Annotated in this window: 54 protein-coding genes, 3 tRNA genes and 5 pseudogenes; 30 read left to right on the forward strand and 32 right to left on the reverse strand. The window is 64.0% G+C overall.

Going from position 1 to position 54107, the window contains the following annotated elements:
• Positions 1-1207 (reverse strand): annotated as a pseudogene (locus BU28_RS23260) (IS256 family transposase); the annotation flags it as partial.
• 98 nt (positions 1208-1305) lie between these two features.
• A pseudogene (locus BU28_RS25975) lies at positions 1306-1434 on the reverse strand (IS3 family transposase); the annotation flags it as partial.
• Here BU28_RS25975 and BU28_RS25980 point away from each other — a divergent pair.
• The 3 genes and pseudogenes from BU28_RS25980 to BU28_RS26640 all read left to right on the forward strand — a co-directional run.
• Positions 1399-1608: pseudogene (locus BU28_RS25980) on the forward strand (ATP-binding protein); the annotation flags it as partial. The pseudogenes BU28_RS25975 and BU28_RS25980 sit on opposite strands and share 36 nt — an antisense overlap.
• Positions 1609-1695: 87 nt before the next feature.
• Positions 1696-3060 (forward strand): IS1182 family transposase, encoded by a 1365-nt coding sequence (locus tag BU28_RS23265; RefSeq protein WP_051578236.1) that lies wholly within the window; start codon positions 1696-1698, stop codon positions 3058-3060.
• Positions 3061-3111: 51 nt separating this feature from the next.
• Positions 3112-3282: pseudogene (locus tag BU28_RS26640) on the forward strand (ATP-binding protein); the annotation flags it as partial.
• A gap of 168 nt (positions 3283-3450) precedes the next feature.
• On the opposite strand, the gene BU28_RS0115315 reads toward BU28_RS26640, so the two are convergent.
• The 6 genes from BU28_RS0115315 to BU28_RS0115330 all read right to left on the reverse strand — a co-directional run bounded on the left by BU28_RS0115315 (position 3451) and on the right by BU28_RS0115330 (position 7026).
• Entirely contained in the window at positions 3451-4230 is a 780-nt protein-coding gene (locus tag BU28_RS0115315; protein WP_028720254.1) for a DUF1217 domain-containing protein, read from the reverse strand.
• Positions 4220-4630 carry a flagellar biosynthesis repressor FlbT gene (gene flbT, locus BU28_RS24800; protein ID WP_081791413.1) on the reverse strand — a complete coding sequence of 137 codons (411 nt, stop codon included), beginning with the start codon at positions 4628-4630 and terminating at the stop codon, positions 4220-4222. Before flbT ends, BU28_RS0115315 begins: the two co-directional genes overlap by 11 nt.
• Entirely contained in the window at positions 4627-4992 is a 366-nt protein-coding gene (flaF, locus tag BU28_RS24805; protein ID WP_158212778.1) for a flagellar biosynthesis regulator FlaF, read from the reverse strand. Before flaF ends, flbT begins: the two co-directional genes overlap by 4 nt.
• Positions 4993-5063: 71 nt before the next feature.
• Positions 5064-6302 carry a flagellin gene (locus tag BU28_RS26645; RefSeq protein ID WP_028720255.1) on the reverse strand — a complete coding sequence of 413 codons (1239 nt, stop codon included), beginning with the start codon at positions 6300-6302 and terminating at the stop codon, positions 5064-5066.
• A 164-nt stretch (positions 6303-6466) separates the two neighbouring features.
• Positions 6467-6781, reverse strand: a complete 315-nt coding sequence (locus tag BU28_RS23270) for a restriction endonuclease subunit S domain-containing protein (RefSeq protein ID WP_036763080.1) — start codon at positions 6779-6781, stop codon at positions 6467-6469.
• Complete coding sequence (locus BU28_RS0115330; RefSeq protein WP_028720256.1) at positions 6778-7026, reverse strand: rod-binding protein; 249 nt, start codon at positions 7024-7026, stop codon at positions 6778-6780. Before BU28_RS0115330 ends, BU28_RS23270 begins: the two co-directional genes overlap by 4 nt.
• A 108-nt stretch (positions 7027-7134) precedes the next feature.
• On the opposite strand from BU28_RS0115330, the gene BU28_RS24810 reads away from it, so the two are divergent.
• The 7 genes from BU28_RS24810 (at position 7135) to BU28_RS0115375 (ending at position 15437) form a co-directional block, all read left to right on the forward strand.
• Positions 7135-8211 (forward strand): flagellar hook-length control protein FliK, encoded by a 1077-nt coding sequence (locus tag BU28_RS24810; RefSeq protein ID WP_081791415.1) that lies wholly within the window; start codon positions 7135-7137, stop codon positions 8209-8211.
• Between the two features lie 9 nt (positions 8212-8220).
• Positions 8221-8889, forward strand: a complete 669-nt coding sequence (locus BU28_RS0115345) for a flagellar hook capping FlgD N-terminal domain-containing protein (protein WP_028720258.1) — start codon at positions 8221-8223, stop codon at positions 8887-8889.
• Positions 8890-9011: 122 nt separating this feature from the next.
• Positions 9012-9087 (forward strand) — tRNA-Ile (locus BU28_RS0115350).
• A gap of 159 nt (positions 9088-9246) precedes the next feature.
• On the forward strand, positions 9247-10446 hold the full coding sequence (locus BU28_RS0115355; RefSeq protein ID WP_028720259.1) for a tyrosine-type recombinase/integrase: 1200 nt from the start codon (positions 9247-9249) through the stop codon (positions 10444-10446).
• Positions 10447-10643: 197 nt separating this feature from the next.
• On the forward strand, positions 10644-12878 hold the full coding sequence (locus tag BU28_RS24260; RefSeq protein WP_051578239.1) for an AAA family ATPase: 2235 nt from the start codon (positions 10644-10646) through the stop codon (positions 12876-12878).
• A gap of 167 nt (positions 12879-13045) precedes the next feature.
• Positions 13046-13687 (forward strand): hypothetical protein, encoded by a 642-nt coding sequence (locus tag BU28_RS25560; RefSeq protein ID WP_143809698.1) that lies wholly within the window; start codon positions 13046-13048, stop codon positions 13685-13687.
• Positions 13674-15437: a phage terminase large subunit family protein gene (locus tag BU28_RS0115375; RefSeq protein ID WP_028720261.1), complete on the forward strand. Its 1764-nt coding sequence runs from the start codon at positions 13674-13676 to the stop codon at positions 15435-15437. Before BU28_RS25560 ends, BU28_RS0115375 begins: the two co-directional genes overlap by 14 nt.
• Here BU28_RS0115375 and BU28_RS25565 read toward each other — a convergent pair.
• The 3 genes from BU28_RS25565 to BU28_RS25570 form a co-directional block, all read right to left on the reverse strand.
• On the reverse strand, positions 15434-15574 hold the full coding sequence (locus BU28_RS25565; protein WP_155992551.1) for a hypothetical protein: 141 nt from the start codon (positions 15572-15574) through the stop codon (positions 15434-15436). The genes BU28_RS0115375 and BU28_RS25565 overlap by 4 nt on opposite strands.
• Positions 15575-15647: 73 nt before the next feature.
• The gene (locus BU28_RS0115380; RefSeq protein ID WP_028720262.1) at positions 15648-15848 is read right to left on the reverse strand and encodes a hypothetical protein; all 201 of its coding nucleotides are present in this window, start codon (positions 15846-15848) and stop codon (positions 15648-15650) included.
• Between the two features lie 54 nt (positions 15849-15902).
• On the reverse strand, positions 15903-16046 hold the full coding sequence (locus BU28_RS25570) for a hypothetical protein (RefSeq protein WP_155992553.1): 144 nt from the start codon (positions 16044-16046) through the stop codon (positions 15903-15905).
• Positions 16047-16332: 286 nt separating this feature from the next.
• Between BU28_RS25570 and BU28_RS0115385 the strand changes: the two genes are divergently transcribed.
• Genes BU28_RS0115385 through BU28_RS0115410 form a run of 6 tightly spaced genes read left to right on the forward strand, consistent with a single transcriptional unit; the run spans position 16333 to position 20842 of the window.
• Positions 16333-16923: a hypothetical protein gene (locus BU28_RS0115385; RefSeq protein ID WP_028720263.1), complete on the forward strand. Its 591-nt coding sequence runs from the start codon at positions 16333-16335 to the stop codon at positions 16921-16923.
• An 11-nt stretch (positions 16924-16934) separates the two neighbouring features.
• Positions 16935-18290 (forward strand): phage portal protein, encoded by a 1356-nt coding sequence (locus BU28_RS23280; RefSeq protein ID WP_081791416.1) that lies wholly within the window; start codon positions 16935-16937, stop codon positions 18288-18290.
• The gene (locus tag BU28_RS0115395) at positions 18287-20068 is read left to right on the forward strand and encodes a prohead protease/major capsid protein fusion protein (protein WP_028720264.1); all 1782 of its coding nucleotides are present in this window, start codon (positions 18287-18289) and stop codon (positions 20066-20068) included. The genes BU28_RS23280 and BU28_RS0115395 overlap by 4 nt, the downstream gene beginning before the upstream one ends.
• Positions 20068-20313, forward strand: coding sequence for a phage head-tail joining protein (locus BU28_RS0115400; protein ID WP_036763082.1), 246 nt, complete (start codon positions 20068-20070; stop codon positions 20311-20313). The genes BU28_RS0115395 and BU28_RS0115400 overlap by 1 nt, the downstream gene beginning before the upstream one ends.
• A complete protein-coding gene (locus BU28_RS0115405; protein WP_028720266.1) occupies positions 20313-20642 on the forward strand; it encodes a DUF2190 family protein in 330 nt (109 codons plus the stop codon). The genes BU28_RS0115400 and BU28_RS0115405 overlap by 1 nt, the downstream gene beginning before the upstream one ends.
• Positions 20643-20653: 11 nt before the next feature.
• Positions 20654-20842, forward strand: a complete 189-nt coding sequence (locus BU28_RS0115410; RefSeq protein ID WP_028720267.1) for a hypothetical protein — start codon at positions 20654-20656, stop codon at positions 20840-20842.
• A 334-nt stretch (positions 20843-21176) separates the two neighbouring features.
• Here BU28_RS0115410 and BU28_RS26415 read toward each other — a convergent pair whose 3' ends face one another.
• Entirely contained in the window at positions 21177-21425 is a 249-nt protein-coding gene (locus BU28_RS26415; RefSeq protein ID WP_155992555.1) for a hypothetical protein, read from the reverse strand.
• Between the two features lie 94 nt (positions 21426-21519).
• Between BU28_RS26415 and BU28_RS26420 the strand changes: the two are divergent.
• Both BU28_RS26420 and BU28_RS25575 read left to right on the forward strand, forming a co-directional pair.
• A pseudogene (locus BU28_RS26420) lies at positions 21520-21654 on the forward strand (transposase); the annotation flags it as partial.
• A gap of 250 nt (positions 21655-21904) precedes the next feature.
• A complete protein-coding gene (locus tag BU28_RS25575) occupies positions 21905-22075 on the forward strand; it encodes a hypothetical protein (protein WP_155992557.1) in 171 nt (56 codons plus the stop codon).
• A gap of 311 nt (positions 22076-22386) precedes the next feature.
• Here the strand turns inward: BU28_RS25575 and BU28_RS0115425 are convergent.
• Positions 22387-22463 (reverse strand) — tRNA-Arg (locus BU28_RS0115425).
• A gap of 73 nt (positions 22464-22536) precedes the next feature.
• Positions 22537-23019 carry a GNAT family N-acetyltransferase gene (locus tag BU28_RS0115430; RefSeq protein ID WP_028720269.1) on the reverse strand — a complete coding sequence of 161 codons (483 nt, stop codon included), beginning with the start codon at positions 23017-23019 and terminating at the stop codon, positions 22537-22539.
• A 253-nt stretch (positions 23020-23272) separates the two neighbouring features.
• Between BU28_RS0115430 and BU28_RS0115435 the strand changes: the two genes are divergently transcribed.
• From BU28_RS0115435 to BU28_RS0115460, 6 genes are read left to right on the forward strand one after another with little or no spacing between them, the layout of a single operon-like run.
• The gene (locus tag BU28_RS0115435) at positions 23273-24370 is read left to right on the forward strand and encodes a sulfate/molybdate ABC transporter ATP-binding protein (protein ID WP_028720270.1); all 1098 of its coding nucleotides are present in this window, start codon (positions 23273-23275) and stop codon (positions 24368-24370) included.
• A complete protein-coding gene (locus tag BU28_RS0115440; RefSeq protein ID WP_028720271.1) occupies positions 24367-25362 on the forward strand; it encodes a sulfate ABC transporter substrate-binding protein in 996 nt (331 codons plus the stop codon). Before BU28_RS0115435 ends, BU28_RS0115440 begins: the two co-directional genes overlap by 4 nt.
• Positions 25363-25372: 10 nt before the next feature.
• Complete coding sequence (gene cysT, locus BU28_RS0115445) at positions 25373-26215, forward strand: sulfate ABC transporter permease subunit CysT (RefSeq protein ID WP_028720272.1); 843 nt, start codon at positions 25373-25375, stop codon at positions 26213-26215.
• Positions 26212-27033 carry a sulfate ABC transporter permease subunit CysW gene (gene cysW / locus BU28_RS0115450; protein WP_028720273.1) on the forward strand — a complete coding sequence of 274 codons (822 nt, stop codon included), beginning with the start codon at positions 26212-26214 and terminating at the stop codon, positions 27031-27033. The genes cysT and cysW overlap by 4 nt, the downstream gene beginning before the upstream one ends.
• Positions 27034-27089: 56 nt before the next feature.
• Complete coding sequence (locus BU28_RS0115455; RefSeq protein ID WP_028720274.1) at positions 27090-27815, forward strand: molecular chaperone DjiA; 726 nt, start codon at positions 27090-27092, stop codon at positions 27813-27815.
• 47 nt (positions 27816-27862) lie between these two features.
• Entirely contained in the window at positions 27863-28291 is a 429-nt protein-coding gene (locus BU28_RS0115460; RefSeq protein ID WP_051578240.1) for a hypothetical protein, read from the forward strand.
• Here BU28_RS0115460 and BU28_RS0115465 read toward each other — a convergent pair.
• The 6 genes from BU28_RS0115465 to BU28_RS0115490 all read right to left on the reverse strand — a co-directional run bounded on the left by BU28_RS0115465 (position 28288) and on the right by BU28_RS0115490 (position 36648).
• On the reverse strand, positions 28288-29502 hold the full coding sequence (locus BU28_RS0115465) for a glycosyltransferase family 4 protein (protein ID WP_028720276.1): 1215 nt from the start codon (positions 29500-29502) through the stop codon (positions 28288-28290). The genes BU28_RS0115460 and BU28_RS0115465 overlap by 4 nt on opposite strands.
• Positions 29499-31094, reverse strand: coding sequence for an ABC transporter ATP-binding protein (locus tag BU28_RS0115470; protein WP_028720277.1), 1596 nt, complete (start codon positions 31092-31094; stop codon positions 29499-29501). Before BU28_RS0115470 ends, BU28_RS0115465 begins: the two co-directional genes overlap by 4 nt.
• The gene (locus BU28_RS0115475; RefSeq protein ID WP_028720278.1) at positions 31091-32197 is read right to left on the reverse strand and encodes an ABC transporter permease; all 1107 of its coding nucleotides are present in this window, start codon (positions 32195-32197) and stop codon (positions 31091-31093) included. Before BU28_RS0115475 ends, BU28_RS0115470 begins: the two co-directional genes overlap by 4 nt.
• Positions 32197-33336 carry a microcin C ABC transporter permease YejB gene (locus tag BU28_RS0115480; protein ID WP_028720279.1) on the reverse strand — a complete coding sequence of 380 codons (1140 nt, stop codon included), beginning with the start codon at positions 33334-33336 and terminating at the stop codon, positions 32197-32199. Before BU28_RS0115480 ends, BU28_RS0115475 begins: the two co-directional genes overlap by 1 nt.
• A 40-nt stretch (positions 33337-33376) precedes the next feature.
• Entirely contained in the window at positions 33377-35284 is a 1908-nt protein-coding gene (locus tag BU28_RS0115485; protein ID WP_028720280.1) for an extracellular solute-binding protein, read from the reverse strand.
• A 122-nt stretch (positions 35285-35406) separates the two neighbouring features.
• On the reverse strand, positions 35407-36648 hold the full coding sequence (locus tag BU28_RS0115490) for a DUF6456 domain-containing protein (protein WP_028720281.1): 1242 nt from the start codon (positions 36646-36648) through the stop codon (positions 35407-35409).
• A 214-nt stretch (positions 36649-36862) separates the two neighbouring features.
• Between BU28_RS0115490 and BU28_RS23285 the strand changes: the two genes are divergently transcribed.
• The gene (locus BU28_RS23285) at positions 36863-37237 is read left to right on the forward strand and encodes a DUF6477 family protein (protein WP_223850398.1); all 375 of its coding nucleotides are present in this window, start codon (positions 36863-36865) and stop codon (positions 37235-37237) included.
• On the opposite strand, the gene BU28_RS0115500 is transcribed toward BU28_RS23285, so the two are convergent.
• Complete coding sequence (locus tag BU28_RS0115500) at positions 37200-38747, reverse strand: helicase HerA-like domain-containing protein (RefSeq protein ID WP_028720282.1); 1548 nt, start codon at positions 38745-38747, stop codon at positions 37200-37202. The genes BU28_RS23285 and BU28_RS0115500 overlap by 38 nt on opposite strands.
• A 491-nt stretch (positions 38748-39238) precedes the next feature.
• On the opposite strand from BU28_RS0115500, the gene BU28_RS23290 reads away from it, so the two are divergent.
• Positions 39239-40006 (forward strand): invasion associated locus B family protein, encoded by a 768-nt coding sequence (locus BU28_RS23290; protein ID WP_036763084.1) that lies wholly within the window; start codon positions 39239-39241, stop codon positions 40004-40006.
• A gap of 103 nt (positions 40007-40109) precedes the next feature.
• On the opposite strand, the gene BU28_RS0115510 is transcribed toward BU28_RS23290, so the two are convergent.
• Positions 40110-41654, reverse strand: a complete 1545-nt coding sequence (locus tag BU28_RS0115510; protein ID WP_028720283.1) for a DegQ family serine endoprotease — start codon at positions 41652-41654, stop codon at positions 40110-40112.
• Between the two features lie 211 nt (positions 41655-41865).
• Between BU28_RS0115510 and BU28_RS0115515 the strand changes: the two genes are divergently transcribed.
• Positions 41866-42456, forward strand: coding sequence for a DsbA family protein (locus BU28_RS0115515; protein ID WP_028720284.1), 591 nt, complete (start codon positions 41866-41868; stop codon positions 42454-42456).
• Here the strand turns inward: BU28_RS0115515 and trpB are convergent.
• The 6 genes from trpB to BU28_RS0115545 all read right to left on the reverse strand — a co-directional run bounded on the left by trpB (position 42453) and on the right by BU28_RS0115545 (position 47819).
• On the reverse strand, positions 42453-43685 hold the full coding sequence (gene trpB / locus BU28_RS0115520; RefSeq protein ID WP_028720285.1) for a tryptophan synthase subunit beta: 1233 nt from the start codon (positions 43683-43685) through the stop codon (positions 42453-42455). The two genes, BU28_RS0115515 and trpB, sit on opposite strands and share 4 nt — an antisense overlap.
• Positions 43686-43776: 91 nt before the next feature.
• On the reverse strand, positions 43777-44424 hold the full coding sequence (locus BU28_RS0115525; protein ID WP_028720286.1) for a phosphoribosylanthranilate isomerase: 648 nt from the start codon (positions 44422-44424) through the stop codon (positions 43777-43779).
• Entirely contained in the window at positions 44424-44807 is a 384-nt protein-coding gene (locus BU28_RS0115530) for a LapA family protein (protein ID WP_028720287.1), read from the reverse strand. Before BU28_RS0115530 ends, BU28_RS0115525 begins: the two co-directional genes overlap by 1 nt.
• 34 nt (positions 44808-44841) lie before the next feature.
• Positions 44842-45129 (reverse strand): integration host factor subunit beta, encoded by a 288-nt coding sequence (ihfB, locus tag BU28_RS0115535; RefSeq protein ID WP_028720288.1) that lies wholly within the window; start codon positions 45127-45129, stop codon positions 44842-44844.
• Between the two features lie 185 nt (positions 45130-45314).
• Positions 45315-46994 carry a 30S ribosomal protein S1 gene (rpsA, locus tag BU28_RS0115540; RefSeq protein ID WP_028720289.1) on the reverse strand — a complete coding sequence of 560 codons (1680 nt, stop codon included), beginning with the start codon at positions 46992-46994 and terminating at the stop codon, positions 45315-45317.
• A gap of 228 nt (positions 46995-47222) precedes the next feature.
• Complete coding sequence (locus tag BU28_RS0115545; RefSeq protein ID WP_028720290.1) at positions 47223-47819, reverse strand: (d)CMP kinase; 597 nt, start codon at positions 47817-47819, stop codon at positions 47223-47225.
• 231 nt (positions 47820-48050) lie between these two features.
• On the opposite strand from BU28_RS0115545, the gene BU28_RS23295 reads away from it, so the two are divergent.
• Complete coding sequence (locus BU28_RS23295; RefSeq protein ID WP_051578241.1) at positions 48051-48899, forward strand: helix-turn-helix transcriptional regulator; 849 nt, start codon at positions 48051-48053, stop codon at positions 48897-48899.
• A 78-nt stretch (positions 48900-48977) separates the two neighbouring features.
• On the opposite strand, the gene tsf is transcribed toward BU28_RS23295, so the two are convergent.
• Both tsf and rpsB read right to left on the reverse strand, forming a co-directional pair.
• Entirely contained in the window at positions 48978-49889 is a 912-nt protein-coding gene (gene tsf / locus BU28_RS0115555) for a translation elongation factor Ts (protein WP_028720291.1), read from the reverse strand.
• Between the two features lie 102 nt (positions 49890-49991).
• Positions 49992-50771, reverse strand: a complete 780-nt coding sequence (gene rpsB, locus BU28_RS0115560; protein ID WP_028720292.1) for a 30S ribosomal protein S2 — start codon at positions 50769-50771, stop codon at positions 49992-49994.
• 204 nt (positions 50772-50975) lie between these two features.
• Here rpsB and BU28_RS0115565 point away from each other — a divergent pair.
• Together BU28_RS0115565 and BU28_RS26125 are read left to right on the forward strand one after the other, a co-directional pair.
• Positions 50976-51050, forward strand: a tRNA-Thr gene (locus BU28_RS0115565).
• A 91-nt stretch (positions 51051-51141) separates the two neighbouring features.
• Positions 51142-51972: a DUF6538 domain-containing protein gene (locus BU28_RS26125; protein WP_198945013.1), complete on the forward strand. Its 831-nt coding sequence runs from the start codon at positions 51142-51144 to the stop codon at positions 51970-51972.
• Positions 51973-52366: 394 nt separating this feature from the next.
• Here the strand turns inward: BU28_RS26125 and BU28_RS0115575 are convergent, their stop codons facing one another.
• Together BU28_RS0115575 and BU28_RS0115580 are read right to left on the reverse strand one after the other, a co-directional pair.
• A complete protein-coding gene (locus BU28_RS0115575; RefSeq protein WP_028720293.1) occupies positions 52367-53668 on the reverse strand; it encodes an MFS transporter in 1302 nt (433 codons plus the stop codon).
• 169 nt (positions 53669-53837) lie between these two features.
• Positions 53838-54107 (reverse strand): IS5/IS1182 family transposase (locus BU28_RS0115580; protein WP_028720294.1); only part of this gene is annotated, 270 nt, incomplete at its 5' end.

Here is a 54107-nt window from a genome sequence, read left to right on the forward strand (position 1 = left end):
CTTCGATGACGCGTGGCAACTGGTTTGTGCCGTTGAGCTTGCGCGACTTCTTCGATGCGGCCCGGACCAGGGTGAAGACCATCAGCTTCGCGGTCTTCTGCGACAGTGCGCCCTTGGTGCGGACGGTTCGGTGTCGGACGGTGGCGAAGACGCTTTCGATCAGGTTCGAGGTGCGCAGATGCTCCCAGTGCTCGGCGGGGAAGTCGTGAAAGGCCAGCAAGGCCTCGTTGTCCCTGGTCAGACAGGTCACGCCACGCTGGTATTTGGCGGCATATTCATCCTTGAAGTCTCGATGGCCGCCAACGCCGCAGCGCGGGTTTGGGCATGAGAGATCTCGCGCAGATCGGCGGTGACAGCGGGCTGCATGGACTTGAGGAAGCAATTGAGCACATTCGCCATCTTGTGAAACCAACACCGTTGATGGCGAGTGCTGGGGAAGATCTCATCCATGGCCTTCCAAAAGCCCAGGGCACCATCGCCACCGGCCCGTTCGGGCGGCACGGCAAGGCCGCGAGACTTGAGACCGACCCGCAGTTCGCGCCAGCTTTGCGCGCTTTCGCGCACCCCGACCTGGAATCCCACGAGTTCCTTCTTTCCTTCGGGTGTGGCCCCGAGGATCACCCGCATGCACTCGGCTTGCGGTTCCATCCGGGCCTGAAGGTAGACGCCGTCGGCGCGGATGGAGACAGAGCGACGCGACGAAAGGTCGCGGCGCTGCCAGCGGTCGTAGTCCTCCTGCCAGCTTGCTGTCAGTTGCGCTTACACCGGGTGACAGGTTCGGCGCGTCCGGTCCCAGCAGCGCCGTCAGCGCTTCCTGAAAGTCCCCGGTCGAAACGCCGCGCAGGTAAAGCACCAGCAGCAGCGCATCAAGGCTACTCGAGCGTCGGGCCCAATGAGGCAGAATGTTCGAGGTAAAGCGGATCTTCCTGTCAACCGGCACCTCGGCGCGGTCGCGGACCTTGTGCCGCTTCACGGCGAGCGGCCCGATCCCGGTCTGGATCATCCGCTCCGGCCCGGTCCCGTGATGGACGACGCGCTGACGGCCATCGGGCAGAAGATCATCGTTGAATTGGGCGACAAAGTTTGCAGCCTTGGCCTTCAGCGCGGCGGCCAGCATCTGGCCTGCGCCCTCACGGGCAACCTCGGTCAGCGGCTCAAGGATCAAACCAGGCTGGTGAGGCGGGGTGATCGTGGTATCGTCCTTCATGGCGTATCGCTCCTGCGGGAGGTTCTGGCAGGCTCACACACCCGCCACGATACGCCGCCTTCTCAGGTCCCATCACCCATTTTTAGCCATAGCCCGGTGGCGAAGAACTCCGGGCCGTGGTCGGAGCGGACGTGCTCAGGCACGCCGCGCAGGATGAAGAGATCGGACAGGACGTCGATGACGTCGGTGGAGTTGAGCTTGCGATCGATGCGGATTGCAAGCGCCTCATCCGCAATGGTGCCCGGGGCAGGTTCTTCAATGTCGTCGATCTGGTGAACAGGCTGGAGGCCGAAGCCCGTGCAGGACGGGCGGGCCGGCTTGCGGAACATCTGATGCGGCTCGACTTCGTCGTCCTCGATGAACTCGGATACCTCCCAATCGCGCAGTCCGGCGGCCAGTTGGGTCGTCGGGAAAACGATCCGGTGGGGGCTGTAGAAGAAGTGCCATCCCTCTGCTTCACTGTGCCTATTGGTGGACAAGAGGTTACAATGCTGGGTCGGAAGGAGCGCGGGCAGCTGGAGCTTTTCATCACCGGGTCACTCCGGAGCCTGATCCCTGACGACCATGTGCTGGTGAGGGTTGATCAGGTTCTCGATCTCGAGTGGCTGCGTGCTGAAGTGGGTGCTCTCTCTTGCGCCGACAACGGCCGCCCCGGCATCGACCCCGAGGTCGCTGTGCGCCTGATGCTGGCCGGCTTTCTTCTCGGGATCGTCCATGACCGGCGCCTGATGAGGGAAGCGCAAGTCAATCTCGCGATCCGCTGGTTCGTCGGTCACGCCTTGCACGAAGCGCTGCCGGATCACTCCTCGCTGACGCGCATCCGTCAGCGTTGGGGCGAGGACGTCTTCCGCCGGATCTTCACGCGAGTCGTGCGCCAATGCCAGCAAGCCGGGATGGTTTCAGCCGAGACCGTCCACATCGACGCAAGCCTGATCCGGGCGAATGTCAGTATGGATGCGCCGGTGACGCGCCATCTGGATGCGGTCGAGGCAGCCCACGACGCAGCCGAGGCCGACCACACGGCGCGGGACGCGTGCAGGAGCGGCAGGTTCAAGACGCTCTGCCGCACGGATCCGGACGCCACCATGGCGACATCCTCCAGTGCCCCGCTGCGCCCGGCCTGCAAGCAGCACACGGCGGTTGATGACCTGGCAGGCGTCGTCGTCGATGGAGAGATCGTGACCGGCGAGGAGCATGACACGGGCCGGATCGACGAGCGCCTCGACGCCATCGAAGTGACCCTCGGGGTTACCCTGGACCGGATCACGGCGGACACGATTTATGGGGTGGGACGGGTCTTCGCCGCCCTTGAGGACCGCCAGATCGAAGCCGTCATCCCGCCTCTTCGCTCTCCCCGCCGCAAAGGGGCGCAGGGATTGCCCACCGAGCGGTTCAAGTATGATCCTCAAAACAACGTGGCCCGATGTCCGGCGAAGAAGCGGCTGACCCCTCGCAACAGCATCAAATCCGGAAAGTGGTATCGTGCGGACCGGCGCGATTGCACACGCTGTCCCCTCAAGGCGCAATGCCTGCCCCGGGGCGCCACATCTCGCCGGGTGCATATCGTAACCAACCATGCGGCCATCCTGCGCGCCCGGCGCAAACGCGCGGCATCGGGTGACGATGAACACGCGATCCATACGCGCCACCGTTGGCGGGTCGAAGGCGCGCACGGCACGGCCAAGACGCTCCACGGACTTGCCAGGGCCATCCGCAGAGGGCTCGAAAACATGAAGATCCAGGCCCTCCTGACGGCCGTGGCAATGAACCTCAAGAAGCTGGCGGCAGCCCTGCAGTTCATCAGGTCAATCATTGAAAATCGGACCCCGCCCCAGATCCCAGCAGCAGCATGAAACGACCTCTTCAACAGCCCCGGGGGGAGCTTTTTCTGATCCTCCTCCATCCATCTGGTCAGCAAGCTCTACGAGCAGACTTCCGTCATCGTCACCACCAACCTGGCATTCGAGGAGTGGCCGACCGTCTTCGAAGACGCGAAGAAGACCACCGCGCTGCTCGACCGTCTCACCCACCACTGCAACATCGTCGAGACCGGCAACGACAGCTGGCGCATCAAACCCGAGCCTGAACGCCCTTCGAAACGCAGGCCCGCGTCGGCTGCGCCAGTTGGAAAGCTACGCCGCCACGGGCCTGTTCACCCGGTCACCAGTGGGGCCCTTTTGGGCGCCGATCGGGAGGCACGTTTGGATGCCGATTGACAGCAACGCCCTTGGTCCAGGTCGAACCTACCCGCGCAACAGCGTCAAAGCAGTCGAGAAGCGGCTGCTTGGGGAGGTCTGGTCTGTTTGCGACAGTATAAGGTATCTCTTGATGAGCTTTTCCATGTTCTCAGCCTTGGCGAGCGCCGCAGGATCGCTTGTCCCGATCATTCGTTCTGCCCGGTTTTTGATTTCCTGCAGCTGCCGATCTACCGGAAGTTGAGAAAAAGAGTCCGGAAGACCAAAAGCTCCCTCAAACACCGTCCGGAGCGCTGTTGAACTGAGGATAGAGTACCACTTGGTGTTCTCGCTTGAATCTGACGAAACCAGCCGAGGAAGCTCACGCTGTGCGTTAAGCGCCAGTTCCAGTTCCTCATGGCTTTCGCCTATGCTTTTTTCGAAGGATCGTGTCAGATAGAGTGTACTCACAGCCTGAACATCAACCTTCTGACTTGATGCCTCGCTGCCGAATTTGAAGGCTTGATTAAGCTCAAGATAGCGCTTATCCGTAAGACGGTTTACAATGCTTTTCTTGTCATCTGGGTCGGCCTCCATCACCTTCTTGATGAAGGCTCGGTTTCTTATGTCGCCATCTAGGCCAAATGCGCGCAATGCAACTTTCAAAAGCTTGTAGTCGGAAACCAGATCGTCGACATTCTCGACTTTTGCCATATTCTTTGCAAAGTAATCGCGTGAAGACTGGATTTCAGTGCTTTTTTCGAAAGCGGCACGCTGACGGTCTGCGGTCCGCTCCAGTATCTTCCAACCAAGATATCCTCCGCTGCCCAATTGGACGTTATATGTCATGGTGAGAGGATGCCATGATTCGCGCCTCACGAGGGAGAAGAGTCCGGAGCCGCTTGAGCGCGTGGTAATAATTATTTTGGAGAACGAAGGCCGTCGCGTGGGACAATGCCAAATGGCTATCTTTATCGTTCAACGCATGAGACAGTTGTTCGATGGCGCGTAGGAGTTGCCTCCGTCCGTCAGATTCAGACGCATCTCCGGTAAGAACAAGCTGCGCAATATAGCATGCTCGCGCGACGGGAGTGCATGCGTCGTTTGGGTGGATTGCGTCCCGCAAGCGAAGGATGTTCGCATTGGGGGTCTTGATCGAAATTTTCGAGCGCCTGTCCCCGTTCTCTATGACGGCGCCATTGATAAGAACGCGTTCGTTTGGCGCGAGCTTCAGGACAAGCCCGCTCATCTTTCACCCCCCGCACGCAGTCCTCTCATCACGGACATGTTGATGTCGATCAGAACCTTCGTGGTAGCCTTTCCTGCCATAGCTTTCTGACCATGGCGCAGCGAAAAGAACGCTAGTGACAAGAGGCCGGCTTTGACATCATCAGGCAAGGCGTTGTCCGGATGAGCCAAATCCGACGCTAGCAAGATCCATAGTTCGTTATTCCTGGCAACGGCTGAAATGGCCTCAGGGGTTTGACAGTTGCTATCTGCTTGACGCATTATGCGCGTTACGCGCGACAAAGCGTCATATTCGGTATCACGAGGGCTGCGCAGAGCCTGATTACCATAGGCGTGATCAGAGAAGGGGCTGACGGCGTTCAAGATCGTGTTTCCCGATTATCCAGAAATTCTTTTCAAGGAAGATGGGGCGCCTTGCGGCGCCCCGTTTCGACTTAACCGCGGAACAGCGACAGGATCGACGAGGGCGCCTGGTTGGCGATCGAGAGTGCCTGGATGCCCAGCTGCTGCTGGGTTTGCAGCGCCTGCAGGCGGGCCGATGCCTCCTCCATGTCCGCATCCACAAGCGAGCCGATGCCCGACGTCAGGTTGTCGGACAACTTGCTGATGAAGTTGGTCTGGTTTTCGATCTGGTTCTGAGCCAAACCAAAGTTGGCGGCAGCCTTGGTTGCGGTTGCGATCAGCCCTTCCATGCTGGCCAAGGCAGCAGCCGCGTTTGCGTCCGAGGTGACCGAAAGCCCGTTCAGCGCGGAAAGCCCGCCGCCCGAGGCAGCCGTGCCGCCGGTCGCTGTCGTCGCGGTGACGTTTACGGCGGCAGCGCTATCATTGGTGAAGCGGATGCGGTTATCCGACACAGACACCGAGTAGCTCGACAGGCCATTCTGCTGCAGATAAGCCGACATCTGGTTACCCAGTTTCGTGGCTACATCCTCGGCGCTGTCGTTGGCACCGGCGACATACTCGAACGTACCCGTGCCGCTGGTGGCGCCAGGCAGGGGCATCGCGATGCGATAGCTGTAACCCGCACCAACTGTTCCGATGCTGATGTTCTGGGTTGCCCCGGCCGCGACGGCCGCCGCGCTGCCCGCCGCTGTACCACCGTTGTTGATAATCGCAGTCGTGGTGATCGCAGTGGCACCGAAGGTCGCGGCAGTAGACCCCGACATACTGAGGTTTTGCCGCTCTACGGAGATTTTCGACGCGCTTACCCCGGCAGCCGAGCGATCAAGCGACGAGACAACCTCGTAGTCAGCCGTGGAACTTCCGTCGATCAGGTTCACACCGTTGAATTGGGCAGTCTTCAGAACGCCCCTGATGGACGAAACGTAGCCGTCGATGTCCGCCTGCAGGGTAGCCCGATCATTTGCACTGGCGGTTTGCGCCGTCAGCACCTTGCTCTTGATCTTGTCAAGAGCCTCGCTGATGTCCTCGACGGCAGAGCGAGCGGTCGCGACAGTCGAGTTGGCGGTATTCAGGCCGGTCGAAATGGTCTTGATGGCGCTGGTATCGGACTCCATCGTTTTTGCGATGGACCAGATGGCAGCATTATCCTTGGCCGTGCTGATCGCCTTTCCGGTCGAAATTTCACTTTGCGTCTTGCTCAGCCCGGAGTTGATGGTCTTGAGCGTTTGCAGCGCAACCATCGCCGAGTTGTTGGTCAGAATGCTGGACATGTCTTTAACTCCATTAAATGGGGATTTTTCCCCTGTTCAGATGATGGCCTTCTGACCGGCGGGAATTTCCCGGTGCCTCTGAGCACGAGTCGGGTTTATCCGACAGGGGTGAATAAAGCGTGAATTGGCATCACTGCTCAACGGATTAAAGATTTCACTTTTAATCAAAACCGCCCGATGACTGTTCCGGGCGTGTTTCGCTGCGTCCGTGCGCCATCCCGATCATAAATATCCAAGCCGCGGGCTAACCGCATCAGCTCGCGCAATTGCTCACGCGCGCTGGCAACGCCGTCGCGCGCGGCGCCAGACAAGCCAATGATTCTGTTCAATTCGGCTGCGATGCGCTTGCGTTCGGATGGAAGAGGCGGGTTTTCTACAATGGCCGCTTCGAAACGGCCCAGCATCTGGGCCGCATGGTCGGGGCGAAAGGTCTCGATCGCCTGCCGGGCCTGCGTCAAAAGTTCAAGATGTTGGCTCATCCCGCTGCTCCTGTCCGCTCACCCAGGCCCAGATCGATTCGTTTCGCAAGGGCCGAGGCGTAGGTTTCAGTCAGCATGCTGGAGAACTGCTCCTCTCCGATGCCGCCGCCGAACCCGCCCTCCATGGGTTTCGGGCCTGCGTATTTCAGCATTTCGGAAAGAAAGGCCTTTTCCAGACCCTCTGTCACCTTGGCTTGGACCGTATCGATCCTGCTGTGAGTTGGGCTGTCAGGTGCAACCTGCATGGGTAATCTCCTAAAAATCGCGACATCAGATTGCTTTTAATGGCCTGCGGTAAATATTCGGTAACCGGATGATGCTAGGACCAAGGACGTAAAGCTCAGGAACGATTCATGCCCGTGTCCCCGATTGAAGCCACCCAGCGACCTGTTTCATCATGCAACCTTCGGCCTTGCCAAGCGGCGGAAGCCGGTGATCGGTTTGAAGACCTTCTGGACAGTCAGGATGTCCCGACCGCTTCCGAACTGCCGCAGAAAACCCAAGCCGAGCCGGAACACGAGGATGAGGAGGATGACAGCGCTCAAGACCCGGACGTTGATCCGGCCTTCGTGCCACCCGATGACCTGAAGATACAGACATGCCGCTTGGCCGGAGAGGATGTATCAGTGTCGCTGGATGCCTTGTCTGGAGAGACCGGCGAGAGCGGGGAAATCTTGGAATGCGACGCCGGTTCAGGCGCTGCCGACATTCTCGTGCTTTCTCTTGGTGCAAAATCCCAATCAAGCGCAAGAATTTCTGAAGATAACGCGACGGTGCCGGACAACGGGACACCAAAGACCGATGCAGCCTCCGGTTTCACGCCGCTCGATCCCATGTCCGCGGCGGCCGAAGCGCGGCCGCGGGAGGCCGTTGACCGACTATCCCCAGACTCCGTGGCTCCATCCGATCTGGCCCCGCCTGAGTCGCTTGAAGCAGCGGAAAGCCTGGAAGCGGCGGTCGAAGTCGTGCTTCACCAAGGTCGTGAGGTTCGGGCCGAGATGCGGGGAACCGCCGCGGCTCATCCACCCCACCCCACTGCTCCGCATGAGGTGACGCGGCAGATTGCCGACGCGGTTCGCAATTCTGACGAAACCCGGTTCGAGATCACCCTGACTCCCGAAGAACTGGGCAAGGTTCGCCTTGTCATCAGCCCCGGAGAGAGGCCGTCGGTTGCCGTCTATGCCGAAAACAGGGAAACGCTCGATCTTTTGCGGCGCAATGCCGACCTGCTGGACCGGGAACTGAGGGATGCTGGCCTTGGCGGAGCGGCGCTTTCCTTTGGCCAAGGCACGGCACAGGACGGCAATCCGCGTCACTCCGGCACCTCGTTCTCTGGGCACGATGCAGGATCCGTTCGGACCGAGGACAGCCCGCAAGGCCCACGCCCTTCGCAGGGCATCACCCTGCGCCAACTCGACATTCGCATCTGAAGGCACACCATGGTCACCAGCATTTCCGGCACAACCGCCGCCACAACATCCGCCGTCTCGGGCAAGAGCACCGGGTTTTCGGGTTCGGGCGGGGATTTCGAAACCTTCCTGCGGATGCTGACGACCCAGATCCAGAACCAGGACCCGTTGAACCCGATGGAGAGCACCGAATTCGCCGTCCAGCTGGCCACATTCTCGGGGGTAGAGCAGCAGGCACTGACCAACTCGCTGTTGAAAGAGATGCTGGGCAATTCGTCCGGCGGCACACTGGCGTCGGTCGCCGGCTGGATCGGCAAGGAGGTGCGGACGACCGGCCCGGTCCTGTTCGACGGAAGCCCCGTGACACTGGATATCGAGCCTGCAGCCGAGGCAGATGCTGTCAGCCTGGTGGTGCTGGACGCCCAGGGCAAGGAGGTGTCCCGAACCAGCATCGGCACGGGATCGGGCGAGGTCGACTGGCAGGGCCGGGGCGACGACGGTGCCCTGTTGGCGTCGGGCTTGTATCAGTTCCGGGTGGAATCCTCCAAGGGCGGGACTGTCCTGTCGACCGAGGATGCGGCAGCCTACGGCATGGTCACCGGGGCCAAGCTTGAGAATGGTGCGGCGCAGCTTGTCCTGGCGGGCGGCGCAACGGTCGCCGCCGAGGATGTCACCGGAATCCGCAATGCCGAAGTGTAAGATCAAACCTGCCACGGGCAGAGGCCGGCGCCTGCATCCGCCGCTTTCGCATGACGTGTCTTGCCCGCTTGCGCCAGCCGACGTCTTGACGGGTGCCGGTCTGGTGGCGTAGCCGGACGCAGGGGCGTGTAGCTCAACGGTCAGAGCAGGGCGCTCATAACGCCTTGGTTGGGGGTTCGAATCCCTCCACGCCTACCAATTCCCCGTTCGCAGTCGTTTGTAGTTGCTGCTTAGCTCTTGTTTTATGGGCTTTTCAGCAAAAAACCGGCTATATGGAATCTGTGCGAAACTAATCCTAGTGCAGCTTCATGGTATCGCCGGGGCAACGATACCACGTTCAGAACGGGGCAAAATACCATGGCACTCACAGACACCAAGATTCGCAACCTGAAGCCCAAAGAGAAGCCTTACCGGGTAACAGACGCTCATTCGCTCTATCTGCAGATCACGCCCAGCGGCGGGAAGCACTGGCGGTTCAACTACACACACCAAGGCAAGCAGAAGACCCTCGCCTTAGGCTCTTACCCTGTCGTCAGCCTGCTTGCCGCCCGCATGGAACGCGACAAGGCCAAAGCGCTGCTGGCGGAAGGCATTGATCCCAGCGCGGCCAAGAAGGCCGACTCCCCGGCTCAGTCACCTGCGGGCGAGACGTTCGAGTCTGTCGCGACACGCTGGTTCAAGGTGAACGAACGCAAATGGGTCGCAGCCTATGCGATGCGCCTGCGGGCCCGAATGGATCAAGACATCCTGCCGCATCTTGGCAGCAAGCCGGTTGCCAGCATCAGCCCGAAGGACGCGCTGGACACCATCCGCAAAATCGAGGCGCGCGGCGCGGTCGAGATGGCGCGGCGGGTAAACCAGATGGTTTCGCAGGTGTTTCGCTTCGCGGTTGGCGAGGGGATTATCCAGTCCGATCCGACACGCGATATTGGCAATGCACTGGCGCCCAAACCGGCCCCGAAACGCCGCAGCGCTATCCCTGCCGACGAGATCCCCGGATTCCTTGAGAAGGTCCGGGCCTATCGGGGCGAGCCTGCCGTGATATGCGGGCTGCAACTGGTAGCGCATACCGCCGTCAGGACGCAGGAGCTTCGCATGGCCGAATGGTCGGAATTCGAGGGGCTTAACGGCAAGGAACCGTTGTGGCGCATCCCTGCCGCAAAGATGAAAATGCGCCGCGACCATATCGTTCCGCTGAGCCGGCAGGCGGTTGCGGTCCTGAAGGCGCTGCGCGCCCTGACCGGGCATCAGAAATGGGTTTTCCTGTCGTCGGTTGATGGCGCGGGCAAGCCGATGAGCAACAATTCCATGCTCTTTGCAATGTATCGGATGGGCTGGCACAGTCGCGCGACGGTTCACGGTTTCCGGTCCAGCTTCTCGACATGGGCCAATGAACAGCAATTCAATCGAGACTGGATTGAGGTTCAGTTAGCGCATGTCGATGCCTCGATCCGGGGCATCTATAACAGCGCGCTACATCTGCCGCAGCGCCGCGAGATGATGCGCGAATGGTCGGATTATATAGACCCGCCCGGTCAGTTTGACGACATTCTGTAAAATTGAGAGTAATGGCGGGACGATTGTAGGGCGGGGATAGACTCCCGCCCTTTTTGCATGTCTAATACACCAGTAGTTTCAGTGACTTAAATCAACTTTTTGTTGACTGGTTAAGGACAGAGACTGCGCCCGTAACGAAAAACCCCCGCTGCATATGGCCGGCAAGCCGCAACGGGGGTCCATCAGAAAGATGAACCATGGATAACATGCACGCGGCTGCGCCGCAATACGCGCTCGACGACGAATCGCTGGATCTGCTTGGGACTGATCCCATCCCGTTCCCTTCCGACAATCGTGCTGTCGCGCTTGATCTTGCGGCGCGCGGCCTTGCGGTTTTCCCGATCCGGGATTGGGGCGATGGGGATGGATGGAAGCCGATAGGCGCCTTCCCTGAAAAGGCCAGCAGCGACCGCGGCCAGGTCTCCGCATGGTGGCGTAAATGGCCCGATGCCCGAGTCGGGCTGCTGACCGGCGCCCGCAACGGTATCACCGTGCTGGACGTGGATGCGAAAAACGGGAAGGACGGGACGGAAACGCTTGCCGATCTTGGTTTTCCTGACCTGTCGTCAGTGTCGCCTTGTCGCGTCCGAACGCCATCAGGGGGCTGGCACCTGGTTCTCGACTATGATTCCGACATCAAGAACAGCGTCAGCAAGATAGGTTCCGGCCTGGACTTTAAGAACGATCGGGGATTCATCGTCGCGCCGGGCAGCTTCAAGGATGGCGCGCGCTATGTCCCCGAGGGCGAGACGCTGCGGCGTGATTCCCGGTTGCCGCCGATACCTGCCGCTCTGAAAAGCCGTGCGCCCCAGCATGAACCTTTCGAGGACTTGTTGGGCAGATCATCCGTTCCCCTGGTTGTGGCATCCCATCAGCAGCGTGAATGGGCTCAAGAGAGATTGACCGAACTGGCTGAGAACGTTGCAGCCGCACCCGAGGGGCAGCGACACGACACGCTAAACAGCGTTGCCCTGCTTTGCGGGGGGTATGGCGCGCATGGCGCGCTCACCCAAGGCGAGGCAAAGGCCGCGCTGATACCTGCCGCTCTGGCCTGCGGGTTGTCTGAACGCGAGGCCCGCAGGACGTTCGAATCGGCATGGGCCGATGGGCTCAAGAAGCCCGTGGACTTGCCCGGCGATTGTGAAGATTGGTTCTCAGATGAAGGTCCAAAAGATGAGAAAAACGAATCTGCTAGCCAATCTAAAAAGTCAAAGGCGTTCACCTTTGAATGGTTCCATGAGGCCGAACTGCCTGAGTCCAGCCCTTTCCTGATTGAGGGGCTGTTAGATCAAGGGACAGCCAGTGTCGTTTATGGCCCCAGCAACGCGGGCAAGACGTTTTTCACCCTCGATCTATGCCACGCCCTGGCGAACGCTGGTTGCGGGGCAACATGGCAGGGACGCGCAATTGAGCGAACAGCGGTCCTTTATATGGCGCTGGAAGGCGGCAGCAAGTTCACCCTGCGCCTGAAAGCCCTGCAACGGGCGTTCGGTGACGGGGGTAAGATTCCCTTTGCCTATCGGCGCGGCGGTGCAAACCTGCTGCACAAGGACGACAAGGGCGATGTCAAAGCGATCATCAACATGGCGAAGGCCATGCAGTCTGATGCTGTCGCGGCGGGGCTGCCTCTGTTGATCGTCATTGACACTTTGTCCCGCGCTCTAAGCGGTGGTGACGAGAATGCCCCTACAGACATGACGGCATTTGTCGGGAATGTTGACCGCATCCGCGAAGCAACCGAAGCACATGTGATGGTGGTGCATCATACCGGTAAGGACATCGCCAAGGGGATGCGCGGCCACTCCTCGCTTGTCGCGGCGATTGACAGCGAGATTGAGGTGATCCGACCGGATGCGGGCAGCGTGGTGCAGGTGACTGTCGGAAAGCAGCGTGACCACAAGTCAGATTATCCTTTCGGCAATTTCCAAATCAAAGAGGTTGCGCTTGGAGTCGACGTGCACGGCAAGGAACTGTCTTCCGCCGTTGCTGACTGGGGCGTGTCGCAAGAGCGTGTCGCACCCATTGAACTGACAAAGAAGCAAGAGCGTGTCGTAGAAATCTTCCGCACTACGAACGGCGGACAGGCAGTCGAACGGGAAGCGCTTATTGCGGCCTGCCTGAATGAGGATGTGTCTGAGGCGAAAGACCCCAAAGACCGCCGGAAGGGCGTGACAAGCATCCTTGGGGCATTGGTGAACAAAAACGCCCTGGCGCTGAAAGATGGTTCATATCGCATTTACTCGCCTGGCGACGATCTGGGCTTTGATGATCTGGGCGACGAGCCATCCGGGGGAACAGGGGAACACGGGGGAACACGGGGGGAATGTTCCCCTGCTGGCATGGCGTCGGCAGGGGGAAGGAACGGAACGCGCCCTATAGGGCGTTCCCTGTTCCCCTACGACGCGGCGGAATTAGACGACGATTTGTTGTGAGGATCGAAAATGCTCTCAGATCAAATGGAGGCGCTAATTCGCTCAGGATCGAAAATGCATCTGTCGCAATCTTTTTGGGTCCTTCCCCCCTACCGGCGCCATGCGGGGCGCGCCGAACCGCCATGTGTCTCACTTCACAAATTTTCTGGAATAAGGATTTCTGCGAAATGGATCTGAGCGCATTTTACGATGAGGACGATTTTGACGACATCCTGGGTAGGTCCAGCACGGCAAAATCGAAATCGCGCAAAAGTTCGTCGCGGAATACCACCGCAGCGCCGCGAGAAGGCACCGCTGGCGGGCAAGTCGAAAATTTTCAGGACATACCAGCCGGAAAGCCTGAAGCGCCTCCTGGGACGATCCACGAAAGCGAACTTGCGGCGCTTCTGGGCATCAGCCGCCAGGCCGTGGGCGAGAAAGTCCGTTCAGGAATTTTGACGCGCACGGCGCGCGCAACTTTCGCCTATCCCGAGGCTGTCACCGCCTATTGCGCTCATTTGCGAGAACATGCTGGACGTGCCGGGCGTCCATCGACGGGCAGTGATGAATTGAAGGCAGAACGCACGCGCCTGGCGAAAGAACAAGCCGACGCGACTGCGCTTAAAAACGCCCAGCTTCGCAGTGAATTGGTGCCTGTCACTGACACATTGCGAGAATGGCAGGCTGTCTTGCGTGATATTCGGGCGGCAATGCTCGCTGTCCCGTCCCGCTACGCGGCATCACAGCCGCACCTGACCCCGCATGACGTGGAAGCCCTGACTTTGGAAATCAAACGCGCTTTGGAAGGGCTGGCAGATGGGAACGATTGAGAAATTGCGCCACGATGCTTTGCAGGTGCTGCGCCCGCCGCCGTCAATTCCGCTGTCGGAATGGTGCGAGACGAATATCACGATCCCGCAAACGTCCAGCGCCACGCCTGGAAAAATGCGGCTCTGGAAATTCCAGCAAGGCATTGCCGATGCGATGACCGATCCTGGAATTAATGAGATTGTTATACAGAAATCCGCGCGAGTAGGTTTCAGCCAGCTGCTGATGGGCTTCATCGCTCACACGGTTGCAATAAATCCATGCCCGATCTTGGTCACTCAGCCGACCACGGACGACGCGCGTGCATTTTCCGTGGATACGGAGGCATTGTTTGAGGCCAGCCCGTCATTGCGTGGCTTAATCAGCGACGGTGCTGACGACACAGGCCGCTCGACTCTCATGCGGCGCTTGTTCGCGGGCGGCAGTCTCGAATTTCTGTCAGCATCGAGTCCCCGGTCCTTCCGTAGGAAGTTGGGGAAGATCGCTATTGCCGATGAAATAGCGGCTTATGAAATGAGTGATGAGGGCTCTATCCTCGATCTGCTGCGCATGAGGACTCAGACCTTCCGCGACAGGACGCTGGTATTTGGCGGCACGCCTATTTTTAAGGGTGATGCCGTTTGCGCCATGTATGAGGACTCCGACCAACGGATTTATGAGGTGCAATGCGTGGAATGCCGCGACTTCGCCCAGATCGAATGGAAGGACCTGCATTTCAGCAAAGACGATCTATCTGCGGGCGTGAATTGGTGCTGCCCAAATTGCGGTTGCCTGGTCCCTGAAAGCCGAAAAGCTGAAATGGTGGATAATGGCCGATGGCGCGCGACCAATCCCGAGAACAAGACCCGAGTCGGGTTCAAGCTGAACAGCCTCATATCCCCGCACTGGAACGCACGCTGGCAGGTGATTGTTGCTGAGTTCCTGAAGGCCAAGAGCGACCCTGCAGCCCTGCAAGCCTGGACGAACCTGCTGCTTGGCGAGGGCTGGGAAGCGACTGGACAAGGAGTCGATGAGTCAGCCCTGACCCTTGTGCCCGTGGGTCTGGACGCTATCCCTGATGGCGCGCTTTACCTAACAGGCGGATGCGATGTGCAAGCCGATCGCCTGGAACTGTCAACTGTCGCATGGGACTCGGAAGGCCGCGGCACGGTGCTGGCGCATGAAATCGTCTATGGCGATCCGCTGCAGAATGACGTTTGGGTTGCTCTGTCAGACCTGATCGCCCGCCGATTCAAGCACCCGCGCGGCGGCACGATTGGCTATGACAAGGTGCTGGTTGATGCCGGCGACGGCGTTCGCGCTGCCTCGATTCAATCCTTCTGCCGTGGCAGGGCGCCGCAGGTATTCCCCTCAAAAGGGGTTGCTGGATGGAAACAGCCGCCCGTGACGCTGGGCAAGGCCGCTGACAAGACAATCCGCCTGCAGCTGCTGGGCGTGGATGGGCTGAAAGATCGCGTGCACCGCATGGCGACGGCGGGAACGCTGCAATTCGCGGAAAGCCTGCCGCCGACCTATTGGGAACAACTGGCAGGCGAGGAAATCCGCGTGCGCTACAGCCGAGGTTACGCGATCCGCGAATGGCATCAGATCACTGGACGCAGATCGGAAGCCCTTGATTGCGCGGTGATGGCGCTGGCTGCAAAGCATCTGATTCACTGGAATCCAGATCGGCGGGCGGAAGAATTGGCTTCACCCGCCGCGCCGAAGAAAGCGCCAGCCGTCATTCGGAGTCGATGGTTGACGGGCGGTTAATCTCCGAGATTATCTTCTGAACGAAGATCTTCGATAGCAGCAGTTATATTCTTCAATTCCTCAAGGAGTTCATCGAGTTTATTAACAATGTCGTCTTTCGCGCTCTCGATAGCTTCCTTCAGATCATCATTTGCCATGATTTACCCTCTCCACGCTCTGGCCCGTTCAGCCTGCCACGCCGCCGCGCAACCTCAAAGCGATTCGTCGGCCTCAACCGACAGTCTCCGTCCGCCTTTCCATAAGAGAATCCACGGCCGAAGCCGCCCAATATGCAATCGTGGCTAGAAATTCATTGTCGCCCTGGTGCGCCGCATCCGCAATCTGTTGAGCCAACGGGCCGGTCTCGATGGAGTCGGCAGTGATAGCCGCTTGCATGGCAGCAATCGCAGCCGCTTCGCCTTTACCAGTCATTTTGGAATCCTCTTTGTCAGGGTGATTCCTAGATTGCATCGAGGCAATTATTTGTCAATTAATACAATTGGTTGTCTGTGAAACTGTTTGTTGATTAGCGAGCCTGGGCGACATGCGCTTGATGAGTCGGAACGACTGACGCCAGAGGCGCCACCATTCGCGCTTTTCATCTTCCCTGAGCCATTCAGGCGGTTTCATGGCAATCTCCTTTCACTGAATCGAAACGCCCCTCGGGTCCGTAACCTCCGAGGGGCGTTCCTGCTGCCTATGCGGTTCGGAGGACGTGATGTCGCCGCATCGGCAACCCTGGATCGGCCGATCGCCCGCCCGATCCCGCGTCAGAAAGGAGAATTCCCGGCTACCTACCAGGTGATTCCAACATAGGTGGAGCGAATACTATTGTAAAGTTGTTAGATGCACTTTATAAACGAATCCATAACACGCGGTTACCGACCGCAGCGAAACCTTTACCGAGGACGCCCTGATGCCCGAGATTGAACCGACTGACCCGCTGTTCACGCATCCCGAACCGCTCACGCATTTCCGCGCCAAGGACCTGGCGACCGCCTTGGCTCGCAGCGGCGTGCCCTACAGCACCTCGGCCGCGCGTATTCAGAACTATGCCAAGGCGAACCTGATCCACGTTCGCGGGCGGGTGGGCGAAGGGAAGAACTCACCCAATGTTTACGGCATTTCTGATGTGGCGGCGGCGCTGATGCTTTCCAGCCTTCAAGACCTTGGTGTCGCGGATCAGGAGGTTCTGAGTTACACGTCCTCGACCCTCTATCACTGGTATCTGGGACAGACGCCCCGCAGCTTCCATCCGATCCTTGCCGCACTCTCGGATACTCTGTGTGGGCATGAGTGGATGTTGCAACTGCGATTTTTGCGTCATACGCAAACGCAGGAACGCTATATCCTGCGCAACTTTGGCCGCATGACCGACGAACCATTCTGGCAGGGCTCGGAAAACACCAAGTCGCCGGAATGGGAACCCGTTGGGGATATTCTCATCAACAGCGGCTCGCTACACGCCCTTGCCCGTCTGATCGAACCGCCCAAGGGCGCGAACTGAGGCTGGCGCGCATGGGCATCCTGTCCCGGATCCTGAACCGCGCCCCTGCCGCGCCTGCTGTCCAGACTCGACGCTTCGACGGCGCGACGGGCGGCCGGCGTGGCTTCGGCATGGGCACCTTCGGGCGGATCAATCCCGAGATCGCCGCAGCGGGCCCACAATTGCGCAGCCGCGCGGCCTATCTGGCGCAGAACAATCCTTGGGTTGCACACGCCGTTGCCAACTGGACGGGCGCGCTTGTGGGCTCTGGCATCATGCCCGTGTCGCGGCACCCCGACGCCGCTACCCGTGCCGCACTTAATGCCTATTTCCGCGACTGGACGGACTCTGCCGATGCCGAGGGGCGCACCGATTTCGAGGGACTGCAAACCTCGATCGCGCAAAGCCTTGTCGTCACTGGCGAGGGGCTGGCGCTGATCGTGGACTCGGACGAGGGGCCGAAGCTGCGCGTCCTGCCCGTCGAACTGCTGGACGAAAGCAAGACTGCTGATCTGTCGTCCGACCGCTTTATCTTCTCGGGCGTGGAGATGGACGGCAACGGGCGGCGGCTCGCATATCATATCCTGCCTGAGCGACCCGCCAGCGTCTTTGTCACCTATGCGCCCGCGCAGCGTATCGACGCGGCCAGCGTCCTGCATGTCGTGAAGCCTTCCGCACCCGGCCAGATCCGGGGCGCATCATGGCTGGCGCCGATCATCCTGAGCGCAAGCGACTTCGACCAATATGCCGATGCTCTGCTGATGAGCGCGAAAGTCGCGGCAATGCATTCGGGCTTTATCGTCAATATGAACGGTGCGGGCACCGATCCTTATGACGGGGCAGACACGCCCAGCATGGAACCAGGCACGTTGGTTCGTCTCGGGATGGGCGACGATGTTAAATTCAACAGTCCGGCCCAGCTTCAGCAGGCCGATGCTTTCCTGAAGCACAACCTGCGCCAGCTTGCAGCGGGGCTGGGGCTTCCTGATCATCTAGTTTCGGGCGATCTGTCAGGCGCAAATTATTCGTCCCTGCGGGCTGGCCTGCTGCCCTTCCGCCAGCGTGTCGAACAGATTCAATATGGTGTGCTGGTCCCGCAGTTTTTGGGGCCGATCTGGCGGGCGGTTATCGAGGATGGAGTCCTTTCCGGCCGGATTGACGCCCCAGACTTTGAACAGAACCCCCGCGCGTATCTGTCAGCCGACTGGTTGCCGCCGAAGCCCCTGCAAGTCGATCCTGCGAAGGACGTTGAGGCCACACGCGCCGAATTGGAGCTGGGCCTGACCAGCCGCCGCAAAGCCGTCGCTGAACGCGGCTGGGCGCTGGAAGACCTGGATGCCGAAATCGCTGCGGAAAGGCCTCTAGAACAAAAGGATTCCAAAGAGTGAACAATCCGGTTCTCACCCGTCACGCGACCTTCCTGGCGAATAGCTATAATCCCGAGGATCGCACCTTTACCGCGGTCATCGCCACGCCGACTCCGGTGATGCGCCGCGATGCTGCTGGCCCCTTTGCTGAGATTCTGCCGCCCGAGGCGTTCGACCTCACGGCGCAAACCTTGCCTGTCCTGGACTCGCACAACACCGCAAGCGTGCGGGCGATCCTTGGGCAAACCCTGTCCATCCGGCGCGAGGGTGACTCCATCGTCGCCGACATGCGCCTGTCGTCCGCCGAAGATGTTGCCCCGATCGGGCAGCGGATCGCGGATGGCACGCTGTCCGGTGTCTCGATCGGATACCGCGTTGCCGGATGGGCAACCCGCCGCGAGGCAGGCCAGCGGATCAAATCCGCTTCGCGCGTGCATCTCGCGGAGGTGACTCTAACCAGCAACCCCGCCGACCCCAACGCGGGCGTGCGACAAGCGAAGGAGGGCGGCATGCCCAAAGACGTCCAAGAGCAACAAGACGACCGCGCCGCGCTCATTGCCCGAGTCCGCGCCGCGCACAACCTGCCCGAGGAATGGGCGACTCGGATGGCGGAAGCCGAGGACGAACTGTCGGACGACGAAATCCGCGCCGATGGCCGGGAAACGGCTCTTGCCGCCCGTGCTGCCCGCCCGCAGGTGCAAATCCGGACCGCCACGCCGTCCAGTGAAGATCCTGCCGTGATCCGCGATCGTCAGGTTGATGCGCTTTCCGCACGCATGATGGGCACTGCTCCGGCTGATGCGGCCCGACCCTTCATGCAGATGGGGCTTCAGGACTTCGCCCGCGATGCGCTGGTTCGCGCCGGTCAATCCGTCGCCACGCTGGGGCGTGAAGAACTGCTGACGCGCGCCATGCATACGGTTTCCGACTTCCCGGAACTACTGACGGGCGCGGGCAATCGGGTATTGGCGAACGCCTATCAACAGGCGCAAAGCCCGCTGAAGCAGCTTGCCCGCCAGCGCACTGCCGCCGATTTTCGCCCCCTGTCGACTCTGAAGCTGGGCGAGTTCTCGGGCCTGCAGAAAGTCACCGAGGCCGGAGAAATCAAGTCGATAACCACGGGCGAGGCGAAGGAAAGCTACAGCCTCGAGACCTTTGGCGGCATTTTCAGCCTGAGCCGCAAGGCGATCATCAACGACGACCTGGGCGCCTTCGCCCGCTGGGGCGAGATGATGGGGCGCGCTGCTGCCGAGACCGAAACGGCGCAACTGTTGGGCCTGCTGCTGGCGAATGCGGGTGCGGGCGTGCTGCTGGATGATGGCCTGCCGCTGTTCCATGCCGATCACGGCAACGTCGCCACCACGCCCGGTCCGCTGGAACTGACAGCAACCGCCGATCCGCTGAGCGATGCCCGCCTTGCCCTGCGCAAGCAGAAGGGCTTGGACGGCGTGACTCCGGTCAACGTGGTGCCGAAATACCTGCTGGTGTCGCCCGAGAACGAAACCAATGCTGAGAAGATCCTGACCGCGATTCAGGCTGTTGCCACGGCTGACGTGAACGCGATGGCCGGCCGGCTGCAAGTTCTGGTGGAGCCGCGACTCACGGGCCTGGGTTGGTATGTCTTTGGTGATCCCGCCACCGCACCCGTGCTTGAATATGCTTACCTGTCCAGCGCGCAAGGGCCGCAACTGTCCAGCCGCGACGGCTGGGAAACGCTGGGCCGTGAGTTCCGCGTTGTCCTCGACTTCGGCGCAGGCGTCACCGATCACCGCGGCGCTTATCGCAATGCGGGGGCGTGATGCCCACTCGCCCCGGTCAGTCTCTGATCCCATCTGTCGATGACCTGCTGCTCTATCGCGCGGCTCTGCAGGATGCCCGGTTTTCGGGCGTCCGCACGGTGCGCGACTCGAATGGCGAGGAAGTCACCTATCGGTCGCAATCCGAAATCGAATTGGCGATCACGCGGCTTGATGCCGAGATCGCTCAACTGCAACGCGGGCGGTCCTCGCTGATCCGCATGCAAACCAGCAAAGGAATCCACTGATGGCACGAAACCATGTTCAGCCGGGACTCGTCCTGAGCATCCCCGCGCCTGCCGCTGTCCTGTCGGGTGGCGTTGTCGTGGCGGGCAATCTTGTCGGCATCGCGCAGGGTGATGCTGCTGCAGGTGAAACCGTTGATGTCGCCCTGACCGGCGTTTGGGAGATCCCCAAGACCGCAGCGGACTCGTTCGCTGTCGGCGATCGCGTGTTCTGGAACGCCTCGACCGGCCTTGCGACCTCGACTGTGGGCAGTAACGCCCGCGTTGGCACGGCTGCGGAAGCTGCTGCGGCCTCGACCGGCGCCGTTCGCGTGCGCCTGGTCCAACTGTAAGGAGTCATCCCATGGCTAAGATGTATGCAAAGCACCGCATCATCCTGCCCGATGGCAGTGAGATCGAGCCCCGCGCTGTGTTCGACGCCACGCCCCAGCAGGCCCGGCAATTCGATCACCTGAACGCCGCGCGCGCTGCGACCGAGGCCGAGATCAAGGCTGCTGAAGCCGCTCAGGCGAAAGCGGACGGACTGGCCTGAACAACACCTATCGTGACGCTTGCAGATGCCCCCCTTGCGGGGGCATTTTGCATTTGAGGGATCTTTGATTCAGGACTCTGACCCGTTCCCGATTTGCCTTGCTATGGTATCATCCATGGTATAGATCAACGTAACGGCTTGAACGGGCGTTGGTTGTTGGTCCCTCCACGCCTACCATCAACCACTTTGGGCCATAAATTGCCGGACAAAGTGTCCCGCAATTTATACCTGCGGGACACATGCCCCGCTTGAGTTGACCAACGTGAACTCGGTCTGATCCCAGAACCGGTGCCATGCCCCCGCCTCATTGAACCGATAGAACCCTGATTTTCACTCATGCGGCCCCGGCCGGAACAGCGTCCAGACCCTCTGGCGCGGTCAACCGGATGATGCGATGGATCGTGCAGGCCTCGTTGTGAAAGCAGTCACCCGCGCGGCGCTCGACTTCGAGCGGAGGATCATAGGGCTGGTCCAGATCAAACACATGCTCGACATAGCCGCAGGACAGGATCAAGATGTCGGCGGCGACTGGGTGGTCATGCGGATCGCTGTCAGGGCCGTCCGCTGCGGTAAAGCGATGCAAGACGCCCAGAGATGTGGCTGCGGAAATCTGAACAAGCGGGGCAAGTGGATTTGCCGAGCAACAACGGCATGATGCTGCGAACGAGGAGAAGACCATGGGCAGACGACCGCGCCGGAACCACAGCCCGGCATTCCAGGCGAAAGTGGGGGTAGTCGCGATCAAGGGCGAGAAGACCATGATCGAGCTTGCGCAGGGTTTCGACGTTCATCCGAACCAGATCACCTGGCGTCATCGTCCGCATTGTAGCAGGCATCTAACGCATTGAACCGGACGCCACGCAGATCAAAATGGTAATAGCCGCCGGGGTTGGTGATGCCGGTGATCGGCCGGAAGGTATCCCAGGACAGCCGAATTTTCGACGCTGCCCATCCAAACCGACCTCAAAGCACGATCCGGCCAGCCGCGGCGCTCCCTGCACAAAGGCCGCTTGGGAACATTGGTTCGCCAGAAAGGTTGATCGCAATCATCAGGAGGTAGACATGGCAGATGACCCCAAGACCCAGCGACAGGATCAATCGACCTATCCCGCCGACATGGAGGAGGAACGGCAGGAGCCCGACGGGCTGGGACACGACAAGCCCAAGCCTTCGGACGCGCCGCCCGCCACGACGACGGTCGCGAACCCGGCAAAGGTCGAGACCCCGGATTGATCTGGCCTCGGGCGCTCCAAGCTGGTGTGGAAGCGCCGACATCAACGGCCATCCCTTGCCGTGTGCAACCCGGCAGCATTGTGGAGGAAACGTATATTCCGCAGCCGCCGTCAACTTGCCGCGATGTTCCTTGCGCAGGCGATCATGTCAGGATCGGTCTTAAGCCAATGGATAAGAGGCAGCGAGACTGCAAGGCCTTGGCAGAGAACGCATCCTATTGGGCACAGAGCATGAACGGATTTAGGAAACCGCCTGAACCCGAGACGGAAAGCACGCAGACACGGAAAGTTCTTATGGGTTTTCCAAGCAGATGGCGACCCCGGGAGGGCTCGAACCCCCAACCTAGCGCTTAGAAGGCGCTTGCTCTATCCGGTTGAGCTACGGGGCCCTGTTTGCAAGGCGCGGGCCGTGGCCTGTCCCAAAGGGCGGCAGCGCATTTCTGAACGCCGCCGGGGACGATGTCAACCGGCGGCCAGCGTCAAGGTCATGAAGACGCTGTTCGGGTCCGGCCGGTAGTCCCCGAAAGGCGGGCATTCGGAAAATCCGGCACGCTCGTACAGGCGGCGCGCGGGGCGGAACATGGCCTGCGCCCCGGTCTCGAGGCTCAGGCGCGACAGGCCCTGGGCCCGGGCCTCGGCGATCAGCCCGTCCAGCAGCAGGCTGGCCAGGCCCCTGCCCCGTTCCTCGGCCAGGACATGCATCGACTTGATCTCGGCGTGATCGGGGCCGATGCGCTTGATCGCACCCATGCCGACAGGCCGGCCACCGTCGCGCAGGACCAGGAAGCGGATGGCGGGATCGACCAGATCCTCGCGCGGCAGCATGTGGATGGATTCGGGCGGGGTGTCTGCGTGCATGTCCCGGGTGTGGCGTTCGAACAGAAGCGTCAGGTCCGGGGCAAGCGGACTTTCCGCCGCAAGGGTCGGTTCGGGATGGTCGGTCATGGCGGTCTCCGGGGTGCCGAGGGACTGCTAACCCTCTGGCCAGCCGCATGCAAGCCGGCGAAAAAGGACATGGCCCGCCTGTTTCCCCCGGCAGCCGAAGATTGTCCGCCCCCTTCGCCCGCATGCGGAAAAGCGGCTTGGCCGGGACGGCTGCTGGCGAAACTTCCTCCGCCCCCGCTGCGCCCTGGGGGCCGGCTGTACGCTTGCTCCGGGTGCTGGGCAGGGCTAGGTCATGACCAAATCCGGAGGTCGCATGTCCATCGTCATCGAGACCATGACCAAAAGCTTTGGCGGCACCTCGGTTCTGCGGGGGATCGACCTGACCGTGGAGTCGGGCGAACTTGTCGCGCTGCTGGGTCCCTCGGGGTCGGGCAAGACGACGCTGCTGAAGATCATCGCCGGGCTGGAATGGCCCGATGCCGGGCGGCTTGTGGTGAATGGCGCGGACTGGCTGAACCTTGCGGCGCAAGACCGGCGCATCGGCTTCGTGTTCCAGCACTATGCGCTGTTTCCGCACATGACCGTGCGCGACAACCTTGCCTTTGGCCTGACGGTGCGGCCCCGCGCGCAGCGTCCGGGCACGGAGGTGATCGCCGCGAAGGTGCAGGAGCTGCTGCATTTCCTGCAGATCGCCGACCTTGGCGACCGCTATCCCGCGCAGCTGTCGGGGGGCCAGCGCCAGCGGGTCGCGCTGGGGCGGGCGCTGGCGATCGAACCCACGGTGCTGCTGCTGGACGAACCCTTCGGCGCGCTCGATGCCGCGGTGCGCCGCGACCTGCGCGCCTGGCTGCGTTCGGTGCACGAGGAAACCGGATCGACCACGATCTTCGTCACCCACGACCAGGAGGAAGCCTTCGAACTGGCCGACCGCGTCGTGGTGATGGGCGAGGGCCGGATCGAGCAGATCGGCAATGCCGACCAGATCCACGACCACCCGGCCAGCCCCTTCGTCGCCCGCTTCATGGGCGCCACGATCGAACTGCCGGTGACGCTCGTCTCGGGCCGGGCCGAGGCGCTGGGCCTGGACGCCGGCCGCCTGCCCCGCCGCGCCCTGCCGGACGGAGCCGCGACCCTGTTCCTGCGCCCCGATGACGTGGTGCCGGTGGCCGACCCCGCCGGGCGCTGGCAGGTGGCGCGCTGCACATCGAACGGGGCGGTGCTGCGCATCGACCTGACGGATGGCCACAGGCAAATCCCCGTCGACCTGCCCCGCCGCGCGCCCGAGGCGCGGGGCCTGTGCAAGGGCACCCGCGTCACCCTGCGCGCCGAGGCCGGCGCGATCTTTTCCGCCGGGCGCGACGAGCCCGCCGTTTCTGTCGCCCCCTTCCCCCGCAAGGAGAACCGCCTATGATCACCAAACTGCGCATCGCGGCCCTGGCCCTGGTGCTGGGCGCCAGCCCGGCCCTGGCCCAGGACAAGATCCTGAACGTCAGCTACGACATCGCGCGCGAACTGTTCGAGGCGTTGAACCCCGAGTTCCAGACCTACTGGAAGGACAAGACCGGCCGCGAGGTGACCATCGACCAAAGCCACGGCGGATCGTCGAAACAGGCGCGGGCCATCCTTGAGGGGCTGCCGGCCGACGTGGTGACGTTCAACCAGGAAACCGACGTGGACGTGCTGGCCAAGAACGGCTTCGTGGCCGAAAACTGGCGCGAGGCGCTGCCGAACGGGGCCTCGCCCTATTACTCGCTGCCGGCCTTCCTGGTGCGCAAGGGCAACCCCAAGGGGATCAAGGATTGGTCCGACCTGGCCCGCGACGACGTCCAGGCGGTGTTCCCGAACCCCAAGACCAGCGGCAACGGACGCTATACCTATCTGGCCGCCTATGCCTATGCCCTGACGCAAGAGGGCGGCTCGCCCGAAAAGGCCCAGGAATTCGTCGGCAAGATCTTCGCCAATGTCCCCGTTTTCGACACCGGCGGCCGCGCCGCGACCCAGACCTTCGCCGAACGCAGCATCGGCGACGTGCTGGTTACCTTCGAGGCCGAAACCAAGGGCATCGCCAAGCAGTACGCCGACCAGGGCTTCGAGGCGATCACCCCAGCCACCAGCCTGTTTGCCGCCTTTCCGGTCGCCGTCGTGACCGAGAACGCCGAGAAGAACGGCTCGCTGGAGGTTTCGACCGAATATCTGACGTGGCTTTACACGCCCGAGGCGCAGGAGACCCTGGCCGAGAACCATTTCCGCGTGACCGACAAGGAGGTGGCGGCCAAGCACGCGGCCGAGTTTCCGCAGGTCAAGCTGCTGACGGTGGACGAGGTCTTTGGCGGCTGGGACAAGGTCAACGCCGAGCACCTGGCCGATGGCGGCATCCTCGACACCGTCTTCGTCAACCGCTGACGGCAATCCCGTGAGCGCCGGCGTCATCCGACCCAAACGCGTGCTGCCGGGCTTTTCGCTGAGCCTTGGCACCACGCTGCTTTTTGTCGCGCTGATCATCCTGATCCCGGTGATCGCGCTGGTGCTGAAGGGCGCCGAAATCGGGCCGGCCCGCTTCTGGGCCATCATCTCGGCCCCGCGCACGCTGGCGGCGCTTCGGGTGACGGTGACGGCGGCCTTTGCCGCCACCCTCTTCAACGCCTTCTACGGCCTGCTGATGGCCTGGGTGCTGACCCGCTATGACTTTCCGGGCAAGCGCATCCTGGACGCGCTGATGGATGTCCCCTTTGCGCTGCCCACGGCGGTCGCGGGCATCTCGCTGACGGCGCTTTATTCGGCGAACGGCTGGTTCGGCGCGCCGCTGGCGGGGCTGGGCATCGAGGTGGTCTATACGCTGGGAGGCGTGATCCTGGCGATGACCTTCACCTCGATTCCCTTCGTCGTGCGCGCGATCCAGCCGGTGCTCGAGGATCTGGACCCGACGCTCGAGCAGGCGGCGATGACGCTGGGCGCGCGGCCCTTTGCCATCTTCCGCCGGGTGGTGCTGCCGGCGATCTGGCCGGCCTGGCTGTCGGGTTCGACCATTGCCTTTGCCCGCAGCCTGGGGGAATTCGGCGCGGTGGTCTTCATCGCCGGCAACCTGCCCTTCAAGACCGAGATCGCGGCGCTTCTGGCCTATATCCGGCTCGAGGAATACGACTATCAGGGCGCGGCGGCCATTGCGCTTGTGCTGCTGGTGCTGGCGCTGGTGCTGCTGGCCTTTTCCAACTGGATCCAGTTCCGCGCCACCCGCCATCTGGAGCCCGCGGCATGAGCCTGTCCCTGACCGACGCCCCCGGCCAAAGCCGCACGGTGCCGCGCCTGCTGATCGGGCTGGCCTTCGCGCTGACCGCGCTGTTCGTCGTGGCGCCGCTGGCCTTCATCTTCTGGCGCGCCTTCGCCGAGGGCTGGGCCGTCTACCTGGGCAACATCACCGATCCCCTGACCCGGCACGCGATCTGGCTGACCACGCTGGTCGCGGTGATCGTGGTGCCGGTCAACGTGGCCTTCGGCATCGCCGCCGCCTGGGCCATCGCCCGCTTTCGCTTTCCCGGCCGCAAGCTGCTGGTCACGCTGATCGAGATCCCCTTTTCGATTTCGCCCATCATCGCGGGCATCTGCTATCTGCTGCTTTACGGCCGGCAGGGCCTGCTGGGGCCCTGGCTTGCCGACCACGACATCAAGATCATGTTCGCGATTCCCGGGATCGTGCTGGTCACGATGTTCGTCACCGCCCCTTTCGTCGCGCGCGAGGTGCTGCCGCTGATGCAGGCCCAGGGCTCGGAACAGGAACAGGCGGCGGTGACGCTGGGCGCGCGGGGCTGGCAGGTGTTTTCCCGCGTGACCCTGCCGAACATCCGCTGGGCGCTGCTTTACGGCGCGGTCCTGTGCACGGCGCGCGCAGTCGGCGAATTCGGCGGCGTCTCGGTCGTGTCGGGCGCGATCCGGGGGCAGACGAACACCCTGCCCCTGCAGATCGAACTGATGTTCAACGACCTGAACACGACCGGCGCCTTCGCCGCCGCCTCGACCCTGACCGTCATCGCGCTGGTGGTGCTGGTGGTCAAGGCTGCGTTGGAAAGTCGCAGGTAGGCCGCTGGCGGGATTGTCAGTGGACTTGCCCCCCGCCCTGACCTTAGGCTTGAACCATGGACGCCGTGCTCAAGGACCACCCGACCCAATGCCCCAGCCTGCCGAAGCCGCGCAGCTTCTGGCAGCGCATTGCCGACCGCCTGGCGGCGCTACTGGGCGCCCCTCGCGCGGCCACGCCGCCGGAAAAGTCGGTGGCCTTCACCATCGCGGTGATCGCGCTGGGCGCGAAGCTTGCCAAGGCCGACGGTGCGGTGGCCCGGTCCGAGGTCGCGGCCTTTCGCCGGGTCTTCATCATCCCGCGGGCCGAGGAAAAGAACGCCGCCCGCGTCTTTGACCTGGCGCGGCAGGACGTCGCGGGTTTCGACGCCTGGGCGCGGCGGATCGCCGCCATGTTCCCGCAGGGCGACCCGGTGCTGGCCGATGTGCTGGAGGGGCTCTACATCATCGCCGTGGCCGACGCCGAGCTGAACGAGGCCGAGATCGTCTTTCTGGACGAGGTCGCCCGCATCTTCGGCATCCCCGAGCCGCAGGCCGCCGCGATCCGCGCCCGTCACGACCGCCGCCGCGGCTGCCCCTCGTGCGAGGTGCTGGGCATCAGCCCCGACACGCCCCTGCCCGAGGCGCGCAAGCGCTGGCGCGACCTGGTCCGCGAAAGCCACCCCGACCGCGCCATCGCCCGCGGCCTGCCGCCCGAGGCGATCCGCCTGGCCGAGGCGCGCACCCGCGCCCTGAACGAAGCCTGGGACGCGTTCCGAAACCAGTATCGCCCCCGCGTCGCCTGACGGAACCGGCGCCGCCGTCCGGGGTTTCATCGCGGAAGGAAAGCCGAATGATCCGACCGACTGCCGCCCTTGTCGCGCTTGTGCTGCTGGCCGGTCCCGGCCTGTCCCAGCCCTATGAACCGCCGCCCGCCGACCCACCGGATACGCAGGACACGCTGGACGGGTTCATGCAAGGCCTGCTGGACCGTGCGCGACCATCTCTGGAAAGGCTGGGCCGCGACCTGGGCGGGCTTGCGCAGGATGTGGGCCCGGTCATGGGCGAAATCGGCGATCTGATGGATGACGTGAAGAACTATCAGGCCCCCGAGCGTCTGGAAAACGGCGATATCCTGATCCGCCGCCGTGCCGAGGCTCCGCCGCCCCCGCCCATCGGGCCGAACCTGCGCGACATGATGCGGCCCGCGCCCGAGGCGCCCGCCCCCGACAAACCGGCGCCCCTGCCGCCGCGCGACCCGGCCTCCGAAATCGAGCTTTAGGGCGCGAATCCCTCGACCCAGTCGATCAGGCGCGGCAGGCTCTGGCGCTTCAGGTCATAGCCGTCCACGATGGTCTGGCGCGCCGCCGCCCCCAGCCGCGGGGCATCGGGGTCGCCCGCCAGCGCGCGGATCAGCGCGGCCTCCAACGCGGGCTGGTCGAAGAACGGGACCAGCCGCCCGTTTTCCCCGTCCCGTATCAGTTCGCGCACCGGCTCGGTGTCCGAGGCGACGATCTGACAGCCCGCCGCCATCGCCTCGGTCAGGGACCAGCTTAGGACAAAGGGATAGGTCAGATAGCAGTGCACCCGCGCGACCTGCAGCAGCGACAGGTATTGCGGATAAGGCACGCGGCCCAGGAAATGGATGCGCGACAGGTCCAGCTGGCCGTCAAGTTCGGCCAGCATCTTGGCCTTCCAGCTGTCGGCGTCCTGCGGCTTGCCGCCATAGCTGACGCCGTCGCCGCCGATCAGCACGACCTGCGCACCGGGCCGCGCCCGCATCACCGCCGGCAGAGCCCGCATGAAGCGGTGAAAGCCGCGATAGGGCTCGAGCGAGCGCGAGACATAGCTGAGCACCTCGTCCCCCGCCGTCAGCACCCTGCCGTCGGGCAGGGTCAGGCTGGCGGCGGGGTTGGGCTTGACGATGTCGGTGTCGATCCCGTCATGGATCACCGTCAGCTTCTGGCGCAGTTCGGGCGGGAAGCTGTCGGCCTGATAGCGCGTGGGCGACAGGCCCGCGTCGGCCTGCACCAGCCCCTGGATCAGATGGGCCGAGCGTGACAGCGTGCTGACCCGGCCCTCGTCGCTGTCGGGGGTGATCTCGGGGTCGAAGCCCACGTCATGGCCGCGCGTCCGATACAGCAGCTCGGCATAGACCAGCAGCTTCGCATCGGACCAGATCTCGCGCAGGAACAGCGTCTCGCCCCAGCCGGAATGGCCAAAGATCAGGTCGGGCACATAGCCGTGCTGGTCGCGCAGCGCCCGGCAGCCGCGCGCGGCCAGCCAGCCCCGTTCGGCGTGGTCGGCATAGGACCGGGCCAAACCGCGTACGGTGTTTTCACCCGGCGCCTTGTAGCGCACGACCTGCACCGGCGAGGGGCGCTGGTTCTTTTCGTCGGTCAGGGCCAGCACCTTGTGGCCGCGCGCGGCCAGCGCCGGCGCCAGATGCAGGAACTGGCCGGGGAAATTCTGGTGAACGAACAGGATCTTCATGCGAGCTTCGTCAGAAAGGCGGCCTCGATCAGGCGGCGGGTGTAATCGCTTTTCGGCGCGTCGAAGACCTCGGCGGTGGTGCCCTGCTCGACCACCTCGCCGGCGCGCATAACCATGATCTGGTGCGACATGGCGCGCACCACCCGCAGGTCGTGGCTGATGAACAGGAAGGCCAGCCCGTGCTTGCGTTGCAAGCCGCGCAGCAACTCCACGATCTGGACCTGCACGGTCATGTCCAGCGCGCTGGTGGGTTCGTCCAGGACGACCAGCCTGGGGTTCAGGATCATGGCGCGCGCGATGGCGATGCGCTGGCGCTGGCCGCCGCTGAATTCATGCGGATAGCGGTGCATCATCGCGGGGTCCAGGCCCACCTCGGCCATGATCGCGGAAACCATCTCGCGCCGGTCGCGGCCCGGCTCGATCCCGTGGACGCCAAGGCCCTCGGCGATGATCTGCTCGACCGTCATCCGCGGCGACAGGCTGCCGTAGGGGTCCTGGAACACGATCTGCATGTCGCGCCGCAATCCCCGCAGCGCCCGCCCGTCCAGGCGCGCGATGTCGCGGCCCATATAGACGATCGGCCCCTCGCTTTGGATCAGCCGCATGATCGCCAAGGCCAGCGTCGTCTTGCCCGAGCCGGATTCGCCCACGATGCCCAGCGTCTCGCCCACGCGCACGGTCAGGCTGGCGCCGTTCACCGCCTTGACGTGGCCCACGGTGCGGCGCAGGAAGCCGCGCTGGATCGGAAACCAGACCTTCAGGTCGCGGGTGGACACCACCTCGGGCGGGTCGCCCACCAAGGGCTCGGCCAGGCCCTTCGGTTCGGCGGCCAGCAGCATGCGGGTGTATTCGTGCTGCGGATCGGCAAAGATCGCCTCGACCGGACCTTGTTCCACGATCTCGCCCCCCTTCATCACGCAGACCCGGTCGGCGATGCGGCGCACCAGCCCCAGGTCGTGGCTGATGAACAGCATCGACAGCCCCTCGGCGGCCTTGAGTTCGGCCAGAAGCTCCATGATCTGGGCCTGGATGGTCACGTCCAGCGCCGTCGTCGGTTCGTCCGCGATCAGCAGTTCGGGACCGTTCGCCAGGGCCATCGCGATCATGATGCGCTGGCGCTGGCCGCCGGAAAACTGGTGCGGATAATCGGCCAGCCGCTGTTCAGGGTCGCGGATGCCCACCCGGGTCAGCAGTTCCACGATCCGGGCCCGCGCCGCCTGCCCGCGCAACCCCTGGTGCAGCGCCAGGCTTTCGCCCAGTTGGCGTTCCAGCGTGTGCAGCGGGTTCAGCGATGTCATCGGTTCCTGAAAGATGAAGCTGATGTCATTGCCGCGCACCCGGCGCAACTCGGGTTCAGACGCGCCGACAAGCTCGCGCCCGGCGTAGCGGACCGAACCCTCAAGCTCGGCCGCCTCACCCAGCAAGCCCACCGTCGACAGCGCCGTGACCGACTTGCCGCTGCCGGATTCGCCCACCAGCGCAACGGTTTCGCCCTTGCCGACCGCAAAGCTGACGCCCCGCACCGCCGGCACCAGCCGCCCGTCCTGCCGGAACCCGATCCGCAGGTTTTCGACTTGCAGGACCGGGGTCATCGGAACGTCTTTCTAGGGTCGAAGGCATCGCGCACGCCTTCGAAGATGAAGACCAGCAGCGACAGCATGATGGCAAAGCTGAAGAAGGCGGTGAAGCCCAGCCAGGGCGCCTGCAGGTTCTGCTTGGCCTGCAAGGCCAGTTCGCCCAGCGAGGGCGCCGAACTGGGCAGGCCGTATCCCAGGTAGTCCAGCGCGGCCAGCGAGGAAATCGTCCCGGTCACGACAAAGGGCAGCATGGTCAGCGTCGCCACCATCGCGTTGGGCAGGATGTGGCGGAACATGATGGTGCGGTCGGAAACCCCCAGCGCGCGCGCCGCGCGGACATATTCGAAATTGCGCGCCCGCAGGAATTCGGCCCGCACGACACCGACCAGCGCCGGCCATCCGAACAGGATCGAGACAAAGACCAGCAGCCAGAAGCTGCGCCCGAGGATCGCGAACAGAATGATAATCACGTAAAGAGAAGGGGTTGATCCCCATATCTCAAGCAGTCTCTGAAACACCAGGTCGGTGCGGCCGCCGAAATAGCCCTGCACGGCACCGGCGGCGATGCCGATGACCGAACTGACGGCCGTCACGATCAGCGTGAACAGGACCGACAGGCGGAAGCCATAGATCACCCGCGCCAGCACATCGCGCGCGGTATCGTCCGTACCCAGCCAATGCGAAGCATCGGGCGCGCTTGGGGCGGTGCCCACGTTGTTGATGGTGCGATAGTGATAGGGCACCGGCGGCCAGATCATCCAGCCGCGATGGACCGCCTCGCCCGCCACCTGGCCGGTTTCGGCCGCGGCGCGCTGCGTCCCCTCGGGGTCGTCCCAGCATTCCGGGCGCCCGCCGGTCAGGATCAGGCATTGCACCCCGGGGTCGGTATAGATCGCCTCGGTCCCGAAATCGCCCCCGAAGGTCGTTTCGGGATAGAACTGATAGACGGGGAAGTACAGGTTGCCGCGATAGCTGACGACGATCGGCTTGTCGTTGGCCAGCAGCTCGGCGAAAAGCGAGGCGACGAACATCACCGAAAAGAGGATCAGCGACCAGAAGGCGCGCTTGTTGCGGCGGAAATTTCGCAGCCGCCGGCGGTTCAGCTCGGACATCGCCATCAGCCGGCCCTCCGCTCGAAGTCGATGCGCGGATCGACCAGCACATACATCAGGTCCGACAGGATGCCGACCAGAAGGCCCAGCAGGCCAAAGACGTAAAGCGTGCCGAAGATCACCGGGTAGTCGCGCTGCACCGCCGCCTCGAAGCCCAGCCGGCCCAGCCCGTCCAGCGAGAAGATCGTTTCGATCAGGATGGACGAGCCGAAGAAGACGCCCAGGAACATCGCCGGAAAACCCGCGATCACGATCAGCATGGCGTTGCGGAAGACATGGCCATACAGCACCCGCCGCTCGGTCAGGCCCTTGGCGCGGGCGGTCATGACGTATTGCTTGTTGATCTCGTCCAGGAAACTGTTCTTGGTCAGCAGGGTCAGCGTGGCAAAGCTGGAAATCGTGGTCGCCACCACCGGCAGGGTGATGTGCCACAGATAGTCCTTGATCTTGCCCAGCAGGCTGAGGTCGGCGAAATTGTCGCTGGTCAGCCCGCGCAGCGGAAAGATGCGCCAATAGCTGCCGCCCGCGAACAGCACCATCAGCAGCACCGCGAACAGGAAGGCGGGGATCGCATAGCCGATGATGATTGCCCCGCTGGTCCAGGTGTCAAAGGGCGTGCCGTTCCTGACCGCCTTGCGGATGCCCAGCGGGATCGAGATCAGATAGGCGATCAGCGTGGACCACAGGCCCAGCGTGATCGAGACCGGCATCTTTTCCAGCACCAGGTCGATCACCGAGACCGAGCGGAAGAAGCTGGTCCCGAAATCGAAGCGGACATAGTTGCCCAGCATGATCAGGAAACGCTCGGCCGCGCCGATCTTTTCCTTGCGGCAATCGGGCGATTTCAGGTCCGGCGCACCCTGGTGGGCGGCGTCGCAGGTGATGCGGGCAAAGCCCATCTGCACCTCAAGCTGGTCCAGCAACTCGGGCGGAATACCGCGCGCGCCGGCGTATTCGGTGTTCTGCGCCGCATCGCCGCCCCCGCCCGAGATGTTGCGGAAGGCGTCGCCCTCGCCCTGGACGCGGGCGATCACCTGCTCGATCGGGCCGCCCGGAACGAATTGGGTCAGCGTGAAATTGACCAGCATGATGCCGATCAAGGTGGGAATGATCAGCAGCAAGCGCCGCAGGATATAGGCTGCCATCCGCCCCTGTTCTCCGCCTGGTCCGCGCCGTCCCGGGGGACTAGCGCAGAGCGCCGGCTTGTTTCAGCTTTTCGGCCTTATCCGCGTCATACCACCAGAAATCAAGCTCTCCCAACGCATAGGGGGGCAACTCGGACGGGTGGCCGAACATGTCGTAATAGGCGATCAGGTGGTTCGGGGTGTACCATTGCGGCACGCAAAGCTTGATGGCGCGCAGCACCCGGTCCAGCGCGTGGACGGCGGTCAGCATCGTGGCCTCGTCTTGCGCGGATTCGACCGTCCGCATCAGGCTGTCCACCGCCGGATTGGCCAGACCCGACAGGTTGCTGTCGGTGCCCGCGAACTCGGATCCGAAGACCGGGCGCATCTCGGCCCCCGGGATCGGGGTCTGGCCCAGGAAATCCGAGGTCAGGTCGAAATCGTGCGAGCGGATGCGCGCCACCTGCTCGGAATTGTCCACCCGCAGGTTCACGGCGTCGATGCCGACCCGGCGCAGGTTTTCGATATAGGGATCCAGGATGCGGTCCTGGTCGGGGCCGTCGTTCATGAACTCGACGCGCAGAGGCTCGCCCTTGGCATTGCGCCGGATCGGATCGCCCGCGACGCTCTTCCAGCCGGCTTCCTCAAGCAGGGCGGTCACGCGGCGCACCATCGCCCGGTCCAGCTGCTGGGCGGTGCCCTCGGGCCAAAGCCAGGCGTCCTCGGTCAGAACCTCGGGCGGGATATGCTGGGCCAGGGGTTCCAGCAGCGCCAGTTCCTCGGGCGAGGGCTTGCCCTGCGCGGCAAGCGGCGTGTTTTCCCAGAAACTGTTCACGCGCTTGTAAAGCCCATAGAACAGCGTCGCATTGGTCCAGTGAAAGTTGAACATCAGCCCGATCGCCTCGCGCAGGCGGGCATCCTGGAACTTGGGCCGGCGCAGGTTGAAGACCCAGGCCTGGCCATTGACCGGGCTGCCGTCGGGCAATGCCTCGCGCCGGACCCAGCCTTTTTCCATCGCCGCGAACTTGTAGCCGGTCGCCCACAGCAGCGACTTGACCTCGCGCCGGAAGGTGTATTCCCCGACCTCGAACGAGCGATAGGCAGTGTCGTAATCGGCGAAGTATTCAAAACGGATGCGGTCGAAGTTGTAGCGCCCGCGGCTGATCGGCAGACCCTCGCCCCAATAGTCCGGCCGCCGTGTCGCGGCCACGGTCCTTCCCATCGAGACCGAACCCAGCACATAGGGGCCCGAGCCGATCATCGGCGTGTTCATGGGCGCGGCCAGGTCGCGCTTGTTGTCCATGAAGTCCTTGCGCGAAAAGATCCCGAGTCCGCCAACGAACTGGATGACCTCGCGCCGGGGATAGCCCTTGGTGAAATAGAACCGCACGCGGCGGTCGTCCAGCGCATCGACCTTGGCGACCTGCTGCATGATCAGCGTGCGAATCGCGATCCTGGCCTTGTCGCGCAGGGTTTCATAGGTAAAGACTACGTCATGCGCGGTGACAGGTGTGCCGTCCGAAAACTTCGCCTCGGGACGGATGGAAAAGATCACCCAGTCGCGGTGCTCGGGATATTCCAGCCATTCGGCCAGCAGCCCGTAGGCGGCGCCGAAGTCGCTGGCATCCCCCGCCAGCAGGCTTTCCAGTGCCACCGCCGCCAGCACCGCCGGGCGGCCCTGGTCGGAAAACGGGTTCAGGTTGTCGAAGTTCGAGCTGTTCGGGATCGCCTCGGAAATCTCGCCGCCCTTCGGGGCATCGGGATTGACATAGGGCAGGTGCGGGAAATCCGCCGGCAGCCTCGGCTCGCCAAAGATCGAGATGCCATGCGCCCGGATCACCCGGTCGCCCGCAGGCACCGCATCCGCTGCCTCGGCGGGGGCCGGCGCCTGCGCCCAGGCGGCCGGCAGGCGCAGGGCCCCCACGCCAAAGGCGGCAATGGCGGTCTGGAGCAAGGATCGTCTGTGCATGGATATGTCCCGAAACTCTCGTGTCTGCCGCAAGCTAGCAGCCACGCGCCTCGGTTCAACATGCAATCGCGTGATCGCAATGGGCGCCCCCGCGGGCGCCCACTCGCCACGGGCGTCGGTCCCTAGCCGATCAGCGGGGCGCCCGAGCCGTAGGTTTCGCGATAGTGCCGCTCCAGCCGCATCAGCGCCAAGCGCAGGACGATCTTGCCCGACCGCGCCGACCAGCCCAGGCGCCGCTCGGTCATCTCGATCCCCTCCAGAAAGCAGCAGACGCGCAGGCACATGTCGCCCATTCCGGGCCCCAGTTCGCGCAGCGCCGCCGCGACCCGGTTGCGCGCGCTTTCCGACCCGCCGCCGAACCCCGCCGGCAGGCCCGAGACATCCACCCCCGCCGTCAGGAAGCGGTCCCAGTTCTGGGTGATGCGCGGACCCATCTGGGCCAGCTCGAAATCCTCGCGCAGGCGCTCGCCCGCCGCGACGATCTCGGGCGACAGAAAGGGGCTGCCGTCCGCCTCGCGCCGGCGGGCCAGCATCAGCAGCGGGCTTTCGGCGATGTTGACGCGCATGCGCCGGCGGCGGCCGTCCTCGGGGTCGGCGATCTCGCGCTCTTCCCAACTCCGGTGACGCTCGGCATGGTCGAAGGTCGCGGCATCCTCGGCGCATCCCTCGGGCAGCGCCGCCGCCTTGGGGACGGGATCGGCCAGCAGAAAATCCTCGGACTGCGGCAGGGCGCCCCGCCTGCGCGCCGCCAGCAACGCCCGCAGCGCGTCGCGCCCCGGCGCGGCGATGACATAGCGGCACATCTTGCCCTGGCCCACCAGTTGCACCCAGGCGCGGATCGCCATGTGCTCCGCCAGCTCCCGGTCCAGGATCGCGGTGCGGATCTCGTCCCGGACCACGATGGCCTTGTCCATGCCGTCGGCCACGATCATCTGCGCCCCCGGCTCGGCCAGGCGGCGCAGGATGCGCGCGATCTGGCGCATGCCCGTGCGGCCCAGGGCCACGTCGCCCGGAGCAGGTTGCCGTCGGGTGGCGGCCCGCTCGACGGCCTGGTCGACCAGCGGATCGTCGCGCCGCGCCTCGAACCGGCGGATGCGGCGCATGATCGTCGAGGCGTGGCAGCCCAGTTCCCGCGCCAGCGAACGGATGGTTTCCCCGCCTTCGATGTGGCGCAGGTACAGGCCCAGATCACCGTCCTCGTCCCCGTCAAGGGCGCGGACCGGCAGGGCCTGGAAGGTGCCGGCATCCGGTGCCGCCGTGCCCGCGCCGTCGGGGCGATTGCCGCACTTGACGTCGAAGCCGGCGGGCAGTCCGGCCAGCGAAGCGTCCGTGGCGAAATCTCCCGTCTGAATTGTCATGTTCATTCCTTCGCTTCCTGCGAGCGAACCGGCAGGCGCTCGCTCATGGGTGTTGTGACGAATACCCGGCCAGATGGCAGGCCCGGGGCTGACCTGCCGCAATCTTTGCTAACAAATCCTAAAGAATCCTTGCCACTGCGCGCGGAGGTCGCAGCTGTGGCGCAACACACGCTTAGGTTGTGAATAATTTCATAACACAGCCCAAGGCAGGAGAGACGCCATGACAATGATGCCCAACGTGATCCAGTTCCAGCCGCGTCGCGCAGACCCCGTGATGCGCCCCTTTCGGCGCCCCCGCCTGCTGGTCCAGGCCGCCCGTGCCGGCCTGAACGGATGGAATCGCAAGCGGGACCTGCGGCGGCTTCTGAAATGCGACGACCTGCCTGAACCGGGCGCCGCCCTGCCCCGCCTTGCCGCCGAAGAGGCCCGGCTGGATCAGGCCCGGCGCGAGGCGCAGGCCGACTACGACCTTCAACGCCACATCCTGCTGCTGGTCGCCATCATCGCCGAAACCGCCGGTCAGATGCGGCACATGGCCCCGGTCGGAGGCGCGGCGATCACTTCGTTCGGAACAGCGATCCCAGCACGCCCCTGACGATGGCCTGCCCGGTCTTCGTCCCGATCTGCCGGGCCAGGCTTTTGCCGAACGCTTCGGCGATGCTGTCGGCGTTGCTCCTGCGCGTGGGCGCCCGGGGTTCGCGGATCTGGATCGACGGGTCGGGGCGACGTGCCCGCGGCTTTTCCATCGCCCACAGGTCATCGTCCAAGGGCTTTGGCGCGGCTGCCTGCTCGGTCCGGCGGGCCAGCAACTCGGCGGCGGATTCCCGGTCCAGCGCCTTGCCGTATTTCAACCCAAGGGCCGAAGCCGCGACGATCGCCGCCCGCTCGGCATCGGTGATCGGGCCAAGCTGGGACAGCGGCGGCCGGATCAGCGTGCGCTGCGCCACGCCCGGGACGCCCTTTTCCTCAAGCAGCGAGGTGACGGCCTCGCCCGTGCCCAGCGACAGGATCGCCTCGGCGGTATCGAAGGCGGGATTGGCGCGATAGTTCTGCGCCGCCAACCGCAGCGCCTTCTGGTCCTTGGCAGTAAAGGCGCGCAAGCCGTGCTGCACGCGGTTGCCCAGCTGGCCCAGCACTCCCTCGGGCAGATCGGCCGGGTTCTGGGTGATGAACCACAGGCTGACCCCTTTCGAGCGGATCAGCCGCGCCACCTGCTCGATCTTGGCGACCAGCGCCGCGGGCGCATCGTTGAACAGCAGATGCGCCTCGTCGAAGAAAAAGGCGATGCGCGGCTTGTCCGGGTCGCCCACCTCGGGCAGTTGCTCGAACAGTTCGGACATCAGCCACAGCAGGAAGGTCGCATAAAGCCGCGGCGCGTTCATCAGCCGCTCGGCCGACAGGATGCTGACCACACCCTTGCCCGAGGCATCCAGCCGCACCAGATCGGCAAGCTCCAGCGCCGGCTCTCCGAACAGCAGGCTGCCCCCCTCGTTCTCAAGCACCATCAGCGCCCGCTGGATCGCCCCCACCGACGCGGCCGAGACATTGCCATAGGTCAGGCTCAGTTCCTTGGCGTTCTGGCCGACCCAGACCAGCATGGCCTGCAGGTCCTTCATGTCCAAGAGCGCCAGCCCCTGCTGGTCGGCGACGCGGAAGGCGATGTTCAGGGCCCCCTCCTGCGCGTCGGTCAGGCCCAGAAGGCGCGACAGCAGCAGCGGGCCCATTTCCGCCGGGGTGGCGCGGACCGGGTGGCCGCGCTCGCCCCAGATATCCCAGAACGTCACGGGAAAGCCCTGGTAATCCAGCGGCGCGCCGATCTGCGCGGCGCGCCTGGCAAAGGCCTCGGCCAGACCGGCGTCGCCGCCGCCGGGCTTGGCAAGCCCCGCCAGATCGCCTTTCACATCCGCCAGAAAAACAGGCACCCCCGCACGCGAAAACGACTCGGCCAGCGTCTGCAAGGTGACGGTCTTGCCCGTCCCGGTCGCGCCGGCGATCAGCCCGTGGCGATTGGCATATTTCAGCAGCAGGACCTGCGGAACCGCGTGGCCTTCTCCGCCGCCGCCCAGCAGCACGGTTCCCCTTGCGAAATCAACGATTTCCGTCACCCCGTTCCCCCAGATCGGCAAAAAGATGCACAGCACGACGAAAGGACAATACAACCGTAACGAATTTGTGCCACTCTGTTCATGTCGGGGTTCGTGGTGGCGCGAGCCCCGATTTTCCTCCCTGTTGGACTGCCGCGCCTTCGGGCGCGGCTTTTTTCATGCAAGTGCCTGCTTCGGCGGATTTATGTGAATACAAGCGGGGTTTTGGCCTGTCTGACAAGGTGACCATTAGAACAGTTGACGGCTTGATGACTGCGTTCTAGCTTTCCGACCAATGATGACCGGCCAGTCCGGCAGGGAAGGGAAGCTTGGGGACCCGGGGTGCGCGTAACGCGCCCCGGGTCCCTTGCCTTTCCGGGACGGCGCATGTCCCGCCAACCTATCGCATGGCAAGGCAACACAAAGTTGACGGGCCGCCCGGCGAACGCCCCTGACAAGGATGCGGACGCATGATAAGTCGTCCCGACAACTTGGACCAAAGGAAGAGAACCATGGCCAACAGGACGTCTGCGGCTCTGCTCGCCGCCATCTTCAGCATCGCCGGAGCGACCGGCGCGATGGCGCAAACCACCGAGGCCCCGGCCCCCGCCGCACCCGCGGCTCAGGCACCCGCAGCCGATGCCCCAGCCACGCCGCCCGCGGCCGAGGCGCCCGCCGCCGGCACCGAGGCCCCTGCCGCAGCCGCCCCGGCCGAGACGGGCGAGCCCAAGGTCGGCCAGACCTATGCCCGCTCGACCCACGGCGACTGGACGCTGCGCTGCATGAAGACGGCGGAGGGCAAGGACCCGTGCGAGCTTTACCAGTTGCTCAAGGACGCGCAGGGCGCCTCCGTCGCGGAAACCTCGGTGCTGCCGATGACCGGCAACGTCCAGGCCGTGGTGACCTTCGTGGCGCCGCTGGAAACCGACCTTCAGGCCGGGCTTGGCCTGCAGATCGACACCGGCAAGGAGGCGCGCTATCCCTTCATGCTGTGCGCGCCGGTGGGCTGCATCTCGCGCATTGGCCTGACCGAGGCCGAGGTCGCCCCCCTCAAGAAAGGCAACGCGGCGACCGTTTCGGTCCTGCCCTTCGGCGCGCCCAAAGAGCAGATGGTCCGGCTGAACCTGTCGCTCAAGGGCTTTACCGCCGGCATGGATGCCCTGGTCGAGGCGAACAAGGCCGTGGCCCAGGCCCAGCCCGCCCCGGCACCCGCGCCCGCTGCCGCCCCTGCTCCGGCCCCGGCCCCGGCCCCGGCCCCGGCCCCGGCCGCCAAACCCTGAGGCAACCGGAATAGCAAATGACACAGGGCCGGGTCGCAAAGACCCGGCCCTTTTTCATGTCCGCAAGGCTTGGCAGGCCCGAAAGGCCTGCCGGATGCCCGTCCTATTCGACCGGCAGGGCGACAAAGCGCGGCTCGCCCGCGCGGCGGACAAGCAGCAGGATCGACTTGCGGCCGGCATCCTTGGCGGCCTGCACCCGCGCCTCGAGGTCGGACACTGTGGCAACAGGCTGCTGGCCTGCTTCGGTGATGACATCGCCCGGCATCAGGCCCTTGTCGGCGGCGGCACCCGCCGGATCGACGGATTGCACCGCCAGCCCCGGCGCGCCGCCCGGGATGCCCAGCTCGGCCGCAATCTCGGGCGTCACCGGCACCACTGTCATGCCCATCACGTCCAGGGTGGATTTGGTGCCCTGATCGCCGTCGCTGATGCTGGCTTCGCCGCCGCCTTCGGCCAGTTCGCGCCGGCCCAGCGTGATCGTCAGGTCCACCGGCTTGCCGTCGCGCATCACGGTCACGTCCACCGCCTCGCCCACCGGCGCATCGGCAACGCGCCGCACCAGATCGCGCGGGTCCTTGACGTCGCCGCCGGCAAAGCGCGTGATCACGTCGCCCGCCTTCATGCCCGCCTGCGCCGCGGGGCCGGTCGGCACATCCGTCACCATCGCGCCCTGCGCCGCATCCAGGCCCAGCGAATCGGCGATATCCTCGGTCACGGGCTGGATCTTGACGCCCAGCCAGCCGCGCCGCGTTTCGCCGAACTCCTCAAGCTGCTGGACCACCTTACTGACCACGTTCGAGGCCATGGAGAAGCCGATCCCGATCGAGCCGCCGTTGGGCGACAGGATTGCGGTGTTCACGCCGATCACCTGCCCGTCCATGTTGAACAGCGGCCCGCCCGAGTTGCCCCGGTTGATGGCGGCGTCGGTCTGGATGAAGTCGTCGTAGGTGCCCGACAGCGCGCGGTTGCGCGCCGAGACGATCCCGGTCGAGGCCGAGAAGCCCTGCCCGAGCGGGTTCCCCAGCGCCAGCACCCAGTCGCCGACGCGCGCCTTGTCGCTGTCGCCGAATTCGACGAAGGGCAGCGGCTCGGGGCTTTCGACCTTGAGCACGGCGATGTCCGTCTTGTCGTCCTTGCCCACCACCTTGGCGGGCAGGGTCTTGCCCGAGAAGAACTCGACCTCGATTTCGTCGGCGCCCTCGATGACATGGTTGTTCGTGACGATCAGCCCCTCGGCCGAGACCACGAAGCCCGACCCCAGCGCGTTCGACCGCTGTTCGGGCGCGTTCTGACCAAAGGGCGAACGGCCGTTCGGCCCCGGCGGCAGGCCCGGAAAGCCGAACTCGCGGAACAGGTCGCTGAACGGGCTGCCCTCGGGCAGTTGCGGACCGCGCGCAAGCGGCGTCGAGACGGTGGCCGTCGTCGTGATGTTGACGACGGCGGGGCTGACGCGCTCGACCAGGTCGGCAAAGCTTTCAGGCATCACCTGTTCCTTGCGCGCCTGGCTTTCGGGGGCCGCCAGCGGCTGGCCATTGCCCGCCTGAGCCGCGGCATCGCCCTGCGCGACCTGCCCGACCGCAGGGCTGAAGGCCAGCATGACCGCAAGTCCCGAGGCGGTCAGCAGATAACGGGCTGAGTGGTTTTTCATAGGGTTCGCTCCTTCGGTGCCGAGCATGCGCCGCTCGTGCCGCAATGTGCTCATGTTCAAGGGGATTTTCAGGCCCGTTGCAAATGAACCACGCTCGCAAAGAATGAACTGATCGTGACTTGCCGCGCGGCCAAGGTCAATGGGGCGCGGGTGGGTTGACGCGGCCCCGCGGCGGTGGCTTCAAGACCACGACCCCTGCCGGAGGATCCCGATGCGACGCCCTGCCGCCCTTGCCCTGATGCTGACCTGCCTGCTGCCGGCCGCCGCGCCCGCGGCCGACGATACCCAAAGCCTCAAGCAGGCCGTCTTTAACGACCCCGGCGCGCCGGTGCTGGGCAATCTCCAGGGCCGCGTCACCCTTGTCGAGTTTTCCGACTACAACTGCGGCTTCTGCCGCAAGGCCATGCCCGAGGTTGCGGCCTTTCTGGCCGAGCACCCCGACGTCCGGCTGGTGATCCACGAAACGCCCATCTTCGGCGAAGGCTCGCGCTATGCGGCGATGGCCGCGCTGGCCGCGGACCGGCAGGGCAAGTATCCGGCGTTCCATCGTGCGCTGATGCAGATGCGCGGGCGCGCGGAAAGGGCATCGGTCCTGCGCGCCGCCCGCGCGGTCGGGCTGGATACCGACCGGCTGGAGCGCGACATGCAGGCGCCCGAGATCACCGTCCGGATCGAAGCGACGCTGGATCTGGCCGATCGGATCGGGCTGGTGGGAACGCCCAGCTTTGTCGCGGGCGATCAGGCCATCTTCGGCTATCTGTCGCGCGAGGACCTGGCGGCGCTGGTCGCCGGCGGATCCTAGACCTTCATGTCGAATCCGAGGTGCTTGGCCACGGTGAAGATGTCCTTGTCGCCCCTGCCCGACAGGTTCACCACGATGATGTGATCGCTGGGCAGGGTCGGCGCGATCTTGATGACATGGGCCAGGGCGTGGCTGGGTTCCAGCGCCGGGATGATGCCTTCCAGCTGGCACAGCGTCTGGAAGGCGGCCAGCGCCTCGTCGTCGGTGACACTGACATAGTCGGCGCGGCCCTGATCCTTCAGCCAGGCGTGTTCGGGACCGATGCCGGGATAATCCAGTCCCGCGCTGATCGAATGCCCTTCCAGGATCTGGCCCTCGTGGTCCATCAGCAGATAGGTGCGGTTGCCGTGCAGGACGCCCGGCCGTCCGCCGGTCAGGCTGGCGCAATGCTGCATGCGGTCGTCGACGCCCTTGCCGCCGGCCTCGACCCCGATGATGCGCACCGTCGGATCGTCCAGGAACGGGTGGAACAGGCCCATGGCGTTCGAGCCGCCGCCGATGGCCGCGATGACGGTATCGGGCAGCCGCCCCTCGCCTTCCTGTTCCTCAAGCTGCCAGCGGGTTTCGCGGCCGATGATGGCCTGGAAATCGCGCACCATCGCCGGATAGGGATGCGGCCCCGCGACCGTGCCGATGCAATAGAAGGTATCGCGCACATTCGTCACCCAGTCGCGCAGCGCGTCGTTCATCGCGTCCTTGAGCGTGCCGCGGCCCGAGGTCACCGGAACCACCTCGGCCCCCAGGAGACGCATGCGGAACACGTTCGGCGCCTGGCGTTCAACGTCATGCGCGCCCATGTAGACGATGCATTTCAGGCCGAAGCGGGCGCAGACCGTCGCTGTCGCCACACCATGCTGGCCGGCGCCGGTTTCGGCGATGATCCGGGTCTTGCCCATGCGGCGCGCCAGCAGGATCTGGCCCAGCACGTTGTTGATCTTGTGGCTGCCGGTGTGGTTCAGCTCTTCGCGCTTGAGATAGATCCTGGCGCCGCCGAGCGCCTCGGTCAGGCGCGGGGCGAAGTAGAGCGGGCTGGGGCGGCCGACGTAATGCGCCCAGAGATCGTTCATCTCGGCCCAGAAGTCGGGATCGTCCTTGGCGCGTTCGTATTCAGCCTGCAGGTCCAGGATCAGCGGCATCAGCGTCTCGCTGACGAAGCGGCCGCCGAAGATGCCGAAGCGGCCTTGGTCGTCCGGGCCGTTCATGAAGCTGTTGATGAGATCTTCGGCCATGGCTCTCCTCGCGGGCGCTGCTGAATGGGTATTTGGGAAACAGTGAAATCCCGTTGGGGTTTCTTACTGCCGAAGGCCGGTTGGGTAAAGCTTACAGGACGGGCGCGGTCGCGCGGGCAACGAACTGACGGATCCGTTCCGCGTCCTTGACGCCCGGTGCGCTTTCCACGCCCGAGGACACGTCTACCCCCTGCGCCCGGGTCAGCCGGATCGCGGCGTTGACGTTTTCGGGCGTCAGCCCGCCCGCCAGCAGCCAGGGCTTGAGCATCTGCCGCCCGACCAACAGCCGCCAGTCGAAGGCCAGCCCGTTGCCGCCGGGCAGCGTCGCATCCCTTGGCGGCTTGGCATCGACCAGCAGCATGTCGGCGGCCAGCCCATAATCCCACAGTTGGTCCAGGTCGGCGGGTTCGGCGATGCCCACGGCCTTCATCACCGGCAGGCCGGTCAGAGCCTTGACCTCGGCAACGCGGGCCGGGGTTTCGGTGCCGTGAAGCTGGACGATGTCCAGCGGCACCCGGCCCAGCACCGATTGCAGCGCGGCGTCGTTGGGATCGACGAACAGACCCACGCGCGCGATGCCGACGGGCACCCGGGTCGCCAGTTCGGCCGCTTGTTCTGGCGTGACGTGGCGTGGGGATTTCGGGAAGAACACAAAGCCCAGGTAGCGCGCGCCAGCAGAGACGGCGGCATCCACCGCCCCAGCATCCTTCAGCCCGCAGATCTTGACCGAAACGGGCATCAGCGGGTCGCGGGCAGCGCCGTGCGTGGCCGGGCAGCGGAATCGTCCAGGATCGCCAGAACCTCGTCCCGGGGTTCGGCGTGCTTGCGGCGGATGTCGCCCACCTCGCGTTCAAGCCGGGCGAGTTCCTGGGCACGGGCCCGCGCCTCGGCTCGGATGCCGGATTCGCGCAGCCATTCCCAGACCAGCCCCACGATCAGGCCGAAGACCATGGCCAGGAACAGCGCCAGGAACGCCGGCAGGCTGAGCGACCACTGGCCGCCGGTAAAGCGCGCCAGGCTTTCGGGAACAAGACTGACGGTGATGGTGCCGCGGTTCGCCGTGGCAACGAGGACCAGCACGATGGCTAGGACCGCAAGAAAGAAAAGCCGGATCGCCCGCATGAGTCACCCCAGGAAATTGCCCGGCCAATCTGGACTATTCGCCGTCGCCGTTCAACCGCTCGCGCAGCAACTTCCCCGTCTTGAAGAAGGGAACGTGCTTTTCGTCGACGCTGACGGATTCGCCGGTGCGCGGATTGCGGCCCTGGCGGGCATCGCGTTTCTTGACGGAAAAGGCGCCAAAGCCGCGCAATTCCACCCTGTCGCCGCGCGCCATGGCATTGATGATCTCCTCGAAGACCGTATTCACGATCCGCTCGACATCGCGCTGGAAGAGGTGGGGGTTCTCTTCGGAGATCTTCTGGATCAGTTCTGATCGGATCATTGCGGTTCCCGAATTTGGCTTTCAATCATTCCCTGCCCCGGCAATCTTAGAACAGCCTTGGCAGCACGCAATGGCAGAACGCGTTGTTCCTGAAAGGGTTGCGAATTTTTTGCGGCCCGGACCAAAGGCAGACATGAAAACGCCCCCGGCCCGCAGGCCGGAGGCATCCTTGCGATCCGAAAGGATCAGTTCTTGTTCTTGAGCGCGGCGCCCAGGATGTCGCCCAGCGAGGCGCCCGAGTCGGACGAGCCGAACTGTTCGACGGCCTCACGCTCTTCGGCGATCTCGCGCGCCTTGATCGACAGGCCCAGACGGCGGGTCTTGGTGTCGATGTTGGTGACGCGCACATCGACGTGGTCGCCGACCTGGAAGCGCTCGGGGCGCTGGTCCTGACGGTCGCGGGCCAGGTCCGAACGGCGGATGAAGGATTTCATGCCGTTGTACTCGACCTCGATGCCGCCTTCCTCGATCGCCGTCACGGTGACGGTGATGACCGAGCCGCGCTTGACGCCTTCGACGGCCTCGGCCATCGCGTCGTTTTCCAGAGCCTTGATCGACAGCGAGATGCGCTCCTTGTCGATGTCGACTTCCTGGACAACGGCTTTCACCACGTCGCCCTTGCGGAAGTCCTGAATGGCTTCTTCGCCACGGGTATCCCACGAGATGTCCGACAGGTGGACCATGCCGTCGATATCGCCTTCCAGGCCGACGAACAGACCGAATTCGGTGATGTTCTTGACTTCGCCTTCGATGACGGTGCCGACCGGATGGGTTTCGGCGAAGACTTCCCACGGGTTGCGCATGGTCTGCTTCAGACCCAGCGACACGCGGCGCTTGGCCTCGTCGATTTCCAGCACCATCACGTCAACCTCTTGCGAGGTCGAGACGATCTTGCCGGGGTGGACGTTCTTCTTGGTCCAGCTCATTTCCGAGACGTGGACCAGACCCTCGACACCGGCTTCCAGCTCCACGAAGGCGCCGTAGTCGGTGATGTTGGTCACGCGGCCGGAATGCACCGAGCCGATCGGGAACTTGTCGGCCACCGTGTCCCACGGATCGGACTGCAGCTGCTTCATGCCCAGGCTGATGCGGTGGGTGTCCTTGTTGATCTTGACGACCTGGACCTTGACGGTTTCGCCGATCGACAGGATCTCGGACGGGTGGTTGACGCGGCGCCAGGCCATGTCGGTGACGTGCAGCAGACCATCGACGCCGCCCAGGTCAACGAAGGCACCGTATTCGGTGATGTTCTTGACCACGCCCTCGACCGTCTGACCTTCGGTCAGGTTGGCGATGACTTCGGCGCGCTGTTCGGCGCGGCTTTCTTCCAGGATGGCGCGGCGCGACACGACGATGTTGCCCCGGCGGCGGTCCATTTTCAGGATCTGGAACGGCTGCTTCAGACCCATCAGCGGGCCTGCGTCGCGCACGGGGCGCACGTCAACCTGGCTGCCGGGCAGGAAGGCCACGGCGCCGCCCAGATCGACGGTGAAGCCACCCTTGACGCGGCCAAAGATGGCGCCTTCGACGCGCTCTTCGGCGGCATAGGCTTTCTCGAGCCGATCCCAGGCTTCCTCGCGGCGGGCTTTCTCGCGCGAGATGCTGGCTTCGCCCCGGGCGTTCTCGACGCGGTCCAGATAGACCTCGACTTCGTCGCCCACGTTGATGTTCGGGGCTTCGCCGGGGTTTGCGAATTCTTTCAGATCGACGCGGCCTTCCATCTTGTAGCCGACGTCGATGATGGCCTGGCCCGCCTCGATGGCGATGACCTTGCCCTTGACCACCGAACCTTCTTCGGGGGTGTCGATGCTGAGGCTTTCGTTAAGGAGGGCCTCGAACTCCTCCATGGTCGCTTTAGCGCACATATAAATCCAGTTTCCTTTTCGCGGTTTTCCGGCCATGCGGTTGTCTCCGCCGGTCTTTTTCTTGGTCATCCGGGATAAGCACAAAGGGTCGCGGCATGCGCCCGACCCTTGCTGAAGCGGCCCGTGATGGCCCCGTCACCTTATCCCGACGGGCGCCATATAGCGACAAATGCCCAAGGAAGCAAGGGTTTCAGCCGCTTCCGCGGGCTTTTTCGATGCTGTCGGCGATCAGGGCCGGGCTTGGGTGCGGGTCCGTTCCGCGATGGCGATGGCGCGGGCGATGGCGTCCTCGATCCGCAGCGCCGTGGTGTCCAGCGCCTCGGCATCGTCGGCGGGACGCATGGGGGCGACGTCGCGGGCAGCGTCGCGGGCGTCGCGTTCGCGCAGTTCCGCCAGGATCATTGCCTCGTCCGCGCCAAGTTCCATCGCGCGACGGTGCGCGCGCACGCTGTCGCTTGCGGTGACATAGATCTTGACCTCGGCCCCCGGGCAGATGACCGTGCCGATGTCGCGCCCGTCCAGGACCGCGCCGGGCTCGGTCCGGGCGAAGGCGCGCTGGAATTCCGTCAGCGCCGCGCGCACCTCGGGGATGGCGGCGACGCGGCTGGCGGCCTGCCCGGCCGCGGCGCTGCGCAGGTCCTCGCGCGCCAGGTCATCAGGGGTCAGGCTGCGCGCCGCCTGCACCGGATCGCCGCCCTTGGCGCCGACCGCCCGGTAAAGCAGGCCGGTGTCAAGGTGGGCAAAGCCGAAGTGCCGCGCAAGCGCGCGGGCGATCGTCCCCTTGCCCGAGGCGGCTGGTCCGTCGATGGCGATGGTAAAAGGCATGGCGTGGTCCTGGCGCTCGTCCCGCGTTCAATGCCTCAGGTGCGACGCAAGGTCCAGCGGATGCTCGCAGACCGCAGCGGCTTTTCGTGGATGCGGGTCGCCAGGACACCGCAATCGTAGCCGAGGTGACGCAAGGTTTCGGACATTTTGAAGCATATGGTTGACCTTCCCACAATAATCATGCCCTTGGGTGATACACCATGGACGATTTTGATGAAGAGTAGGGAGTTATTGCCCGCAGTCGAGGAACTTCTCGGCGCAAGAAAGGCCGAGGACGCCTGGACCGCTTTTGCACGCCAGGCCCTGCGACGCGGCTTTCCACATCAACTTTATGTCGCGTATCGCGTGCTGCGCGGCATGGGCGAACATGTCATCCTGGATGGGGTCGAACTGTCTTCGCTACCCTACCCGCTTGCGCGCGAAATCGTGAACCGCAAGCTGATGGACCATGTGCCGATGCGCCGTTGGATCGTGCGCAACCAGGGCGCGCAAAGCTTTGATTGGGCGCGCCGACGCAGGCTGGCGGGCAGGCTGACCGCCTCGGAGGCCCTGGCGCTGGAGATCTTCGAGCAGTTCGGCCATGGCGCCGGCATGGCCCTGAGCCTGGCCGACCGCGCGCCCCGCCTTCGCGGCGGGATCCTGTTCCTGGCGGGGGTCGGCGCCAGCCAGGAGATGGTCGATGCCCGCTGGTCCCATGCGGGCCGCGAGCTGGAGCTGCTGGCCAACCTGCTGCACCAGCGGCTGGCGCAACTGCCCTATCGCCGGGCCGAGGAGGTCCTGACCATCCGCCAGCGCGAGGCGCTGGAGCTGACCGGCCTGGGTCTTTCGACGCAGGATATCGCCGAGCGGATGAAAGTGTCCGTCGCCACCGTCGAAAAGCACCTGCGGCTGGCGCGCAAGGCCCTGGGGGCCAAGACGACCACCCACGCCGTACTGATCGCGTGCAGCCGGGGCGTCATCTTTGTCGATCCGGGCGAGGCGTGCAGCATGCAGCCCCCCGACCCTGACTTGGGGCAGATCGACACGCCCTGGAACTTTGTCAGTTTCGAGCAGCCGGGGCAGCCTGCCGGTAACGCATGACGCGCCTGCGGGCGGCGCGCAGACGAAAGGCGCCGCCCCCTGGGGACCGGCGCCTTGTCGTTCAACGCGAAGGGGCGATCAGGAACCGCTGAGGGTCTTGGCGACCTCGGCCGCGAAGTCCTCTTCCTTCTTCTCGATACCTTCGCCGACGGCGACGCGGGCATAGCCGGTGATCTCGACACCCGCCTCCTTGGCAGCCTGCTCGACCGTCACGTCGGGGTTGATGACGAAGGACTGGCCCAGCAGGGTGTTTTCCGACAGGAACTTCTTCATCCGGCCCGGGATGATGTTGTTGTGGATCACCTGCTCGGGCTTCGGCTTGGCGGAGGAGGCGTTTTCCTCAAGCGCCTTGGCGGTCTGGACCTGCAGCTCGCGCTCGACCACGGCCGGGTCGAGGGTGGCTTCGGACAGCGACAGCGGGTTCGTCGCGGCGATGTGCATCGCGAACTGCTTGCCGATCGCCTGCGCCTTGTCGGCGGGACCCTTCAGCGCGACCAGCACGCCGATCTTGCCCATGCCTTCGGCGGCCGAGTTGTGGACATAGGACACCACGGTGTCGCCTTCCAGGACGTGCATCCGGCGGAAGGTCATGTTTTCGCCGATGCGGGCGATGGCATTGGTGATGACGGTCTCGACCGTCTCGCCGTTCAGGTCGGCGGCCTTGACCACCTCGACCGACTCGCCGGTCTGCAGGGCGACCTTGGCGACTTCGGCGACCAGCGCCTGGAAGTCCGCGTTCTTGGCGACGAAGTCGGTTTCCGAGTTGATCTCGACCGCGACGCCGCGGCCGTCGGTCACGGCGACGCCCACCAGACCCTCGGCGGCGACACGGTCGGCCTTTTTCGCGGCTTTGGCCAGGCCCTTGGTGCGCAGCCAGTCGATGGCGGCATCCATGTCGCCCTCGGTCTCGGTCAGCGCCTTCTTGGCGTCCATCATGCCCGCGCCCGTCGTCTCGCGCAGCTCTTTCACCATAGCAGCGGTGATAGCCATCCCATGTCTCCTTAGCTCTTGAATGCGTCAGGCGGGGCTTATCCCCGCCTGATGACTGTTCCGTAAAAAACCCCGCCGCCGCAGGCCGCGGGGCCGTTCCGATCAGGCGTCGGCGGTTTCTTCGGTGGCTTCGCCGGCCAGCTCTTCCTCGACCGAGGCTTCCAGCGCGCCCAGGTCGACGCCGGCGGCGCCCATCTGCGCGGTCATGCCGTCCAGAGCGGCGCGCGAGGCCAGGTCGCAATACAGCGCGATGGCGCGGGCGGCGTCGTCGTTGCCCGGGATGATATAGTCAACGCCCTTGGGCGAGCAGTTGGTGTCGACGACCGCGACGACCGGGATGCCCAGTTTCTTGGCTTCCAGGATGGCCAGGTCTTCCTTGTTCACGTCGATGACGAACAGCAGGTCCGGCAGGCCGCCCATTTCGCGAATCCCGCCCAGCGAGGCCTGCAGCTTGGCCTGCTCGCGTTCCATCTGCAGACGCTCTTTCTTGGTCAGGCCCTCGGCGCCCGAACCCAGCGTCTCGTCAAGCGCCTTCAGGCGCTGGATCGACTGCGACACGGTCTTCCAGTTGGTCAGCGTGCCGCCCAGCCAGCGGTGGTTCATGTAGAACTGCGCCGAACGCTCGGCGGCGTCGGCGATGGCTTTCTGGGCTTGACGCTTGGTGCCGACGAACAGCACCCGGCCGCCCTTGGCGACGGTGTCGCGCACGACCTGCAGCGCCGCGTCCAGCATCGGAACGGTCTGGGTCAGGTCGAAGATGTGGATGCCGTTGCGTTCACCATAGATGAACTCGGCCATGCGGGGGTTCCAGCGCTGCGTCTGGTGGCCGTAGTGAACGCCAGCTTCAAGAAGCTGACGCATGGAGAATTCGGGAAGCGCCATTCCATGTTCCTTTCCGGTTTGCGCCTTGGCGGGGTTTTCAGGGCAGATGCCCCAACCGGTGGACCGTCGAAGGATTTCTCCCTCCGAAGGCCCGACCCCACCTGTGAAGTGCGCGCGAGATAGTCCTTTTGCCAAGCCATTGCAAGCCCTGTCGGCACGGGAAGCGCTTGCACCGCGCCGCGTCCTTCGCTATCCGGGCTGCGGGCCGGTTTAGCTCAGCGGTAGAGCAGCGGTTTTGTAAACCGAAGGTCGGGGGTTCAATCCCCTCAACCGGCACCACCATTTCCCCAGCAATCGCTACATTTCCCTTGTATTGCTGGGCCAAAACCCGTTCTGATGTTACAAATCTTGTAACAAACGGACCCCTCACATGGCTGGCGCGAACCGCTACCTCTTGAACCGAGACGGCAGATTTTTTGCCCGACTGGTAGTGCCCAAAGAACTGCGCGGCTTGGTCGGCAAGACGGAACTGCGGGCACCCCTCGGGCCGGATCGCAGGACCGCCATGAGGCTGTTGCCGGGCGCGGTGGCGCAGCTTCAACACCAGATCGCCCAGGCAGAGCGCGCGGGAACGCCCGCCACTACAGTCACCCGCTATCCTCTCGCCCCGGATCAGATCGCGCTTATTTCGTATCGCGACAGGCTCCGGCAGGACGATGAGGCCCGCAAGGCAAGTCCGGCGTGGGCGTCGTTGGATGTTGATCTTGACTATGCTGCGGCACTGCGGGCCGGCATGGCAGGCCGTTTGACCGATGCAGCATTGCAGGAACTGGTTGGGCAGCGCATTGCTCGATTCCGCGAGATCGGCAGCACGGACGCCCTACCCGGCTCGACCGAATGGCGCAATCTGGCGCAGATGCTATGCACAGCCGAATATGAAGCATTGGCGCGGGTGGTGGAACGTGACGAAGAAAACTTCAACGGCCAGCCTGGATCGCCTGTTCTTGCCAACGCCACGGCCCCCGAGGATGAACCCAAGCCGGTGAAGCTGTCGCAGCTATGGAAAGACTATGTGGCGTCGCGCCAGTCGGCAGGCTTCATGAAGGATGGCGGGCGTCGCAGTGCAATCGTCATTGTGAGCCTGCGCAAGTTCCTCGGACACAACGACGCCCGCCAGATCACCCGCAAGAACTTGCTCGACTGGCGCGACCATCTGCTGAAACACCTTAGCGCGCATCACCGGGGCTTTCTCATGTCGTGACGTTACGTCACTTCGCCCATTCCTGCGTCCGTCACAATGTTACAAATATAACATTAACTTTCTTTTTCAATCCATTGATTTAAACATATATTATTGATTTTCCTCTAGAGTTAAATTCCCTCAACCGGCACCACAGCCCTTCATTCCCGCACGAACCGCCTCCTGTCCGAAACGGCATGTTTTCAGGGGCTTCCGGTCCCTTCATCCCCGATCGGATTAAGTGTTTCGGAGTGTTTTCATGTTCAGGATCGTCGCGACCTGCCTTGCCGGGCTGGTCCTTGCCGCACCCGCCATGGCGCTGGACCTTTCGGTGCCGTCTGTCTCGCATCGGCAGTTTCAGCCGATAGCAACAATCAGGCGCCCGCCCGGCGATGAACCGGGCGGGCGTCGCGCCTTAGACCTCTTCCCGGCCCGAGGCGAGGATGCACAGCAGCGTGATGACCGCGGCGCCCAGCATGTAATAGCCCACATGGCTTAGCCCGTAGGTCTTTTGCAGCCAGGTCGCGGCATAGGGCGCCAGCGACGCACCGAAGATGCCGGCGAAGTTGAAGGTGATCGAGGCGCCGGTATAGCGCACCTTCGTCGGGAAGGGCGCGGCCAGCGCCGCCCCGATCACGCCATAGGTCAGGCCCATCAGGAACATGCCAAGCGCGATGAAGGCATAGATCCGCGCCTCGCCGCCGCTCATCAGCGGGGCCAGCGTGAACGAGAAGGCCGCGATCAGCACCGTCACCACGATCAGGAAGGGACGCCGGCCCAACCGGTCGGCGATCTTGCCGGCGATGGGGATGGCGATGCCAAAGATCACCGCGCCCAGGATCTGCATTTTCAGCGCGTCCAGGAACGGGATCTGCAGGACCTTGACGTTATAGGACAGAAGCCAGGCCGAGCAGATGTAGAACAGCACGAAGGTCACCAGCGCGACGAACGTGCCCAGGAACAGGCTGCGCTTGTAGTTGCGAAACACCTCGACGACCGGGACCGACACGCGCTGGTCGCGCTTGACGGCCTCGGCGAACTCGGGGGTTTCGGTGATGGACAGCCGCACCCACAGCCCCAGCACGATCAGCACGATGGAGGACAGGAACGGCAGCCGCCAGCCCCAGGCCAGCAGGTCCTCCTGGCTCATGAAATGCAGCAGCACCCAGAAGAAGCCGGAGGACAGGAACAGCCCGACCGGCGCGCCCAACTGGGGGAACATGCCGTACCAGCTGCGCTTGCCCTCGGGCGCGTTCTCGGTGGCCAGCAGCACCGCCCCGCCCCATTCGCCACCCAGGCCGAAGCCCTGCCCGAACCGGCACAGCGCCAGCAGCGCCGGCGCCGCGACGCCGATCTGGGCATAGGTCGGCAACAGCCCGATCACGACGGTCGAAACGCCCATCGTCAGCAGCGCCGCGACCAGCGTGGCCTTGCGTCCGATCCGGTCGCCGAAATGGCCGAACACGACGGCGCCCAGCGGGCGGGCAAAGAACGCGATCGAGAATGTCGCGAACGAGGCAAGCAAGGCCGTCGTCGCGTCCGAGGCGGGAAAGAACAGCGCCGGAAACACCAGCACGGCGGCGGTGGCATAGACATAGAAGTCGAAGAATTCGATGGTGGTGCCGATCAGGCTTGCCAGCAGGACCTGCGCCGGCGAATTCGTGCGCTTTCCGCCTAGCGCAGCCCGGCGGGGCGCCTCGAGGTTGTGGTCAGTCATTTTCTTGAGTCCGCAAATTTCGGGGGTTTTCGGGCGTCACCCGGGACGCCTTGGCAGGCTGCCCCTATCCCATTCCGCAGCCGAGTTGAATGGCAGGCGACAGGAAAATTGCGGCTTCGTGACGGCGTCGCGCAACAGCATTGCCGATTTTCCGCCCTAGAGTCAGGACTCACAACCCATAGATGACGGTTGCGGCGAGAGCGCAGGCTGAGAGGAACAGGATCGGGCAGCGGTCGTATCGGATTGCGATCCGCCGCCAATCCTTGAGGTGTGCGAACATGTTCTCGATCCGGTGACGCAGGCGATAGATGCTGGCGTCGTGCGGGATCGGGGCCTTGCGGCCGGTGCGGGAGGGGATGCACGGCGAAATGCCCCTCTCGATCAGCGCGTTGCGGAACCAGTCGGCGTCATGGCCCCGGTCTGCAAGCAACGCCCCGGC

This window comes from Paracoccus yeei ATCC BAA-599 (genome assembly GCF_000622145.1).
Taxonomy (GTDB): Bacteria; Pseudomonadota; Alphaproteobacteria; order Rhodobacterales; family Rhodobacteraceae; genus Paracoccus; species Paracoccus yeei.

What these genes read in the sequence shown, in the direction of transcription:
- BU28_RS23265 (WP_051578236.1), top strand. Translation starts at nt 1,696, where the DNA reads ATGCTGGGTCGGAAGGAGCGCGGGCAGCTGGAGCTTTTCATCACCGGG.
- BU28_RS0115315 (WP_028720254.1), bottom strand. Translation starts at nt 4,230, where the DNA reads ATGACATATAACGTCCAATTGGGCAGCGGAGGATATCTTGGTTGGAAG.
- flbT (WP_081791413.1), bottom strand. Translation starts at nt 4,630, where the DNA reads ATGAGCGGGCTTGTCCTGAAGCTCGCGCCAAACGAACGCGTTCTTATC.
- BU28_RS26645 (WP_028720255.1), bottom strand. Translation starts at nt 6,302, where the DNA reads ATGTCCAGCATTCTGACCAACAACTCGGCGATGGTTGCGCTGCAAACG.
- BU28_RS23270 (WP_036763080.1), bottom strand. Translation starts at nt 6,781, where the DNA reads ATGAGCCAACATCTTGAACTTTTGACGCAGGCCCGGCAGGCGATCGAG.
- BU28_RS0115330 (WP_028720256.1), bottom strand. Translation starts at nt 7,026, where the DNA reads ATGCAGGTTGCACCTGACAGCCCAACTCACAGCAGGATCGATACGGTC.
- BU28_RS24810 (WP_081791415.1), top strand. Translation starts at nt 7,135, where the DNA reads ATGCCCGTGTCCCCGATTGAAGCCACCCAGCGACCTGTTTCATCATGC.
- BU28_RS0115345 (WP_028720258.1), top strand. Translation starts at nt 8,221, where the DNA reads ATGGTCACCAGCATTTCCGGCACAACCGCCGCCACAACATCCGCCGTC.
- BU28_RS0115355 (WP_028720259.1), top strand. Translation starts at nt 9,247, where the DNA reads ATGGCACTCACAGACACCAAGATTCGCAACCTGAAGCCCAAAGAGAAG.
- BU28_RS24260 (WP_051578239.1), top strand. Translation starts at nt 10,644, where the DNA reads ATGGATAACATGCACGCGGCTGCGCCGCAATACGCGCTCGACGACGAA.
- BU28_RS25560 (WP_143809698.1), top strand. Translation starts at nt 13,046, where the DNA reads ATGGATCTGAGCGCATTTTACGATGAGGACGATTTTGACGACATCCTG.
- BU28_RS0115375 (WP_028720261.1), top strand. Translation starts at nt 13,674, where the DNA reads ATGGGAACGATTGAGAAATTGCGCCACGATGCTTTGCAGGTGCTGCGC.
- BU28_RS25565 (WP_155992551.1), bottom strand. Translation starts at nt 15,574, where the DNA reads ATGGCAAATGATGATCTGAAGGAAGCTATCGAGAGCGCGAAAGACGAC.
- BU28_RS0115380 (WP_028720262.1), bottom strand. Translation starts at nt 15,848, where the DNA reads ATGACTGGTAAAGGCGAAGCGGCTGCGATTGCTGCCATGCAAGCGGCT.
- BU28_RS25570 (WP_155992553.1), bottom strand. Translation starts at nt 16,046, where the DNA reads ATGAAACCGCCTGAATGGCTCAGGGAAGATGAAAAGCGCGAATGGTGG.
- BU28_RS0115385 (WP_028720263.1), top strand. Translation starts at nt 16,333, where the DNA reads ATGCCCGAGATTGAACCGACTGACCCGCTGTTCACGCATCCCGAACCG.
- BU28_RS23280 (WP_081791416.1), top strand. Translation starts at nt 16,935, where the DNA reads ATGGGCATCCTGTCCCGGATCCTGAACCGCGCCCCTGCCGCGCCTGCT.
- BU28_RS0115400 (WP_036763082.1), top strand. Translation starts at nt 20,068, where the DNA reads ATGCCCACTCGCCCCGGTCAGTCTCTGATCCCATCTGTCGATGACCTG.
- BU28_RS0115405 (WP_028720266.1), top strand. Translation starts at nt 20,313, where the DNA reads ATGGCACGAAACCATGTTCAGCCGGGACTCGTCCTGAGCATCCCCGCG.
- BU28_RS0115410 (WP_028720267.1), top strand. Translation starts at nt 20,654, where the DNA reads ATGGCTAAGATGTATGCAAAGCACCGCATCATCCTGCCCGATGGCAGT.
- BU28_RS25575 (WP_155992557.1), top strand. Translation starts at nt 21,905, where the DNA reads ATGGCAGATGACCCCAAGACCCAGCGACAGGATCAATCGACCTATCCC.
- BU28_RS0115430 (WP_028720269.1), bottom strand. Translation starts at nt 23,019, where the DNA reads ATGACCGACCATCCCGAACCGACCCTTGCGGCGGAAAGTCCGCTTGCC.
- BU28_RS0115435 (WP_028720270.1), top strand. Translation starts at nt 23,273, where the DNA reads ATGTCCATCGTCATCGAGACCATGACCAAAAGCTTTGGCGGCACCTCG.
- BU28_RS0115440 (WP_028720271.1), top strand. Translation starts at nt 24,367, where the DNA reads ATGATCACCAAACTGCGCATCGCGGCCCTGGCCCTGGTGCTGGGCGCC.
- cysW (WP_028720273.1), top strand. Translation starts at nt 26,212, where the DNA reads ATGAGCCTGTCCCTGACCGACGCCCCCGGCCAAAGCCGCACGGTGCCG.
- BU28_RS0115455 (WP_028720274.1), top strand. Translation starts at nt 27,090, where the DNA reads ATGGACGCCGTGCTCAAGGACCACCCGACCCAATGCCCCAGCCTGCCG.
- BU28_RS0115460 (WP_051578240.1), top strand. Translation starts at nt 27,863, where the DNA reads ATGATCCGACCGACTGCCGCCCTTGTCGCGCTTGTGCTGCTGGCCGGT.
- BU28_RS0115465 (WP_028720276.1), bottom strand. Translation starts at nt 29,502, where the DNA reads ATGAAGATCCTGTTCGTTCACCAGAATTTCCCCGGCCAGTTCCTGCAT.
- BU28_RS0115470 (WP_028720277.1), bottom strand. Translation starts at nt 31,094, where the DNA reads ATGACCCCGGTCCTGCAAGTCGAAAACCTGCGGATCGGGTTCCGGCAG.
- BU28_RS0115475 (WP_028720278.1), bottom strand. Translation starts at nt 32,197, where the DNA reads ATGGCGATGTCCGAGCTGAACCGCCGGCGGCTGCGAAATTTCCGCCGC.
- BU28_RS0115480 (WP_028720279.1), bottom strand. Translation starts at nt 33,336, where the DNA reads ATGGCAGCCTATATCCTGCGGCGCTTGCTGCTGATCATTCCCACCTTG.
- BU28_RS0115485 (WP_028720280.1), bottom strand. Translation starts at nt 35,284, where the DNA reads ATGCACAGACGATCCTTGCTCCAGACCGCCATTGCCGCCTTTGGCGTG.
- BU28_RS0115490 (WP_028720281.1), bottom strand. Translation starts at nt 36,648, where the DNA reads ATGAACATGACAATTCAGACGGGAGATTTCGCCACGGACGCTTCGCTG.
- BU28_RS23285 (WP_223850398.1), top strand. Translation starts at nt 36,863, where the DNA reads ATGACAATGATGCCCAACGTGATCCAGTTCCAGCCGCGTCGCGCAGAC.
- BU28_RS23290 (WP_036763084.1), top strand. Translation starts at nt 39,239, where the DNA reads ATGGCCAACAGGACGTCTGCGGCTCTGCTCGCCGCCATCTTCAGCATC.
- BU28_RS0115510 (WP_028720283.1), bottom strand. Translation starts at nt 41,654, where the DNA reads ATGAAAAACCACTCAGCCCGTTATCTGCTGACCGCCTCGGGACTTGCG.
- BU28_RS0115515 (WP_028720284.1), top strand. Translation starts at nt 41,866, where the DNA reads ATGCGACGCCCTGCCGCCCTTGCCCTGATGCTGACCTGCCTGCTGCCG.
- trpB (WP_028720285.1), bottom strand. Translation starts at nt 43,685, where the DNA reads ATGGCCGAAGATCTCATCAACAGCTTCATGAACGGCCCGGACGACCAA.
- BU28_RS0115525 (WP_028720286.1), bottom strand. Translation starts at nt 44,424, where the DNA reads ATGCCCGTTTCGGTCAAGATCTGCGGGCTGAAGGATGCTGGGGCGGTG.
- BU28_RS0115530 (WP_028720287.1), bottom strand. Translation starts at nt 44,807, where the DNA reads ATGCGGGCGATCCGGCTTTTCTTTCTTGCGGTCCTAGCCATCGTGCTG.
- ihfB (WP_028720288.1), bottom strand. Translation starts at nt 45,129, where the DNA reads ATGATCCGATCAGAACTGATCCAGAAGATCTCCGAAGAGAACCCCCAC.
- rpsA (WP_028720289.1), bottom strand. Translation starts at nt 46,994, where the DNA reads ATGTGCGCTAAAGCGACCATGGAGGAGTTCGAGGCCCTCCTTAACGAA.
- BU28_RS0115545 (WP_028720290.1), bottom strand. Translation starts at nt 47,819, where the DNA reads ATGCCTTTTACCATCGCCATCGACGGACCAGCCGCCTCGGGCAAGGGG.
- tsf (WP_028720291.1), bottom strand. Translation starts at nt 49,889, where the DNA reads ATGGCTATCACCGCTGCTATGGTGAAAGAGCTGCGCGAGACGACGGGC.
- rpsB (WP_028720292.1), bottom strand. Translation starts at nt 50,771, where the DNA reads ATGGCGCTTCCCGAATTCTCCATGCGTCAGCTTCTTGAAGCTGGCGTT.
- BU28_RS26125 (WP_198945013.1), top strand. Translation starts at nt 51,142, where the DNA reads ATGGCTGGCGCGAACCGCTACCTCTTGAACCGAGACGGCAGATTTTTT.
- BU28_RS0115575 (WP_028720293.1), bottom strand. Translation starts at nt 53,668, where the DNA reads ATGACTGACCACAACCTCGAGGCGCCCCGCCGGGCTGCGCTAGGCGGA.